Consider the following 56504-nt stretch of genomic DNA (forward strand, 5'->3'; position numbering starts at 1 on the left):
GTTCGAGGAGGAGCGCGGCGTCATGCACGTCAAGGCGGGCGAGGCGGTCGAGATCGAGCGTCAGGGCACCCGGTCGGGGCACCAGTACAACCTGCTGGGCCATATCGGTGCGAATGCCTCGGGCGTGGTGGTGGAGCCCTACCTGATCGTGCTTTCGGAAAGCTCGGACGTCTTCCCGACCTTCCAGCATGAGGGGATCGAGCTTATCTACATGCTGGAGGGCCGGATGGAGTATCGCCACGGCGACCGGCTGTTCACGATGGAGCCGGGGGACTCGCTGTTCTTCGACGCCGACGCGCCGCACGGGCCCGAGGTGCTGGGGGCGCTGCCGATCCGGTATCTGTCCGTGATCTCCTACCCGCAGAGCACCTGATCACGCATACCGCCGCCCCGGATCGAAGGGTGCGATGTCCATGTTCGGCTGCCGCCCCTCGGCCAGATCCGCGATGATACGTCCGGTGATCCCGCCCGTGGTCAGCCCGAGGTGCTGGTGGCCGAAGGCATGCAGGATGCGCGGGCTGCCGGGGGAGGCGCCGATGGCGGGGCGCGAGTCCGGCAGGGTCGGGCGGAAGCCCAGCCATTCCGATGTCGGTTCGGGCAGTGGCCCGAGGAACTCCGCCCCCCTGCGGGCGATGTAGGACAGGCGGCGGCGATTCACCGGGGCGTCGAGCGATGCGATCTCGACCGTTCCGGCCAGACGCAGGCCGCGCGCCATGGGGACGGAGTAGAAGCCGCCCTCGCTCCAGCCCACAGGCCGGGACACGCGGTCGGCCTCTCCGGCGAAGAGCAGGTGGTAGCCGCGCTCGGTGCCGAGGGGGATGCGGTCCGCCCCGCCGCCGGGGATCAGCGCCGACCGCGCGCCCGACGCGATGGCGACGCGGCCTGCGGTCACGGTATCGCCGCCCAGCATGACCTCGACCCGGTCGTTCAGGTCGCGCACCCGCTCCACCGCCGCCTGCCGCCAGACACCGCCGAGGACCACGAACCGGGCATGCAGCCGGCGCACCAGTTCCTCGGGATCGCGGACATGCCGCGCGCCGGGGTAGTGCACCGCGCGGGCGATCGGGGCGCGGATGTTTGGCTCCAGTTCCAGCGCCTCCGCCGCGCTCAGCTCGCGGAACGGCACGCCGAGTTCGCGCCGCAGCGCCAGTCCGGACGCCGCCCCCTTGGCCCCCTCGCGCGTCGACCAGATGTTGAGCTGCCCGCGCGACACGATCAGGTCCCCTGCCCCCGCTTCGGCGATCAGCGGGTCCAGCCCGGCATCCGCCGCCGACAGCAGCGCAGCGAGATCGCCCGCGATCCGGCGTGAGGGACCGGTGCGGCAGTTGGCGAGGAACGACAGCATCCAGCGCGGGTTGCGCAGGGCGTGGGCCCAAGACACCGACAGCGGACTGTCCGTTCCGAACAGCAGCCGCGGCAGGCCGGTCAGCACCGAAGGATCGTTCGTCGGCAGGCAGGCATAGGTGGCGATGGTGCAGGCGTTGCCGGAACTGGTCCCCGATCCCGGCGGGTTCGGATCGGCGAGCAGCACGTTCAGCCCGCGCATCCGCGACCACAGCGCGGCCGAGGTGCCGACGATCCCCGCGCCCACGACGATCAGGTCGAAATCGGCCATCTCAGACCGGCAGCGCGGTCGTGGACTTGATCTCTTCCATCGACAGCAGCGCGGTGACGTTGTGCACCTTCACCTCGGAAATCAGCGCCTGATAAAAGACGTCGTAGGCGCGGGCGTTCTTGACCCGGACCTTGAGGATATAGTCGATCTCGCCCGCCAGCCGGTGCGCCTCCTGCACTTCGGGGCGTTTCAGGAGCGCGGCGAGGAACTGCTTCTGCCAGCCCGCGTCGTGTTCGCTGGTGCGGATCAGGACGAAGAAACAGGCCTCGAACCCAAGCGTCTCGGCATCGAGGATGACGGTCTGGGCACGGATCACCCCGGCCTCGCGCAGCTTGCGGATACGGTTCCACACCGGCGTCTTGGACGACCCGACTTTCCGCGCGATCTCGTCCAGCGACTGGCTTGCGTCCTGCTGCAATTGCGAAAGGATTTTTCGGTCGGTGTCGTCGAGGCGGACAGACATTCCCTGCTACTCCGGTTTTCGCGAACAGACGTCCCGAGGGCCAGCCTCTCTGGAACCCTGTTCTTATTTCCCCGCCCCACTGGCGACGAAACGGGAATATTTCCTAAGTTGCAGGGTGAGTCAAACACAACCCGGAGCGGACAGATGCGCCACTTCCCGATCTTCGTGAACATGGACAACGCCCGCGTCGTGCTGTCGGGCGGCGGCGATGCCGCGCTGGCGAAACTGCGGCTGCTGATGAAGACCTCGGCCCGGATCGAGGTCTACACCGAAGCCCCCGCCCAGGAGATCATCGACTGGGTCCGCGAGGGCCGCATTCACCTCACACGCCGCGCTCTGGCACCCGAGGACGTGCCGGGTTCGGTGTTGGTCTATGCCGCGGACGAGGATGAAACCCTCGACGCCCGCACCGCCGCGCTGGCCCGCGCCTGCGGCGTGCTGGTGAACATCGTCGACAACCTCAACGACAGCGCCTTCATCACGCCCGCCATCGTGGACCGCGACCCGGTCTGCGTCGCCATCGGGACCGAGGGCGCGGCGCCGATGCTGGCCCGTTCGATCAAGGCCGACCTGGAATCGCGCCTGCCCGCCTCGCTGGGTCTGCTGACCCGCGCCGCGCAGGCGTTCCGCCGCGCCGCCGAGGCGCTGCCGCATGGCCGCCCGCGCCGGGCATTCTGGACCGAGTATTTCGACCGCGCGGGCCCCGATGCCTATGACGCGGGCGGCGAGGTCGCGCTGGACCCGGCGCTGACGCTGCTGCTGGACCGTCACCTGCAGACGGAAACGCAGGAAGGCCGGATCACGCTGACCTGGACCGGATCGGACGATCCGGACCTGCTGACGCTGAAGGCGCGCAAGGCGATCGACACCGCAGACGTGGTGATCCACGACGCGGGCGTCGCCCCCGCCGTTCTGGAACTGGCGCGGCGCGAGGCGCGGATCGTCAGGCTGGAGCGTCCGTCGGACGTGCCGCCGATGCCGCGCCTGCTGGCCGATCACGCGGCGAAGGGGGCGCAGGTCCTCTACATCTCCGCCGCGCCGTTGCCCCCGTCGCTTGCGCCCCGCTGCCGCGCACATGACGTCGCCGTCACCGAGATTCCGGGCGTCGCCGCCCATACCCAGACCGAAGCGCTGAAGGAAACTGCCTGATGCCCCGTGCCTTCACCCCGAAAGTTATCACCGCCAATGCCCTGCTGGAGGGCGACGTGGTCTATCTGACCAAGGACGACCTGTGGACCCGCGACCTGTCCGAGGCCGAACTGCTCACCGACGAGGCCCATGCCGACATCCGCCTGCTCGACGCCGAGAAGCGCGGGAACGAGGTCGTGGGCGTCTACCTCGCCGACATGACCGCAGGGCCGGACGGGCCCGAGCCGACCCACTTCCGCGAGGACTTCCGCCGCACAGGGCCGTCCAACTATTTCCACGGCAAACAGGAAGTCCGAGGCTGACATGTATCACTACAACGATTTCGACCGCGACTTCCTCGCCAACCGCAACGCGCAGTTCCGCGCGCAGGTGAACCGCCGCATCGACGGCTCGCTGACCGAGGACGAGTTCAAGCCGCTGCGCCTGATGAACGGCCTCTACCTGCAGCTGCACGCCTACATGCTGCGGGTCGCGATCCCCTACGGCACCCTGTCGTCCGCGCAGATGCGCCAGCTCGCCATGATCGGCGACCGCTGGGACCGGGGTTACGGCCATTTCACCACCCGGCAGAACATCCAGTACAACTGGCCCAAGCTGAAGGATGTCCCCGACATGCTGGACGCGCTGGCCGAGGTCGGGATGCACGCGATCCAGACGTCGGGCAACACGATCCGCAACGTCACCGCCGACCACTTCGCGGGCGCTGCGGCGGACGAGATCGCCGATCCCCGCCCGGTGGCCGAACTGATCCGCCAGTGGTCGACCGATCACCCGGAATTCCAGTTCCTGCCGCGCAAGTTCAAGATCGCCGTCACCGGGTCGCCCAACGACCGCGCCGTGACCAAGGCGCATGACATCGGCCTGCGCATGGTCCGCAACGACGCGGGCGAAGGCGGCTACGAGGTGATCGTGGGCGGCGGCCTTGGCCGGACCCCGATGATCGGCAAGGTGATCCGGGACTTCCTCCCGCGCGAGGACCTGCTGCCCTATCTCGAGGCGATCGTCAGCGTCTACAACCTGCTTGGCCGCCGCGACAACAAGTACAAGGCGCGGATCAAGATCACCGTCCACGAGAACGGCATCGACACGATCCGCGACAAGGTCGAGGCGAAATTCGCCGAACTGAAACCGCTGTTCTCCGGCGTCGATCAGCAGATGCTGCGCGAGATCGAGGGCCACTTCGCGGCCCCCGAGTTCCGGACGGCATCGACCGAAGCCTTTGACGACGCCTATGCCGCCGACCCGGTGTTCCGCGCATGGTGCGACACCAACCTGTCCGACCACCGCGCGGACGGCTATGCCATCGTCTCGGTCAGCCTGAAGAAGCACGGCGCGACGCCGGGCGACGCGACGGGCGACCAGATGCGCACGTTGGCCGATCTGGCCGAGGCGTTCGGCCATGACGAACTGCGCATCAGCCACGAGCAGAACGTTATCCTGCCGCATGTTCACAAGTCGGACCTGCCCGCACTGCACCGCGCGCTGAAGGCCGCCGAGCTCGCCACCGCGAACATCGGCCTGATCAGCGACATCATCGCCTGCCCCGGCATGGACTACTGCGCGCTGGCGACGGCACGCTCGATCCCCGTCGCGCAGGAAATCGCGGAACGGTTCGAAGAGCTGAAGCTGGAGCACGAGATCGGTCCGCTCAAGATCAAGATCTCGGGCTGCATCAACGCCTGCGGACACCACCATGTCGGCCATATCGGGATCCTCGGACTGGATCGCGCGGGGGTCGAGAACTATCAGATCACCCTCGGCGGCAACCACACCGAAGACGCTGTGATCGGCGAACGCGCCGGCCCCGGTTTCGCCTATGACGAAGTCACCGACGCGATCGAGCGGATCATCCGCGCCTATCTCGACGTGCGCGAAAGCCCGGAGGAGGAGTTCCTCGACACCTTCCGCCGGGTCGGGACCGAACCGTTCAAGGCCGCGCTCTATCCCAAGGAAACGGTCGATGCCTGAAGCCGCCCTCGACTTTGCCGACGAACCGCCCGAGGCGCAGGCCGCCCGGATCGCGGAACTGAACGACCGCTACCGCCATCACGGCGCGACCTCGGTCCTGCAGGGCGCGCTGCGCGACCCGCAGGCGGGCAAGCTGACCCTGGTGTCGTCGTTCGGCGCGGAAAGCGTCGTGCTGCTGCACCTCGTCTCGGTCATCGACCGCCGGACGCCGGTGCTGTTCATCGACACCCAGATGCTGTTCACCGAAACCCTGGTCTACCAGCAGGAGCTGGCCGAGCGTCTGGGGCTGGAAGACATCCGCATCATCCGCGCCGCCGACGCCGCCGTGGCGAAGGAAGATCCGGACGGCACCCTGCACCAGTTCGATACCGACGCCTGCTGCGACCTGCGCAAGACGCGGCCGCTGCAGACGGCGCTCAAGGGCTTCGACGGCTGGATCACCGGACGCAAGCGGTATCAGGGCACGTCCCGCGCCGCGCTCGACTTCTTCGAGGCGGACGGACCGGACCGGATCAAGGTCAACCCCTTGGCACACTGGGCGCCAGAGGATATTCGCGCCTATATGGACGAGAACCGCCTGCCCCGGCATCCGCTGGTGGCCAAGGGCTATCCCTCCATCGGATGCGCGCCCTGCACCTCGCCGGTCGCGCCGGGCGAAGACCCCCGCGCCGGACGCTGGCGGGGTCAGGACAAGAACGAATGCGGCATCCACATCGTGGACGGCCGCGTGGTGCGAAGGAGTGAACCGATGAACGTGATCGTGACCGACGCGGGCTTCCGGCAGGACGACTGGCAGGGCAACGCCGTGCTCGATCTGGCATCCGACACCGACCCGAACACGGTGGACCTGTCCGCCGCACCGGGGCTGATCCGGGTGGACTTCCCCAGCTTCGCCGATGGCCGTGGCTTCACCATCGCCCGCCAGCTGCGCCTGCGCGGCTACAAGGGCCGCCTGCGGGCGCATGGCCACGTGATCGCCGATCAGTATGCCATGGCCCGCCGGTCCGGCTTCGACGAGGTCGAGATCGCACCGGACCTCGCCGCGCGGCAGCCCGAGGCCCAGTGGCAGTTCCGGGCCGACTGGCAACGCGGCGATTACCAATCCCGCCTGCGCGGATAACCCGCATCAGAAACATTCCGAACCCGCGATATAAACCTGACCCATGTCAAAGCTGGATCTTCGGCTCCGCTTCAGAAAGGCTGGCGACGAACCAATGACCGAGATGAAACCCGTGACCGACGCGACCGCACAGAAGGCCGACATCCCCAAGGCCCCCGCCCTGCCCGACGCCCAGACGGTGACCGAGGTGAAGCACTGGACCGACCGGCTGTTCTCCTTCCGCTGCACGCGTCCGGCCTCTCTCCGGTTCCGGTCGGGCGAGTTCGTGATGATCGGCCTGATGGGCGATCCCGATCCCAAGACCGGCAAGCAGAAGCCGCTGCTGCGCGCCTATTCCATCGCCTCGCCCTCCTGGGACGAGGAGCTGGAGTTCTATTCGATCAAGGTGCAGGATGGCCCGCTGACGTCGAAGCTGCAGCACATCAAGCCCGGCGATCAGGTCATCCTGCGGCCCAAGCCCGTTGGCACGCTGGTGCATGACGCGCTGCTGCCCGGCAAGCGCTGCTGGTTCTTCGCCACCGGAACCGGCATCGCGCCCTTCGCCTCGCTGATCCGCGATCCGCAGACCTACGAGGATTACGACAAGGTCATCCTGACCCACACCTGCCGCGAGGTGAAAGACCTCGAATACGGGCGGCAACTGGTCGAGACGGTGCGCAACGACGAGATGCTGCGCGAGCTGATCGGCGACGGGCTGGACAAGCTGGTCTACTACCCGACCACCACGCGGGACGAGAGCCCGAAGATGGGGCGCATCACCGACCTGCTGCGCTCGGGCGAGGTGTTCCGCGACCTCGGGATCGACGATTTCGGGCCGGAGCACGACCGCGCGATGGTCTGCGGCTCGATGGGGCTGAACCTCGACATCAAGGAAATCCTCGAAAGCCACGGGCTGCGCGAGGGCGCGAATTCCGAGCCGAAGGAATATGTGGTCGAGAAGGCGTTTGTCGGCTGATCGGGTGAGGCGGGACGGGCTGAACCGTGCCGCCTGCGCAATGTCGGCGGAAGCCTGCCTGCGTTCGCAAGGCCGAACGTTTGCTGGACCTTTGGTTCATCTGGCTCACCGGACAGGTGCCAGGCGCGGGGGTTTCGCCTTGGTTCCGCGCCGGGCGGAAAAGTCACCCGGTCTGGCAACAATCACCTCAACGCATGCAATCGGCCGGGACGCCTGCCCGTGGGTAGGCGCCCGCAGCGACTGATCGGTGCGCTTTATCCGGGCCACGAACCTCTTCTGCCCAAGGTCATCGCACGGGTGACAAAGCGCCTACCCGCCGGGACGGGCAGGCGCTCGGCGCGGCGGGCTTCGCCCTTGATTCCGCGCCCGGTTGGGTAAGGCACCCGGCCATGCGCCTGCCGCGTCTTTGCCACCGTCATCCTCGGGGCAAGTCCGAGGATGACAGCTCCGGCACTGGCCCCTTCCCGTCGCCCCGCCTGTGCGGTATCTCACCGCAATGCCCGTTACCCTGACCTCTATCTCGGACCTCGCCACCCTCGGCTTCGATGACATCATCGACGTCCGCGCCCCTGCCGAATACGCCGAGGACCACATCCCCGGCGCGATCTCGCTGCCGGTTCTGGACGACGAGGAACGTGCGCGGGTCGGGACGATCTACAAGCAGGTCTCGCCCTTCGACGCCCGCAAGATCGGCGCCGCACTGGTGTCGCGCAACGCGGCCCGGCATATCGAGGGCCCGCTCTCGGACCGCGACGGCGCCTGGCGTCCGCTGGTCTATTGCTGGCGCGGCGGCCAGAGGTCGGGATCCTTCGCGACCATCCTCGGCCAGATCGGCTGGCGGGTGGAGACCATCAAGGGCGGTTACAAGGCGTGGCGCGCACTGGTGGTCAAGGCGCTCTACGACGACCCTTTCCCGGCACCGGTGATCGTGCTGGACGGCAACACCGGGTCGGCCAAGACCGAACTTCTGAACCTGCTGCCCGAACGCGGCGTGCAGGTGATCGACCTCGAAGGGCTCGCCAATCATCGCGGCTCGCTCTTCGGCAACATGGGGCCGCAACCCTCGCAGAAGGCGTTCGAATGCGCGCTGGCGATGGAGATCAGCCGCCTCGACCCGGCCCGGCCCGTGGTGGTGGAGGCCGAAAGCGCCAAGGTCGGGGAATGCCGAGTGCCACCGTCGCTCTGGCTCGCCATGCGGGAAGCACCCCGGATCGAGATCGCGGCCACCCCCGACGATCGCGCGGCCTACCTGACCCGCGCCTATGCCGACATGACCGCCGACCCCGCCCGCCTGTCGGAGACCATCGACGCCCTGCGCCCCTACCAGCCCGCCGAGCGGATCGAGGCCTGGCACCAGATGGCCGCCACCGGCGACTTTACCCCCCTCGCGGCGGGGCTGATGGCACACCACTACGACCCGCGCTACACTCGGCACCGCGACCGGATGGCGGCCGAGACAACGACGCCCCTGCCGGTCGACAGCCTGTCGCCCGAGGCGCTGCCGGGCATCGCCGACCGCATCGCCGCGCAAATATCGACTCTGTCCAAGGGAATTTCCGCATGACCGCCCCCCTGCCCCTGCAATCCGAAGAACCCCGCCTGACCTCGCTCAGCCACGGCGGCGGCTGCGGCTGCAAGATCGCGCCCGGCGTGCTGTCCGGCCTGTTGCGCGGCACCCGCGAACTGCCGGTGCCCGAGGCGCTGCTCGTGGGGATCGAGACCTCGGACGACGCGGCGGTCTACAAGCTGAACGACCGGCAGGCGCTGGTGGCCACGACCGACTTCTTCATGCCCATCGTCGACGATCCGATGGACTTCGGCCGGATCGCCGCGACCAACGCGATCTCGGACGTCTATGCCATGGGCGCCACGCCGATCCTGTCGCTGGCGGTCGTCGGCATGCCGATCAACGTGCTGTCGCCGGACACCATCGGCAAGATCCTCGAAGGCGGGGCGGCGGCCTGCCGTGACGCGGGGATCCCGATCGCGGGCGGCCACACGATCGACTCGGTCGAGCCGATCTACGGCCTCGTCGCCATCGGCATCGTCGACCCGGCGCTGATCAAGAAGAACAGTGGCGCGCGGCCCGGCGACCGGCTGATCCTCGGCAAGCCGCTCGGCGTCGGGATCATGTCGGCGGCGCTCAAGAAGGGAAAGCTGGACGCGGCGGGCTACGCGGCGATGATCGGCTCGATGACCCGGCTGAACACCGCCGGGCCGGACCTTGCCGCCATCGCGGGCGTGCATGCGATCACGGATGTCACCGGCTTCGGGCTGGCTGGCCACGGGCTGGAAATGGCGCGCGGCTCAGGCTGCGATCTGACGATCGACTGGACCGCCGTGCCGCTGCTGCCTGGCGTGCGCGAGATGGCGGGCGCGGGCCACATCACCGGCGCTTCGGGGCGGAACTGGGCCAGCTACGGCGACGGCGTCAGCTTGCCCACCGGGTTCGATCCGGTGGACCAGGCGATCCTGTCCGACCCGCAGACCTCCGGCGGGCTGCTGGTGGCCTGTGCGCCGGAGGCGGAGGCCGCGGTCCTTGCCAGCTTCGCGAAGCACGGGTTCGAGGCAGCGGTCGTGGGCGAAGCGCTGGACGCCTCGGACGCGCCGCGCCTGCACATCACCGCTTAACACTTTATCAACCACGATGCGCCTAGCCTCCCCCGTCAGGGGGAAGGCCATGATCTCACGCGCCTACACGGTCGCCTTCGAGGGGGTGGAGCCGCGCATCGTCGAGGTGCAATGCGCGGTCACGCCCGGCATGCCGGGATTTTCACTCGTCGGCCTACCCGACAAGGCGGTGTCCGAGGCGCGCGACCGCGTCCGCACCGCGCTGACGGCGCTGCGGATCGCCCTGCCCTCGCGCAAGATCACGGTGAACCTGTCGCCCGCCGACCTGCCCAAGGAGGGCAGCCATTTCGACCTGCCGATCGCCTTTGCCCTGCTGGCGGCGCTGGAGATCATCCCGCCCGATGCCGCCGAACGCTACCTCGCCTTCGGGGAACTGTCGCTCGACGGCACGCTCGTTCCCGTTGTCGGCGCCCTGCCAGCCGCGATGGCCGCGGCGGAGGAGGATCGGGGCCTGATCTGCCCGGCCGGCTCCGGCGCCGAGGCCGCATGGATCGGCGCGACCGAGGTGCTGGGGGCGGAAAGCCTCGGCGCCATCGTGCGCCATTTTACGGGACAAGCCCCCATAACACCTGCCGAACCCGGCGAGGTCACCGGCGACCCGCATCACCGCGACCTGTCCGACGTGCGGGGCCAGGAACGCGCCAAGCGTGCGCTGGAAATCGCGGCAGCGGGGCGGCATCACCTGTTCCTCGTCGGCACGCCGGGCAGCGGCAAGTCGATGCTGGCCGCCCGCCTGCCGTCGATCCTGCCGCCCCTTACGGCCCCCGAAGCGCTGGAAACCTCGATGATCCACTCGCTGTCGGGCCTGCTGTCCGAGGGCGGCATCTCGCGCGTGCGGCCCTTTCGCGAACCGCATCACACCGCCTCCATGGCCGCCATCGTCGGTGGCGGCCGGGGCTCGAAACCGGGAGAGATCTCGCTGGCGCACAACGGCGTGCTGTTCCTCGACGAACTGCCGGAGTTTCCCCGCACCGTGCTGGAGACCCTGCGCCAGCCCATCGAGACCGGTGAAGTCGTCGTCTCCCGCGCCAATGCCCATGTCCGCTATCCGGCGCGGTTCCTGCTGATCGCCGCAGCGAACCCCTGCCGCTGCGGCTACATGCCGGAACCCGCCCGCGCCTGCGCCCGCGCGCCCGCCTGCGGGGCGGAATACCTGTCGCGCATCTCGGGCCCGCTGATGGACCGTTTCGACCTGCGGGTCGAAGTGCCGCCGGTGGCCTTCTCGGACCTGGGCGCGGCACCTACGGGGGAGCGCTCCCCGGTCGTGGCCGACCGTGTCGCCATGGCGCGCGAGGTGCAGGCCGAGAGGTTCGCGGGCGATGGCGTGGCGCGGCTGAACGCCGATCTGCAGGGCGAGATGCTGGAACGGGTCGCGACACCCGACACCGCCGGACGCGAGCTGCTGACACAGGCCGCGGAGCGGGTCGGGCTGTCGGCGCGGGGCTATCACCGCATCCTGCGCGTGGCGCGGACCATTGCCGATCTCGACGGCGCTGAGGCCGTCGGGCGCGATCACGTGGCCGAGGCGATCGGGTTCCGCCTGTCGGCGCTCAGGGACAGCGTGCCCGGATGAACCCGGCGGCCTGCCGGAGGACGGTGTCGGCCTCGGGCAGCCAGCCCTGGAACAGGGCGGCGACGTGGGGCAGGTCCTCCCACAGCTCGAGCGTCACCTCGGTGCCGCCGGTCTCCAGATGCCGCGCCATCGCCAGCGTGTCGTCACAGAGGATTTCAGTCCGGGAAACGTGGAGCCAGACCGGCGGGCACTGAGGGAAAGCGGCGTAGAGCGGCGAGGCGCCGGGGTCCCTTGGGTCCGTGTCGCCGAGGTAGAGCCTTCGGGCCTCCTCGAACCGGTCTGCGGGCAGCAGCGGATCAAGCGCGGCGTTCGCGGCCAGCGTCGCACTGGTTCCCGTCAGGTCGGTCCAGGGCGACATCGCAAGGGCACCCGCCGGCCGCTCGCCCCGCGCCAAAAGCCGCGCGAGCAGGGCCAGCATCAGGCCTCCGCCCGAGGAATCGCCTCCAAGAACGATATCCTGCGGTCGGTAGCCGCGGTCGAGCAGTCCGCCCCAGACCGCCAGCGCATCGTCCAGCGCGGCGGGATAGGGATGTTCGGGCGCAAGTCGGAATTCCGGCAGAACCGCCCGCGCCCCGGACAGGGCCGCCAACCGCGCCAGCATGGCGCGATGCGTGCGGCAGGATCCCATCAGGTGCGCGCCTCCGTGCAGCCAGAGGATCACCGGCGGACCGAATGGCCCGGCCTCGGCCCATGTCACCGGCACGCCGCCAAGCTCAGCCTCGCGATAGCGGACGAAGGGCGGATCGCGGAACAGCGGCGCCTCGCGCTCGAAACGGCGGCGCGCGTCGAGCGGGGCGAGCCGCGCCAGCGCCGGTTTCTCGACCCGGCGGAGCCAGACCGAGAGGAGGCGCAGGCGCAGGCTCATGTCAGAGCTTCCTGCGCTCCACCGCTTCCCAGATGGCGGCGGCGGCGTTGATGCCGTCGAACCGCTCAAGCTCCTGGATACCGGTGGGCGAGGTCACGTTGATCTCGGTCAGGTTGTCGCCGATCACATCGATGCCGACAAACACCTGGCCCTTTTCTTTGAGCACCGGCCCGATGGTGGCGCAGATTTCCCGGTCGCGTTCGGTCAGGCCGACCTTTTCCGGGCGGCCGCCGACATGCATGTTCGACCGCGTCTCGCCCGCGGCGGGGACCCGGTTGATCGCGCCGATCGGTTCGCCATCCACGAGGATCACGCGCTTGTCGCCCTTGGTCACGGCGGGCAGGTATTGCTGGACGATCAGCGGCTCGCGCGAGAAACCGGTGAAGAGTTCGTAGAGCGAGGACAGGTTGCGGTCGTTCTGATCCAGCCGGAACACCCCCGCGCCGCCATTGCCGTAGAGCGGTTTCAGGATGACGTCGCCGTGCTTTTCCTTGAACGCGCGGATCGTGGCTATGTCGCGCGCCACGGTGGTGGCCGGCATCAGCTGCGGGAAATCGAGGACCAGCAGCTTTTCCGGACAGTTGCGCACCCAGAACGGATCGTTGACGACCAGCGTGTCGGGATGCACCCGCTCCAGCAGATGGGTGGTCGTGATGTAGTGCATGTCGAAGGGCGGGTCCTGCCGCAGCCAGACGACGTCCAGATCGGCCAGATCGACGTCCGCCCAGTCACCCAGCGTGAAGTGATCGCCCTGCTTGCGCCGCACCTCGAGCCGGGCGGCGCGCGCCATGACGCGGCCTTCGCGGTAGGACAGGTTGTCGGGCGTGTAGTAATACAGTTCGTGCCCGCGCGCCTGCGCTTCTTCCGCCAGCCGGAAGGTGCTGTCGGCCCGGATGTCTATCCGGTCGATCGGGTCCATCTGGAACGCTACTTTCATTGCACCCTCCGTCACATGGCCCGTCCGCGGGCGGGTCATAGATGACGCAGTTGCCGGGCGGGCGCAATGCCGGTCAGGCCGCCAGCGCGTTCTCGATGATACGGACGGCGCCGCGCCGGTCGACGAGGCCGACGTCGAAGCGCACCTCGGTCAGAGAACCCTGTGCGTGCCTGTCGGTGTATTCACATGAGGCGCGCCCGATCCGCGCGATCTGGCCCGGACCGAGCTGTGCGAGCGCGCGGTCGAAATCCGGCCCGCATTTCACCTCGACAAAGATCACCTGAGCGCCGCGGCGGAATATCAGGTCGATTTCGCCGGAGCGGCCACGCCACCGCCGTTCGGCAAGACGATACCCGCGGTCGCAATAGGTCCGTTCGACGGTCAATTCGGCCGCGGCACCGGCCTGATGGGCGCGGCGGCCGCGCCGCCGGCGCTGGTCCGACGACCTGTCACCGGCGGGCGCGGAGGGTCCTGACGGTGGTGTCCAATGTTTCATCCATCCGCATCCCTGCGTCCGAGGGCAAGTGCCCGTTGATACACCTCGCGGCGGGGCAGACCGGTCGCGCCCGCCACCTTGTCGGCGGCATCCCGGACCGTTCCATCCGAAAGCGCCGCCATCAGCAGGGTGTCTAAATCAGATTCGCTAATTTTCTCCGAAGCCCCCTGCCCGATCAGCACGACGACCTCGCCCTTGGGCGGCGCATCTTCGCAACCGGCGGCCAGGTCGGCCAGGCCGCCGCGCCGGACCTCCTCGAACCGCTTGGTCAGCTCGCGGCAGAGCGCGGCGGGCCGGTCGGGCCCAAGCACCGCCGCCGCATCGGCCAGAAGTGCCGCGGTGCGCTTCGGCGATTCGTAGAGGATCAGCGTCGCCGGCAAACCGGCCAGTTCCTCCAACGCGGAGCGGCGCTTGGCCGAGCTGTTGGGCAGGAATCCCGCGAACAGGAACCGGTCCGACGGCAGGCCCGACAGCGTCAGCGCCGTGATCGCGGCCGTCACGCCGGGCGCGGCGGTCACCACGTGCCCGGCCTCGCGCGCCGCCCGGGCCAGGTCGAAACCGGGATCGGCGACCAGCGGCGTGCCCGCTTCGGAGGCGTAGGCGACCGAGCGGCCGGCGGCCAGGTCGGCCAGCAGCCGCGGGCGCATCTTGGCCCCGTTGTGGTCGTGATAGGCCACCAGAGGCCGACCGTTCAGCGCGATCCCGTGGATGTCCATCAGCCGCCGCAACGAGCGCGTGTCCTCGGCCGCCAGCACCTCGGCGCTGGCCAGCGTATCCAGCGCGCGCAGGGTGATGTCGCGGGCCGTGCCGATCGGCACCGAGACAAGGTAAAGCCCCGGCGCAAGTTCGCCTTTTGACATATTCACCGCTGGATTCCCTTCACGAAAGCCTGATAGTCTCGGCCCGAGACCCACCCCGGCCAAGCCTCCTCTCCGGCGGTCCGGCCAGGATTTTCCCGTTAGGAGGCTCCCCTCATGTTCGCCCGATTGACCGCTGCCTGCAAGACGCGCGCAGGCCTGCTGTTCGCCATGACCTCGGCGGTGTTTCTCGCCGCCTGTCAGCCCGTTTCCATGGGCGGCGGATTCGGTGGTCCGGCCATTGACGGCGGCGCGCCGGTGCCTGTTGCGCTTCTCGTGCCCAAGGGCTCGGGGTCGTCCGGCGACGCGGTGCTGAGCCAGAGCCTCGAGAATGCGGCGCGGCTGGCCATCGCCGATCTGAACGGGGTTCGGATCGACCTGCGGGTCTACGACACCGCCGGCAGCGCGGCAGCCGCGCAGGCCGCGGCGACGCGCGCCATCGGCGACGGGGCCAAGATCATCCTCGGCCCGGTCTATGCCGGCAATGCCAATGCCGCCGGCCTGGCCGCCGCGCGGGCGGGCGTGAACGTCCTGTCCTTCTCCAACAACAGCTCGATCGCCGGGGGCAACGTCTTTGTCCTGGGCTACACGTTCGAGAACACGGCGGACCGCCTTGCCTCCTACGCCGTGCGCAACGGCAAGTCGCGCGTCGTGGTGGTGCATTCCGACGACGTCGCGGGCCAGAGCGGCGCAGCGGCGATCCGGTCGGCCGTGACGCGCAACGGCGGGGCCGTCGTCGGCTCGGTCAGCCACAGCTTCTCGCAGCAGGGCGTCGTCAATTCGGTGCCCCAGATCCGCTCTGCCGTGCAGTCGGCCAATGCGGATTCGATCTTCATGACCGCCAACACCGCCGGCGCGCTGCCGCTGTTCAGCCAGCTGCTGCCGGAACAGGGCATTTCCCCCGCGACCACCCAGTTCATCGGCCTGACCCGCTGGGACATCCCGCCGCAGACGCTGGACCTGCCCGGCGTGCAGGGCGGCTGGTTCGCGCTGCCCGATCCGAACCGCAGCGGCCAGTTCAACAGCCGTTACCAGGCGGCCTATGGCGCCGCGCCGCACCCGATCGGCTCGCTCGCCTATGACGGCATCGCCGCGATCGGCGCGCTGGTCGCGCAGGGCCGTGGCCTTGGCGCCGGGGACCTGACGCAGGGCGCGGGCTTCGAAGGCGCGGGCGGCGTGTTCCGGCTGCTGCCCGACGGCACCAGCCAGCGCGGCATGGCCGTTGCGACGATCCGCAACCGTCAGGTCGTCGTGATCGACCCGGCGCCCCGCGCCTTCGGAGGGATCGGATTCTGACCGGCACTGCAGTTTCCATCGGACAGACGCCCGAGATTCCAGACGACCTGATCTGCCCCGCCACCCAGATCGTGGACATCGGGGCGCTGATCAACCGGGCCACTGCAGCTGCCCGCTCGCACAAGGATCCGCAGGAGTTCAGGGCCGCGCTGGTTGCGACCCTGTCCGAAGCGAACGAGGCCGGCCGCGCCGCGATCGCCGCCGCCTTCGAGGCGCGGCCCTTCGACGCCGCCGCCACGACCCGCGCCTACACCTGGCTGACCGACTGCATCGTCATCGCGACGGTCGAGGCGGTGCATGCCCATTCCGGCGGCCCCGGCGCCTTTGCGGTGGTCGCGGTCGGCGGCTATGGCCGCGGCGCCATGGCACCGCATTCCGACGTCGACCTGCTGTTCCTCGCCAAGGGCAAGATCACCAAGGCGCTGGAGAAGTTCATCGAGTCGATGCTCTACATCTTCTGGGACCTGCACCTGAAGGTCGGCCACGCCAGCCGCACCATCAAGGACTGCCTGCGCCTGGGGGCCGAGGATTACACGATCCGCACCGCGCTGCTGGAAAACCGCTATCTCTGCGGCGACCGGGCGCTGGCCGACGACCTGAACCGCCGCCTGTTCGCCGACCTGTTCCGGGGCACCGAAAGCGACTTCATCGAGGCCAAGCTGGAAGAGCGCCGTGCCCGGCACGAAAAGCAGGGCGGCCAGCGCTACGTGGTCGAACCCAACGTCAAGGAGGGCAAGGGCGGCCTCCGCGACCTGCAGTCGCTCTACTGGATCGCGAAATACGTCCATGGCGTGAAATCCGTGGCCGAGCTGGTGGCGCTCGACCTGTTCACCAAGGAAGAGTTCCGCAAGTTCGAGCAGGCCGAGAATTTCCTCTGGGCCGTGCGCTGTCACCTGCACCTGCTCGCAGGTCGTCCCATGGACCAGCTGACCTTCGACCAGCAGGTCCAGGTCGCCGAACGGATGGGCTATCGCGACCGCGGCGGGCGCCGCGCGGTCGAGCATTTCATGCAGGACTATTTCCGCCACGCCACCACCACGGGCGAGGTCACGCGCATCTTCCTGACCAAGCTGGAAGCGGCGCATGTGAAGAACGAGCCGCTGCTGGAACGCATCTTCCGCCGCCGCCCCAAGGCGGTCGGACCCGGCTACCTCGCCATCGGCAACCGGCTGGGGATCGAGGACCGGTCGAAGTTCCTGGAGGACAAGCTGAACCTGCTGCGCATCTTCGACGAGGCGCTGAAGACCGGGATGCTGATCCACCCTGACGCGATGCGGCTGGTGACGGCCAACCTGCACCTGATCGACGAGAAGATGCGGCAGGACCCCAAGGCGGCCAAGCTGTTCCTTGGGCTGCTCCTGGACCACGGCAACCCGGAACGTGCCCTGCGCCGGATGAACGAACTGGGGGTGCTGTCCGCCTTCATCCCCGAGTTCGAGCCGATCGTCGCGATGATGCAATACAACATGTATCATCACTACACGGTGGACGAACACACCATCCAGTGCATCCGCCACCTCGCCCTGATCGAACAGGGCAAGCTGACCGAGGAACTGCCGATCGCCTCGACCATCCTCAAGGAGGGTGTGAACCGCAAGATACTCTACGTCGCGCTGCTGCTGCACGACATCGGCAAGGGCCGGGACGAGGATCATTCGATCCTCGGCGCCCAGATCGCCCGCCGCGTCGCGCCGCGCCTCGGACTTAACGAGGAAGAGAGCCAGACGGCGGAATGGCTGGTGCGCCATCACTTGCTGATGTCCGACATGGCCCAGAAACGCGACATCGCCGATCCCCGGACGGTGCGCGACTTTGCCAAGGCCGTGCAGACGCGGGCGCGGCTGGACCTGCTGACCGTGCTGACCGTCTGCGACATCCGCGGCGTCGGCCCCGGCACGTGGAACAACTGGAAGGCCGCCCTGCTGCGCGCGCTCTACCGCCAGACCCGGCGGGCGATGGAGACGGGGCTGGAAGAGGTCAACCGCACCAAGCGCGAACAGGAGGCGCACAAGGAACTGCGCGCCGCCCTGCCCGACTGGGACAAGGCCGCGCTGGAGGCCGAGCTCGAGCGGCATTACCCGACCTACTGGCAGGGGCTGCACGTCACCGCCCAGTCGATATTCGCCACCATGCTGCGCGATCTGGACCCGGCCGAGATCCGCATCGACCTGCACCCGGACGAGGACCGCGACGCAACCCGCGCGCTGTTCGCCATGGTCGACCACCCCGGCATCTTTGCCCGTCTTGCCGGTGCGCTGGCACTGGTCGGCGCGAACGTGGTCGACGCGCGCAGCTACACGACCAAGGACGGTTACGCGACCTCGGCCTTCTGGCTGCAGGATGCGGACGGCCACCCCTACGAGGCCGACCGCCTGCCGCGCCTGACGCGGATGATCCACAAGACGCTGAAGGGCGAGGTCGTCGCGCGGGACGAGATGAAGTCGCGCGACAAGATGAAAAAGCGCGAACGCGCCTTCCAGGTGCAGACGGCGATCAGCTTCGACAACGACGGGTCCGACATCTACACGATCATCGAGGTCGACACCCGCGACCGCCCGGGCCTGCTGTTCGATCTGGCCCGGACGCTGGCCGCGAGCCATGTCCAGATCGCCAGCGCCGTGATCGCCACCTACGGCGAACAGGCGGTGGACACGTTCTACGTTAAGGACATGTTCGGGCTGAAGCTCTACACCGTGTCCAAGCGCAAGCAGCTGGAAACCCGCCTGCGCGAGGCGATCGAGGCGGGACAGGAACGGGCGCGGGCCTGATCCCCGGTCGCGCCGCCGCCCGTTCCACGCCGGACCTTCCCCGGCTCCTGCGGATGCTGTAATCCTCCGCGCAGCGGCGGGAGAAACGAGCAGCATGAACCCCATTCGCCTTTTGTCGGGCTTCCTCACGGTTGGCGCCTGGACCCTGCTTTCCCGCGTCCTCGGCTTTGTCCGTGACGCGATGATCCTTGCCTTCCTCGGCACCGGACCGGCCTACGAGGCCTTCGTCGTCGCCTTCCGCCTGCCGAACATGTTCCGCCGGTTCTTTGCCGAAGGGGCGTTCAACACCGCCTTCGTGCCGATGTTCTCCAAGCGGCTGGAGGCAGAGGAGGACGCGAACGGTTTCGCCTCTGACGCCTTTGCCGGGCTGGCGTCGGTGCTGATCGTCATCACCCTGATCGCACTGGCCGCGATGCCCTGGCTGGTGCTGGCGCTGGCCTCGGGCTTTGCGGGGCAGCCGCAGTATCCGCTGGCGGTGGATTTCGGGCGGATCGCGTTTCCCTACATCCTGTTCATCTCGCTCGCGGCGCTCCTGTCCGGCGCGCTGAACGCCACCGGACGGTTCACCGCCGCCGCCGCCGCGCCGGTGCTGCTGAACGTGATCCTCGTGTCGATGATGGCGGGGGCTTCGGTGCTGGGTATCGACGTTTCCCGCGCGCTGATCTGGGCGATCCCCGTGGCGGGCCTGGCGCAGATGGCGCTGGTCTGGACCGCCGCACGCCGGGCCGGAATCGTGATCCGGCTGAAGCGTCCGCGCCTGACGCCCGACATGCGCCACCTCGTCGCCGTCGCGGTCCCCGCCGCGCTGTCGGGCGGTGTGGTCCAGGTGAACCTGCTGGTCGGGCAACAGGTCGCGTCCTATTACGACCGCGCCGTCGGCTGGCTGTTCGCGGCGGACCGGCTGTACCAGCTGCCGCTCGGCGTCGTCGGGATCGCCGTCGGCGTGGTGCTTCTGCCGGACCTGTCCCGCCGCCTGCGGGCGGGCGACACCGCCGGATCGCGCGCCGCGCTGTCGCGGGCGGCCGAGATCTCGCTGATGCTGACGATCCCCTCGGCCGTGGCGCTGGTGGTGATCCCGCTGCCGCTCGTGTCGGTGCTGTTCGAACGGGGCGCGACAACGGCGGCGGACAGCCGCGCCATCGCGCTGGCCGTTGCCGTCTACGGGCTGGGCCTGCCGGCCTTCGTCATGCAGAAGATCATCCAGCCGCTCTACTTCGCGCGCGAGGACACGCGGACCCCGTTCCGCTTCGCGCTGGTGTCGATGGTGGTGAACGCGGCGCTGGCCATTGGCCTTGCCCCGGTGATCGGCTGGATCGCCACGGCCATCGCAACCACAGCCGCCGCATGGGCCATGGCGCTGCTGCTGATCCTCGGCGCCCGTCCGATGGGCGACGTGGCGCGCTTCGACGACCGTCTGCGCCGCCGCCTGCCGCGGATCGTGCTGGCCGCACTGATCATGGGCGCGGCGTTGTGGCCGGCCTGGCAGCTTCTGATGCCGTGGCTCGCCATGTCCGGCATCCGCTTCGCGGCGCTGCTGGTGCTGGTCCTGTGGGGCATGCTGGTCTTCTTTGCCGTCGGCCAGCTGATCGGCGCGGTGAACCTGCCGGAACTGCGCGCGACCCTGCGGCGCAGAAAAAGCTGACCCCGGCATGAAACCGCGACCCGTTCCGCGCGTTATGGCAAGGCGTAACGAGGACGGGGGACGGTATGACCGGCTTGGCGACGATCGAAGACGCGAAGGACCGGCGCACCGCCACCACGGCGGCGACGCCCCAGACGCGTATCCGCAGCCTGATCACTGCACAGGAAATGTTTCCGGCCCTTGAACGGATGTTCCTCGAGGCCGAGCACGAGATCTGCCTGTCGTTCCGCATCTTCGATGCGCGCACGATGCTGCGCTCGGACGAGGCGAAGGCGCTGGAGCTCAAGACATGGGCCGATCTCATGGCGCATGTCTCCGGCAAAGGCGTGAAGGTCCGGATGCTGCTGGCCGACTTCGACCCCATTTTCGCCGGGGACCTGCATCGCGAGGCATGGGCCTCGGCCCGCATCTTTGCCTGCCGCCTGTCCGACGATGCAGAGCTGATCTGCGCGATGCACGAATGCAAATCGGCGCCGATGTGGAAGTGGATTTTCCGCAAGCCCGTCGCCGACCGGATCGAGGAACTCAAGCGCATCCCGGACGAGACCCGCACGCCGTTCCAGAACCGCGCCATCAAGGGCGACTGGGAGCTGCGCCCGGTGACGTTGCATCAGAAGCTGGCGGTGGCCGACGGCAAGACCGCCATCATCGGCGGTCTGGACGTCGATGAACGTCGCTGGGACACCCAAGACCACGACCAGCGGCAGGACGAGACATGGCACGACGTCAGCGTGCTGGTGCAGGGCCCCGTGACGCGCGCCATCCGCGCGCATTTCGCGGAATGCTGGAAACGCGGGATGGAGTGCGGCGGGACGGTCTTCACCGAAAAGGTGTCGCCGGTCGAGGATGCCGGCAGTGTGCCGACGCCGAACCTGCCCGCGCCGCGCGTGCTGCGGACGCTGTCCTGCCGCGGCAACGCGACGATCCAGCTCGGCGCGAAGCCCGAGCTGAAGGAACACGAGGAGGCGCATATCGCGGCCTTCGATCGCGCGAAGCGGTCGATCTACATCGAGACCCAGTTCTTCCGCCATGCCCCGATCGCCCGCGCCCTTGCCCGTGCGGCGAAGCGCGAAACGGAGCTGGAACTGGTCCTGCTGATGCCGACCGAGCCCGAGCGCATCATCATCGACGGCCAGGAAGGGTTCGACAGCCGTCACGCGCAGGCCCTGCAGATCCGCTGCCTCGACATCTGCCGCCGCGCCTTCGGTGACCGGATGACTGTCGTCTCGCCCGCGCAGCCCCGCCCCGCCAAGGAGGGCGAGCGCCTGCCGGTGAAGGGCGCGAGCATCGTCTATGTCCACTCCAAGGTCACGCTGGTTGATGACCACACCGGCATCGTCGGATCGGCCAACCTGAACGGCCGCTCGATGAGGTGGGACACCGAGGCCTCGATCATGTTCCACGGGGCCGAGGATGTCGCGGACCTGCGCAATCGGCTGGCGAAGATCTGGCTGAGCGATCACCTCGGCCAGTCGGATCCGCGCCGTGCCGCCGTCTGGGAAAAGGCCGCGCAGCGCAACGCCAAGCTGGAGCCCGAGGACCGGATCGGCTTCATCATGCCCTACCCGGAAAAGCGCAACCGCCGCTTTGCCCGGTTCATGCCGATCCTGCCGCCCGAAATGTTCTGAGCGTCAGTCGCGCCGCATCTTGCGCATCAGGGCACCGAACCCGCCCGGCACAAGGATCGGCGCGATCACGAAGCCGGTGACGGCCCCGGTGATGTCAGCGATCCACGTCCAGTCGGTGCCGAAGAACACGCCGAAGACCAGTTGCAGCAGCATCAGCACGCCGATCAGCGTGAAGGCCGTCGCCTGCGGCCCGCCGGTGGCCTTCAGCCGCACCCATAGCAGGTAGGTGAAGACGCCGATCAGCCCGTAGACGCCGGGAAAGGCACCGATCAGGGGATAATCCCCCGCGTCGATCAGGCCATAGGCCAGCGCGCCGGCCACCGCCGACAGCATGAAGGCCCCGATCACCGGCAGCGACCCGGTCACCTCGCCCACCCACTTGCCGAGCGCCAGCAGCATCACGCAGGCGAAGACAGCCGAGGTGAACGCGCCGTGCACGAAAGGATAGGTGACGAAGCGGATCATGTGTTCCGTGGGATAGCGGCCCTGTTCGATCATCCAGTCGAAGACCGGCGAAAAGAACCCGTAATCGCGGATCGCGTTCAGCCGCCAGCCGACCGCCTGCGGCCCGCCGAGGATACCGCGCTGGCCGAGGCTGAGGACCACCTCGACCGCGACGATCAGCATGAAAATCACCACCACGCCCCAGGGCAGCGGGTTCACCGGGCGTTCGCCGCGCGGAATGTCGTCGTCGTGATAGGCCATCTGCCACCCCTGCCCGTTGTCGCGGGGCCTGTCCTTGACGCCCCTTCCGGGCATGGGTAAGCGAGCAGAGCGCGAAAATCCAGACACCGGAGACGTCACATGTCAGAGGCCGCCGCACAGTTTAGCCCGCGGGTCTTCTCGGGCATCCAGCCCTCGGGCGGCCTGACGCTGGGCAATTACCTCGGCGCGATCCGCCGTTTCGTCGACATGCAGAACGACGGGATCGAGACGATCTACTGCATGGTCGACCTGCACGCGATCACCGTCTGGCAGGACCCGGAGGCGCTGCGCCGCAACACGCGCGAACTGGCGGCGGGCTACATCGCTTCGGGCCTCGATCCGGCGAAATCAATCCTGTTCAACCAGAGCCAGGTTGTCGAGCACACGCAGCTTGCGTGGATCTTCAACTGCGTCGCCCGCATGGGCTGGATGCAGCGGATGACCCAGTGGAAGGACAAGGCGGGCAAGAACCAGCAGAACGCCTCGCTTGGCCTCTTCGCCTATCCGGCGCTGATGGCCGCCGACATCCTAGTCTACCACGCGACCCATGTTCCCGTGGGCGAGGACCAGAAACAGCACGTCGAACTGACCCGCGACATCGCGATCAAGTTCAACCACGACTTCAAGACGGACTTCTTCCCGATCACCGAGCCGGTGATCGAAGGGACGGCCACCCGCGTCATGTCCCTGCGCGACGGGTCCAAAAAGATGTCCAAGTCCGACCCTTCGGACATGAGCCGCATCAACATGACCGACGACGCCGACGCGATCTCCAGCAAGATCCGCAAGGCGCGCACCGATCCCGACGCCCTGCCCTCCGAGGTCGCGGGGCTGGCCGAGCGGCCCGAGGCGCGGAACCTCGTCAACATCTACGCGGCGCTGTCGGACACCGACCTCGCCGGCGCGCTGAAGGACGTGGGCGGCAAGCAGTTCGCCGAGTTCAAGCCGATGCTGGCCGACCTGGCGGTGGCCAAGCTGTCGCCGATCTCGTCCGAGATGGCGCGGCTGATGCAGGCCCCGGAGGAAATCGACCGCATCCTCGCCGACGGCGCGGGCCGCGCACGCGCCATTGCCGCGCCGATCCTCAAACGGACCTACGAGATCGTGGGGATGGTGGGCGCCTGAGCGGCATCCGCCGCCTCCACGGGGCCGACGCCCCGGCCTTTCGCGCCCTGCGGCTGGAGGCGTTCGGCCTGCATCCGCGCGACTTTCGCTTTGCGCCCGAGGACGAGGCCTCCATCCCGCTGTCCGAAACCGCCGCGCGGCTGGACCGCGACTGCGTCATCGGGGCGGAGATGGACGGCGCACTGATCGGCATCGGCGGGCTCGGGCGTGTGGCAGGTGCCAAGCTCGACCATCGCGCCCTGCTCTGGGGCATGTATGTCCGCGCGGCGCATCGCGGCACCGGCGTGGCGGATGCGATCATGGCGGCGCTGCTCGATCACGCGCGGGGCCTCGTGGACAGCGTCGTGCTGACGGTCGTGGACGGCAACCCGCGGGCGCAGGCGTTCTATGCCCGCTGGGGTTTTGCCGTCTACGGCACCGATCCCGGCGTCATCCGCCTGCCCGATGGCGACAGCCTTGACGAAATCCTGATGATCCGGCACCTGCGCTGACCGCCCGGCACGGGCCGACATGCACAGATCCCGTGCGATAATCGACCTAACGCGGCATCCGTGCACGGACTATCTTGGGCGCAACGAAAGGATCGTCCAATGACCACCCCCGTCCATCCCGAAGCCCGCATCGGGCACGTCCACCTCAAGGTCGCCGACCTCGACCGCGCCATCGCCTTCTACTCCGGCGTGCTGGGGTTCGAGGTCACGCAGAAATACGGCAAGCAGGCCGCGTTCCTGTCGGCGGGCGGCTACCACCACCACATCGGCCTGAACACCTGGGAAAGCCGCGGCGGCACGCCCGCACCACGTGGGCACACAGGCCTCTACCACACCGCGTTCCTCTACCCCGACCGCGCGCAGCTGGCGGACGCCCTGCGCCGCGTGGTCGAGGCCGGGATCCACATCGACGGCGCGGCGGATCACGGCGTGAGCGAGGCGATCTACCTGACCGACCCCGACGGCAACGGCGTGGAGCTCTACCGCGACCGGCCCGAGGCGGAATGGCCCCGCGACGGCCGTGGCCAGCTCGAGATGTACAACGCCCCGCTCGACCTCGACCTGCTGCTGACCGAGGCCCCGGCACGCTGAGCGCCTGACACCGGGCGGCGCGTCGTCACCGAATCGTTTCATTCCCTGCCTAGGGTGCGCCACGCAAGCGACCACCCCGAGCAGGACCCACGATGACGCGCCAGCCCCTCTCCTTCGACGCCTACGACGAAGCGATCTCTCCCCGTCCCGAAACCACCGAGTTCGACCGCGTGGTCGACAGCGCCCTGTCGCGGCGCGGGTTCCTCGGCGTGATGACCTTCGGCCTCGGCGCCTTCCTCTCCGGGACCTCGGCGCTCGGCCGGGCCGCGCAGGCGGCCACCGACCGCTTCGGGTTCACCCAGATCGCCGCCTCGACCGCCGACACGATCACCCTGCCGGAAGGCTTCGAATGGAAACCCGTCGTGCTCTGGGGCGATCCGCTGTTCGCCGACGCCCCGGCCTTCGACCCGGAGACGCGCGGCACCGCCGCCACGCAGGCCCGTGCCTTCGGCGACAACAACGACGGCATGTCGATCTTCTACCGCGACGGCCGCCACGTCATGGCGGTCAACAACGAATACACCAACGTCGCCACCCTCTGGCGCGCGCCCGAGGCCGCCACCGACGACGATGTCGAAAAGGGCATGATGGCGCACGGCGTCTCGGTCTTCGAAGTGCGCGAGACCGGCACGGGCTGGGAAATCGTCAAGGACAGCCCGCTGAACCGCCGCATCACCCCCCGGACCGAGATGGAGCTGACCGGCCCCGCCGCCGGCCACGACCTGCTGAAGACCGAGGCCGATCCGACCGGCACCCGCACCCTCGGCACCTGGAACAATTGCGGCAACGGTGAAACGCCGTGGGGCACCTACCTGACCTGCGAGGAAAACTTCAACGGCTACTTCTCGGCCGCCGACGAAGCGCACGAGGTGCCCGCCGAACTGAAGCGCTACGGCGTCTCGGCCAAGGACTGGGGCTATGGCTGGGCCCGCGTCGATCCCCGCTTCGACGTCGCGCAGAATCCGAACGAGCCGAACCGCGCGGGCTACGTGGTGGAAATCGACCCCTTCGACCCCGAAGCCATGCCGAAGAAGCGCACCGCCCTCGGCCGCTTCAAGCACGAGAACGCCGCCTGCACCATCGCCGCCAATGGCCGTGTGGTGGTCTATCTGGGCGATGACGAGCGGGGCGAGTTCCTCTACCGCTTCGTCTCCGACGGCGTCTTCTCGGCCACCGGCGACAATGGCGACCTGCTGGACGCGGGCACCCTCTACGTCGCGAAGTTCTCGGACGAGATGACCGGCGAATGGGTCCCCCTGACGCCCGAAGCGACCGGCATGACCGCGCCCGAGATCGCGATCCACACCCGCCAGGCCGGATCCGCCGTCGGCGCGACCACGATGGACCGCCCCGAATGGGTGGCCGTGAACCCGGCGAGGGTCGAAGCCTTCGTCGCGCTCACCAACAACAAGAACCGGGGCGTGAAACCGAACGCGGGCGGCGACGAGACCCCCGTCAACGGCCCGAACCCGCGTGAGAAGAACGACTACGGCCAGATCCTGCGGATCGTGCCGGATGCCGAGGACCACAGCGCCGACAGCTTCACGTGGTCGCTCTTCGCGCTGGCCGGCAACCCGGAGGTCCATCAGGACGCCTATGCCGGGTCGGACAACGTCAACGCGGGCAACATGTTCAACTCGCCCGACGGGATGAGCTTCGACTCGACCGGCCTGCTGTGGATCCAGACCGACGGCAACTATTCGAACGAAGGCGACTTCGCCGGGCACGGCAACAACCAGATGCTGGCGGGCGATACCGCGACCGGAGAGATCCGCCGCTTCCTCGTCGGCCCGCGCGAATGCGAGGTGACCGGCATGTGCTTCTCGCCCGACAAGCGGACCATGTTCGTCGGCATCCAGCATCCGGGCGAGGACGGCGGCTCCACCTTCCCGAACGGCGGCGTCCCCCGCTCTGGCGTCTTCGCCGTCACCCGAACCGACGGCGGCCTGATCGGCTGACGCAAACCCCATTCATCCCCCCAAGACCTTTTCAGCACCTGACCCTTTTCCCAATACTCAGCCCCCGGCCTCCCCGCGGCCGGGGGCGTCCTTTTGCCGGTCCCCCGCGCTTCCCCTCCCCCGGCGGCTCTGCCATACAGTCCGCGGAACAAGAACGGAGGCACCGATGGCGACCGGCACCAACCTGCGCACCTATTTCGAAGGCGCATGGCACGAGGGCGACATCGCCGTGATGAAGGCGGGCGACCACGGGTCGTGGCTCGGCACCACGGTGTTCGACGGCGCGCGGATGGCACATGGCCTCGTCCCCGACCTCGCCGCGCACCTCGCCCGCGTGAACCGCTCGGCCGAGGCGCTGATGATCACGCCGACTGTGACGACCGAGGCGATGCTCGACATCGTCCGCGAGGGCCTCCGCGCCTATGCGCCCGACGCGCCGGTCTACATCCGGCCGATGTACTGGGCGCTCGAAGGCGGCGACCTCGGCGTCGCGCCCAAGATGGGCGAAACCGGCTTCTGCGTCGCGCTCGAGGAAATCCCGATGGCCCCGCCCGAGGCCGCGACGACGCTCGGCCGCACCCGCTTCCGCCGCCCCACGCTCGATTGCGCTGTGACGAACGCCAAGGCGGGCTGCCTCTATCCGAACAACGCCCGCATGCTGATCGAGGCCCGCGCACGGGGCTTCGGCAATGCGCTGGTTGCCGACGCCATGGGCAACGTGGCCGAAACGGCCACCGCGAACGTCTTCATGGTGAAGGACGGCGAGGTCTTCACCCCGATCGCCAACGGCACCTTCCTCGCCGGCATCACCCGCTCGCGCCATATCGCCAACCTCTGCGCCGACGGCGTGACGGTCCACGAAACCGTCCTGACCTTCGAGGATTTCGAAACGGCGGACGAGGTCTTCCTCTCGGGCAACCTGATGAAGGTCACCCCCGTCACCGCCTTCGAGGACACGCAGTACCAGATCGGCCCCGTCACCCGCCGCGTGCGCGAGCTCTACTGGGACTGGGCCGCCTCGGAACCTCTGTAAGGCCGCTCGCCACACCTTGCGGAGTGTCTCGCAGGTCCCCTGCTTCTTCTGGTTCCAAATACTTTCGGGGGTGAATTGCGGGCACAGCCCGCAAGAGGGGGCAGACAGCCCCCTCAGGACCTTCAGGTCCCGGCACGTCCGGCCTCGATGGCCGGACGGGACGCGCCCCTCCCCGGTCTACTCCGCCGCGACCGCCTTGGGATCGGCCAGCGCCACCACATCCATCATGATCGTGTTCAGCTCGAAATCCTTGGGCGTGTAAACCTTGGCCACTCCGGCGGCCAACAACGCCCTCGCATCCGCGTCCGGGATGATCCCGCCCACGATCACCGGGACATGCCCCAGCCCCGCAGCACGCATCCGCTCCAGCACGTCCTCGACCAGCGGCATGTGCGACCCTGACAGGATCGACAGCCCGACCACATGCGCCCCGTCGGCGCGGGCCTTCTCCACGATCTCCTCGGGCGTCAGCCGGATTCCTTCATAGCTGATGTCCATCCCGCAGTCGCGGGCACGGAAGGCGATCTGCTCCGCCCCGTTGGAATGTCCGTCCAGCCCCGGCTTTCCGATCACGAACTTCAGCCGCCGCCCCAGCTTGTCGCTGACCGCGTCGACGGCCTCGCGGATGTCGTCCAGCCCCTCGGTCTTGTTCGACACACCCGCCGCGACCCCCGTGGGCCCGCGGTATTCGCCATGCACCTTCCGCATCTGCGCGGCCCATTCGCCCGTCGTGACACCGGCCTTGGCCGCCGCGATCGAGGCGGGCATCACGTTCTCGCCCTTTGCCGCCGCCTCGCGCAGCGCCGCCAGCGCGGCCTTGACCGCCGCCTCGTCGCGCCCGGCCCGCCAGGCGTTCAGACGCTCGATCTGGTCGGCCTCGACCGCCGGATCGACGGTCATGATCCCGCCCTCCTCGTCCACCAGCGGCGAAGGCTCGCCCTGCTGCCACGCGTTCACGCCGACCACGACGGTCTCGTTCCGCTCGATCCTGTTCAGCCGCTCTGCGTTGGAATCCACCAGCCGCGACTTCATGTATTCGATCGCCTTCACGGCGCCGCCCATGGAATCGAGGTTCGCGAGCTCGGCCCGCGCGCCCTCTTTCAGCGCCGCGACCTTACGGTCCACCGCCGGGTTGCCGTCGAACAGGTCGTCGTATTCCAGAAGGTCCGTCTCGTAGGCCATGATCTGCTGCATCCTCAGAGACCACTGCTGGTCCCACGGACGCGGCAGGCCGAGCGCCTCGTTCCACGCGGGCAGCTGGACCGCACGGGCGCGGGCTTTCTTGGACAGCGTCACCGCCAGCATCTCAAGCAGGATGCGGTAGACGTTGTTCTCGGGCTGCTGCTCGGTCAGGCCGAGCGAGTTCACCTGAACCCCGTAGCGGAAGCGGCGGTATTTCTCCTCCTCCACCCCGTAACGCTCGGCGCAGATCTCGTCCCACAGGTCCACGAAGGCGCGCATCTTGCACATCTCGGTGACAAAGCGGATCCCCGCGTTCACGAAGAAGCTGATCCGCCCCACGACCGTCGGGAAATCCTCGGCCGGGACGCGCGGTTTCAGCTCGTCCAGCACGGCGATGCCGGTGGCCAGCGCATAGGCCAGTTCCTGCTCCGGCGTCGCGCCCGCTTCCTGCAGGTGGTAGGAGCAGACGTTCATCGGATTCCACTTGGGCACCTCGCGGTAGCAGTATTCCGCCACGTCCGCGATCATCTTGAGGCTCGGCTGCGGCGGGCAGATATAGGTGCCGCGGCTGAGGTATTCCTTGATCAGGTCGTTCTGCACCGTGCCCTGCAGGACCGACGGATCGGCCCCCTGCTCCTCGGCCACCGCGATATAGAGCGCCAGCAGCCACGGCGCCGTCGCGTTGATCGTCATCGAGGTGTTCATCTGCGCCAGCGGGATCTGGTCGAACAAGGTCCGCATGTCCCCGAGGTGGCTGACCGGCACGCCGACCTTGCCGACCTCGCCCTTGGCCAGCACGTGGTCGCTGTCATAACCCGTCTGGGTCGGCAGGTCGAAGGCCACCGACAGGCCGGTCTGCCCCTTGGAGAGGTTCATCCGGTAGAGCTCGTTCGACTTCGCGGCCGTGGAATGGCCGGAATAGGTGCGGAAGAGCCAGGGTTTGTCCTTTTTCGCGGCATCGGTCATGACGGGCACTCCGTGAATCCTGCGGGTAATATTCTTTCGTCTGGCGACAGGTATCGGAAAGAATATGGCAATGTCAACTTGCTGCGCCGCGGCAACTGCAGGGAATCGGCAGCGCCTGCGGCCCCCTGGACCATACCGTGGTTGCGCGCCGTTCACGCATCCGGACCGGCTCGGGCCGAGCAGAGACCGAAGTTGGCGCATGCATGCCTGTCCCCGCGCCTTTCCTGCGGCGATTTCGCCCAAGCCTGCGGCAGTTTCGGAACGGCTTTCCGCACTGCGCATATTTGCAGAGGTGGGCGAAGCGGACTCGGTGTAGGCTGGTCAAAGAGGAGCTGGACCGGGCGCGACCTTCGCATCCGCCGCGCAACATTCTGCGCCTGCTCGGTCATAAAATTACAAAAGTGACCCTCCACGGGATTGCAATGTTGCGCACCCGATTATATTCGGTGGAGCACAACTCGCGATTCTGCATCGCGGCATCGACTTTCAGGAGGCTCCCCATGGCTCTCGACAAGGACACCGGCATCGCGGCGTATGAAGCGCCCGAGAAGGACCTGTATGAAATTGGCGAACTGCCGCCGCTCGGCTACGTCCCCAAGAAGATGTATGCATGGGCAATCCGCCGTGAACGTCACGGCGAACCCGACAAGTCCTTCCAGGTGGAGGTCGTGGACGTCCCCACGCTCGACAGCCACGAGGTGCTCGTCCTCGTGATGGCCGCAGGCGTCAACTACAACGGTGTCTGGGCGGGCCTCGGGGTTCCGATCAGCCCCTTCGACGTCCACAAGGCGCCGTTCCACATCGCGGGCTCCGACGCCTCGGGCGTGGTCTGGGCGGTCGGCGACAAGGTCACCCGCTGGAAGGTGGGCGACGAGGTCGTGATCCACTGCAACCAGGACGACGGCGACGACGAGGAATGCAACGGCGGCGACCCGATGTTCTCGCCCTCCCAACGGATCTGGGGCTACGAGACGCCGGACGGCTCCTTCGCCCAGTTCACCAACGTGCAGGCGCAGCAGCTGATGCCGCGGCCCAAGCACCTGACCTGGGAGGAAAGCGCCTGCTACACACTGACGCTGGCCACCGCCTACCGGATGCTCTTCGGCCACCACCCGCACGAGCTGAAGCCGGGCCAGAACGTTCTGGTCTGGGGCGCGTCGGGCGGCCTCGGCTCCTTCGCGATCCAGCTGATCAACACCGCCGGTGCGAACGCGATCGGCGTGATCTCAGATGAGGACAAGCGCCAGTTCGTGATGGATCTGGGCGCCAAGGGCGTCATCAACCGCAAGGATTTCAATTGCTGGGGCCAGCTGCCCACGGTCAACTCGCCCGAGTACAAGGAGTGGTTCACCGAAGTCCGCAAGTTCGGCAAGGCGATCTGGGACATCACCGGCAAGGGCGTGAACGTCGACATGGTGTTCGAGCACCCCGGCGAGTCGACCTTCCCGGTCTCGACCTTCGTCTGCAAGATGGGCGGCATGGTCGTGATCTGCGCGGGCACCACCGGCTACAACCTGACGATGGACGCCCGCTATGTCTGGATGCACCAGAAGCGCATCCAGGGCTCGCACTTCGCCCACCTCAAGCAGGCGGCTGCCGCCAACAAGCTGATGGTGGAGCGCCGGATCGACCCCTGCATGTCCGAGGTTTTCCCCTGGGCCGAGATCCCCGATGCGCACATGAAGATGCTGCGCAATCAGCACAAGCCCGGCAACATGGCGGTGCTGGTCCAGTCCCCGCGCACCGGTCTGAGGACCGTCGAGGACGTGGTCGAGGCCGGCAAGGTCTGATCCAGCCAATTAAATGCTCCGACGGCTCCCGATTCGCCCCTGGCAATCGGGAGCCTTTTTTTATTTTTCACAGCCATAAAATTTCAATGGGTTGCGCAGCAGACTCATCCCCGCATCTGGCGGGTTGCCAAGGTTATTTCATTCATCAAACTGCAATTCTGAAATATCTCCGGACAAACGGTCGGAATTTTCTTTTGCATTCCAAATCCATTAAGATGAAGGGTGTGTGAATATGGGTTCCAGTCTTGCGAGGAGGGTTCGGACCCATCCTGCGGGCCTTGTGGAACGGCGCCGCGATGCACCCGGTCATGACCCATGTCAGTGAATGCATCTCGGCCCCGCCGTTACGACAATCAGGGAAGACCAGCATGATCGCCCCGTCCTGCACAGCGCGTTTTCCGGAGCTCCGGCGCGAAATTGCCGAGGCCGAGACTCTGGCCGAGCTGAAATCCGCGATACTGCACACGCGGGACGCACTGGGCATCGACCACTGCTTCTACCACTTGGTGTCCGCCGCGGTCCGGCCCAACGGATTCGGGACCTTTCCAGACAAATGGGAACGCCGGTATTACGAAACCGGATACAATACCGTGGACCCCGTCGCGACGGGCTGCCGGGCGCGATTCGATCCGGTGCCCTGGCAGGATCTGGACTGGACCGATCCCGTGGTCCGGCAGTTCATCTATGAGTCGCACAGCATGGGCCTGAGTCCGCAGGGCTTTTCGTTCCCCATTCACGGCCCGTTGGCCGAATTCGCGGTATTCTCGGTGAATCACGATTGCGAGGACGCGGAATGGGCGGAGTTCACCACCGCCCATGCCGATACCCTGTTGCTGCTCGCCCACGCGTTCCACGCGCGGGCACGGGGCATTCTGTCGCCCTCGCTGGCCAGGCGGCAGCTGACCCGCCGCGAAACCGAGGTCGTCCGCCTGATTGCGCGCGGCAACAGCCGGGCCGAGGCGTCGCGGTTGCTCGAAATCTCGGAACATACGCTGCGCGCGCATCTGGAATCCGCCCGTGAAAAGCTGAACGCGCAGAACACGATGCACACGATCGCGCAGGCAGTCGGGTCGGGTCAGATCGTGCTCTGACCCGCTGGCGCCGCCCGCCAGTGGCGGATAGTGTCGCGCCATGACCGCCCCCGCGCCGACATCCCGACTGACGCTCAGCCACGATCAGGCCGATGCCCATGACCGCATCGCCGAGGTGCTGCGCGAAGCAGGCGTCGATCTGGACGAGGGCACGACGCAACCGCCGGGCGGCGGCAAGTCGCGTGTGATGGCCGTCACCGGCAAGGCCGGGTCGGGCAAGACATTGCTGCTGGCGGAACTGGTCCGCGCTGCACGCGCTGCGGGAATGGGGATCGTCTCGGGCGATTACGAACCGAAGAAGGGCAAGGACAAGCGCACGCTCGCCATCCTCGCGCCCACGAACAAGGCCGCGTCGGTCCTGCGCCTGCGCGGCGTGCCCGCGACGACGATCCACCGCATCCTCTACACTCCGGTCTACGACCCGGAATACGAACGCATCGCCGAATGGCTGGCGGGCGAAGGCGACCGGCCGGTGATCGAGGGGCTGGCCGATGTCGCGCTCGACCGGGCCTATGCGTTCTACCAGACCAATAACTCGATCCCCGGCGCGCTGGCGGCCGCCGGTTTGCGCGGCTCGGACTTCATCACCGGCTGGAAACGGCGGGACGATCCGCTGGACATCGGTTTTGTCGACGAGGCGTCGATGCTGGACGACCGCCAGTTCGAGGATCTGAAGGAGATTTTTCCGACGCTCCTGATCTTCGGCGACCCGGCGCAGCTCGCCCCCGTCAACCAGTCGGGCAAGATGGTGTTCGAAAGCCTGCCCGCCCCCGCCGTGATGCACCTGGACCGCATCCACCGGCAGGACGCCGACAACCCGATCCTCGACCTCGCCCATGCCCTCGCCGACCCGGAGGTCGATTTCGAGCGGTTCGAACGCATGGTCGAGGACGCCGCCCGGAGCGACGACCGCGTGGTGATGGGCCAGCGGGTCGAGGTCGACCTGATGGCCCGTTCGCCTGCGCTGGTCTGGCGCAACGTGACGCGCATCCGGCTGATCAATGCCTTCCGCTCGGTCTACGGCGCGCCCGAGGACAGCCTGCTGCCGGGCGAGCCGCTGATCTGCGACGGGATCGAACTGCCGCTCAAGCACCGCAACCGGCGGCTGGATCTGGAGGCGCGGGGCCTGATCAAGGGCGCGCAGGTGATCTATCTCGGGCCGGGGCGCAAGCCGGGGTTCTCGCAACTGCACGTCGTGGGCGCCGAAAGCCCGCAGGTCAGCGCGTCCTCGATCATCAAGATCGAGAAGCCGGACGAGGAAGAGCCCTTCATCCCCTACGCCGCCAAGATGGGCGCGGCCTTTCTGCACGGCGCGGCGGTGACGATCCACAAGGCGCAGGGCTCGCAATGGGAAAACGTGCAGGTCTTTGCGCCCGACCTCTGGGCCGCCGCGCGCACCGGGCGAAACGAGGCCGGGCAGCCGCTGTGGAAACGACTGGCCTATGTCGCCATCACGCGGGCGGAACAGCGCCTGTTCTGGGTGGTCCGCAACCGCCTGTCGAAACCGGACGGCCCGCTGCGCGTCGATGACCTGAGGGTCGCGCCCGCGCCCCTGACACTCACCGCCGAGGAGGACGGCCAATGAAGAGCATCCTGATCACCGGGGCGTCGTCCGGCATCGGCGCGACCTGCGCGCGCCTGTTCCTGGACGAAGGCTGGCGGGTCGGCCTGCTGGCCCGCCGCGCGGCGGAACTGGAGGCGGTGGCGGACGGGCATGAGAATGCGCTCTGCCTGCCCGCCGACGTGACGGACGAGGCGGCGGTGGATGCAGCCTTCGACGCCTTCACCGGCTGGGCCGGGCGGATCGACGTGCTGTTCAACAACGCCGGCGCCTTCGGCACCGCGCGCTACATCGACGAGATGCCGGTCACTGATTTCCGCGCCATTGTCGACCTGAACGTGACCGGCATGTTCCTTGCCGCCCGCGCCGCCTTTGGCCGGATGCGCCGGCAGGACCCGCAGGGCGGGCGGATCATCAACAACGGCTCGATCTCGGCCCATGTGCCGCGCGCGAAGTCGGTGGCCTACACGACGACCAAGCATGCCGTCACCGGCCTGACCCGGACCCTGTCGCTTGACGGGCGCGACTTCGACATCGCCTGCGGCCAGATCGACATCGGCAACGCCCGCACCCCGCTGCTGGACGAGGCGATCCGGTCAGGACGCGCCGGCGATCAGCCGCAGACGATGCATGTCGATCACGCAGCCCGCGCGGTCCTCAACATGGCCACGCTCCCGCCCGAGGCGAACGTGCAGTTCATGACGATCATGGCGACGAAAATGCCGTATATCGGACGCGGCTGAACAGGGGTTAGACCATTGCGGCAACGCGGCAATCGGGCGTAGGAAAGGACATGCAAGTCTACCTCCCGATAGCCGAAGTGTCGGTCAACCTCTTCGCCCTTCTGGGGATTGGCGGGCTTGTCGGGGTGCTTTCGGGCATGTTCGGTGTCGGCGGCGGGTTCCTGATCACGCCGCTGCTGTTCTTTGCCGGGATCCCGCCCGCCGTGGCGGTGGCGACCAGCGCGAACCAGATCGTGGCCTCGTCCTTCTCGGGCCTTCTGGCCCATCTCAGGCGCAAGACGGTGGACATCCGGATGGGCCTGATCCTGTTGATCGGCGGTATGATCGGCTCGGGCGGGGGCATCTTCGTCTTCAACATGCTCAAGGCGCTCGGGCAGGTCGATCTGCTGGTGCGGCTTTGTTACGTGGTCTTCCTCGGGATCGTCGGCGCGCTGATGTTCGTGGAATCCGTCCGCGCCCTGCGCCGCAAACCCGGCACGCCGGGCAAATCCCGCAAGCGCAAGCATTCGACATGGGTGCACACGTGGCCGCTCAAAATGCGGTTCCGCACCTCGCAGCTCTATATCTCGGTGATCCCGCCGATCCTCGTCGGTCTTTCGGTCGGGGTGCTGGCCGCGATCATGGGGGTCGGCGGCGGGTTCATCATGGTGCCCGCGATGATCTACCTGCTGGGGATGCCGACCAAGGTCGTGGTCGGTACATCGCTGTTCCAGATCATCTTCGTCACCGCCTTCACCACTTTCCTGCACGCCACGACGAACCACACGGTGGACCTGATGCTGGCGCTGGTGCTGATCGTCGGCGGGGTCATCGGCGCGCAGATCGGGACCCAGATCGGGCTCAGGATGCGGGCCGAACAGCTGCGCGTCCTGCTGGCCAGCCTCGTGCTGCTGGTCTGCGGCAAGCTGGCGCTGGACCTGCTGCTGCGTCCGGACGAGCTGTATGTCATCGGAACCGCAGCTGGATGATGCGCCTTGTCGCCATATGCCTCGCCCTGCTGGCCGCCTGTTCTGCCGCCTGTTCTCCCGCCCGCGCGCAGGAAGAGGTTGTGCTGGGCCTGTCGCAGAACCGCGTGCAGATCACCGCGAATTTCGACGGGTCCGAGATCCTGATCTTCGGCGCGGTCAAGCGCGAGTCGAAGATCCCCGAGATTCCGCTGGACGTCATCGTCACCGTCGCGGGCCCGTCCCGGCCGGTGGTGGTGCACCGCAAGGACCGTGTGCTGGGCATCTGGGTCAATGCCGAAACCAGCGAGATCGACAGCGCGCCGACCTTCTATACCGTCGCGACCACCGGCCCGCTGAACGAGGTGCTGAGCCATACCGAGGATCTGCGCCATTCCATCACCATCCGGCGTGCCGTGCGGTCGGTCGGATCAGGCGTCGCGGATCCCGGTGCCTTCATGCGGTCGCTGGTGCGTATCCGCGAAGAGGCCGGGATTTATCGCCTGCAGGAAAACGAGGTGGAGATGGACCAGCAGACCCTGTTCCGCACCCGCGTCGCCCTGCCCGCGAACCTGACCGAGGGCGGTTACGAAACGCGCGTCTTCCTGACCCGGCAGGGCAAGGTCGTGGCGCATTTCGACACGGTGATCGAGGTGCGCAAGGCGGGGCTGGAACGCTGGCTCTACACCATGGCGAACGAGAAATCGGCGATCTACGCGGTGTTGTCGCTGATCCTCGCCGTTGCCGCGGGATGGGGCGCCTCGGCCGGATTCCGGCTGCTGCGGGGCTGATGGCCTAACCCTTGACCCGCCGCCCGGCGATCCAGACGCCGCTCACGGCCCGGTCGTCGCCCATCATGATGGTCGGAAAGACCTCTTCCCAGATGTCACCGGCCCGCACGGACCGCTGCGCGATGGCAGGCGTGGAGGCGAGGTCGAGCGCGATGATATCCGCCTCGGCCCCCTCTGCAAGCCGCCCGATCACGCCACTCTGCCGCATCGCCTGAGCCGATCCTTCGGTCGCCAGCCACAAGAGCTGCGCGGCGTGGAGCGGGGTGCCGCGTAGCTGCCCGACCTCATAGGCCGCGGCCATCGTGCGCAGCATCGAGAAGGACGATCCGCCGCCGGTGTCGGTGGCCAGCCCCACGATCTGCCCGGACCCCTTCAGCCCGGCCATGTCGAACAGGCCGGACCCGATGAAGGTGTTCGACGTCGGACAATGCACCACCGCCGCCCCCGCCTCGCGCAGGCGGTCGCGTTCGCGGTCGGTCAGGTAGATCGCATGGCCGAACAGCGCGCCGGGGCCCAGGAGGCCGCGCGCCTCATAGGTGTCGAGGTAGTCACGCGCCTCGGGGTAGAGGTCGGCGACCCATGCGACCTCGTCCGTCTGTTCCGACAGATGGGTCTGCATCAGGCAGTCCGGGTGCTCGCCCCACAGCGCGCCGACCGCTTCCAGCTGTTCGGGCGTCGAGGTGGGCGAAAAACGGGGCGTCACCGCATAGGTGATCCGGCCCTTGCCGTGCCATGCCTCCAGCAGTGCCTTGCTGTCGTCATAGGCGCGCTGCACGTCGTCGCGCAGTCCGTCGGGCGCGTTGCGGTCCATGCAGGTCTTGCCGCCCGCCACGCGCTGGCCGCGCTTGAGCGCCTCGGCAAAGAACGCCTCGACGCTTTCGGGATGGATCGTGCAGAACGAACAGACCGAGGTTGTGCCGGCATCGGTGATCAGGTCGAAATACCGCGCGGCGATCTCGGATGCATAGGCCGGATCGGCAAACCGCATCTCCTCGGGGAAGGTGTAGCTGTTCAGCCAGTCGATCAGGCGCTTGCCCCAAGACGCGATTATGGCGGTCTGCGGATAGTGGACATGCGCATCGACAAAGCCCGGCAGGATCAGCGCCTGCCCCATGTCCTCGACCTGCGCCTGCGGATAATCGGCCTTCAGCCGGGCCGCCGGACCGACCGCCGCGATCAGCCCGTCGCGCACCAGGACCGCGCCTTGGGTGTCCACATGCGCGGCCTCGGTAACGGGCACGGCGAAGGGATCGCCGGAAAAGGTCAGAACGCGTCCGCAAATCAGTGTCTCGGCCATCTGTCCCTCCAGTCCGGCGGAGCAACGCTATCCCGTCGCAGGCGCGGCGTAAATTGCCGCGCGGGCATTGTCCCCGCCCCTGCCCGGCCTCTATTGTCGGGCTGAGGCAACGGGGAACGCGCGCGATGAACGATGAGGCGAATGCCGAGGCGGTGGAAGAGATCGAGGAAGCGCTCGACGACGACGCCTATGCGATCGACCGCAAGACGGTCGCGGCGATTCTCTATGCCGTGGACGTGGGCGACCGCGACAAGCTGATCGAGCTGATGGAGCCGCTGCACGCAGCGGACATCGCCGACCTTCTGGAACAGTTCAACCCCTATGACCGTAGGCGGCTGGTCGAGCTCTACGACAAGGAGTTCGACGGCGAGATCCTGTCGGAACTCGACGAGTCGATCCGTGAGGAGGTCATCGGCCTGCTGTCGCCGCAGGTGCTGACCGACGCCGTCCGCGAACTGGACACCGACGACGTCGTCGATCTTGTCGAATACCTCGAGGAACCGCAGCAGGAGGCGATCCTCGACGCGCTCGAGGACGTCGACCGGGTCGCCGTCCAGCAGGCGCTGACCTATCCCGAGGAATCCGCGGGCCGCCTGATGCAGCGCGAGGTGGTCGCGGTGCCCGATCACTGGACGGTGGGCGAAGCCATCGACTTCATGCGCGCCAAGGACGACCTGCCGGACCAGTTCTATCACGTGATCCTCGTCGATCCCCGGATGAAGCCCTCGGGGCACGTCGCGCTTGGCCGGCTTATGGCCTCGCCCCGCGCGACCGCGCTGATGGACATTCTGGAGCCGTCTTTCCGCACCATTCCGGTCGAACAGGACGAAGGCGACGTGGCCTATGCGTTCAACCAGTATCACCTGATCTCGGCCCCCGTGGTGGACGACGACGACCGGCTGGTCGGGGTCATCACCATCGACGACGCGATGATCGTGCTGGACGAGGAACACGAGGAAGACATCATGCGCCTCGCCGGGGTCGGCGAAGGCTCTCTGTCCGACAGCGTGCAGGAGACGATGCGCCAGCGGTTCCCCTGGCTGGCGGTGAACCTCGTGACCGCGATCCTCGCCTCGCTGGTGATCGCGCAGTTCGAGGACACGATCGCGGGGTTCGTGGCGCTGGCCGTGCTGATGCCGATCGTGGCGTCGATGGGCGGCAACGCGGGCACCCAGTCGCTGACCGTGGCGGTCCGTGCCATCGCGACGCGCGACCTGACCGGGTCGAACGTCTGGCGGGTGATCCGGCGCGAGGCGCTGGTCGGATTCGTGAACGGCGTGGCCTTCGCGGTCATCATGGGGGTGATCGGAGTGATATGGTTCGGCACCCCGATGCTGGGGGTCGTGATCGGCGCGGCGATGGTCATCAACCTCGTCATCGCCGGACTGGCCGGGACGATGATCCCGGTGCTGCTTGAGAAGGTGGGCATCGACCCCGCGCTGGCCTCGGGCGCCTTCGTGACGACCGTGACTGACATCGTCGGGTTCTTCGCCTTCCTCGGGCTGGCCGGCGTGGTGCTGTTGTGACGGCGCGGCGCCTGTGGCCGGGGTCGAGGGGGGCTGTCTGCCCCCCGGTGCGGGCTGTGCCCGCCCCTCCCCCCGAAGGTATTTGGAACCAGAAGAAGCAGGGACCGTGGGCGATCTGGACGAGGTAAAGGCCGAAGCCCGGCGTGCCGCATTCGCGCGGCGCAAGGCGGCGCATGCGGCGGCGGGGCCCGGTCGCGCGGGAGTGTTGTCGTCGGTGCTGGCGGGGTATCGCGGGGTGCCGCTGGCGGGTTACATGCCGATCCGCACCGAGATCCCGCCGCTGGCGGCGATGGAGGAGGCGGCAGCGCACGGACCGGTCGGGGTGCCGGTGATCGAGGCGCCGGGCCTGCCGCTGAAATTCGCGGTGTGGGAGCCGGACTGTGCGATGACGGACGGGCCGTTCGGCGCGCGGGTCCCGGCCGTTCTGCGGTGGATGCGCCCCGAGATCCTGATCGTGCCGCTGGTGGCCTTCGACCGGCGCGGCAACCGGCTGGGCTATGGCGGCGGGTTCTACGACCGGACGCTGGCCGGGCTGAGGGCTAAGGGGCCGGTGCTGGCGATCGGTTTCGCCTATGCGGCGCAGGAGGCCGATGATCTGCCCGTCGAGGCGACGGATGCGCCGCTGGACATGATCGTGACCGAGGCCGGGGTGATCGACCTCCGGCGGGCGGCTGGACGGTGAGCGACAACAAGACAGGCCCGACCTGCGCGGATGTCCGCGACTTCCTGGAGGCTGTGGAGCCCGCGCGGCGGCGCGCGCAGGGGCTGGAACTGCTGAGCTTCTTCGAGCGGGTCACCGGGTTCGAAGCGCGCATGTGGGGGCCGACCATCGTCGGGTTCGGCCAGTATCGCTATCGCTATGCCAGCGGGCGCGAGGGCGACTGGCTGGCCACCGGGTATTCTCCGCGCAAGGCGGCCGTCAGCGTCTACATCATGCCCGGTTATGCGGACTACGCCGAGATCCTGTCGCGGCTGGGGCCCCATCGGATGGGCAAGTCCTGCCTCTACATCACCCGGCTGGATGCCATCAACATGACGGTTCTGGAGGAACTGGTCCGTCGCGGCCTGCACGATCTCGACGCGCGCTGGCCCGTCAGTGCCGGGTGACGCAGCGTGAAAGGAACCGGTGGCGGTCTCGTGCGTAATGCACAGGCCCCTTTACAACCTGCCAGGTCCCCCTGATGCGCATTTACTCCTGCACCTGCGGCGCGCCGCTGTTCATCGACAACACCCAGTGCACCAGCTGCGGCCGCGCCGCGGGCTGGTGCGAAAGCTGCGAGGGCATGGCGGGTTTCGACACCGGCGCGGCGGGCGACTGGACCTGCGCGACCTGCGGCACCGCCGCGCGGCCCTGCGCGAACTACAGCGGGCCGGGCGTCTGCAACCGCACGGTCCGGGCGGACGATCCGCAGACCCTGTGTCGGCTCTGCGGGCTGAACGACACCGTCCCGAACCTGGAGGTGGACGGAAACCGCGATCGCTGGGCCCGGCTGGAGGCGGCGAAACGGCGGCTGATCTACACGCTGGACCTGCTGGGGCTGCCCTATGGCACCGACACGACCCCGCCGCTGCGGTTCTCGTTCCTCGGTGACGGCGAACTGGCCGGACACTGGGTCGGGGCCGAGACCGACCAGGTGCTGACCGGCCATGCCGAGGGGCTGATCACCGTGAACATCCGCGAGGCGGACGATGCCGCGCGCGAACAGGTGCGTGTCGACATGGGCGAGGCGCATCGCACGCTGATCGGCCACCTGCGGCACGAGATCGGACACTACTACTGGGATCTGCTGATACGCGGGCGGACCGGGGCGGAGCAGGACTTTGCCACCGCCTTCGGCGACCCGAACGATCCGCCCTACGACGTGGCGCTGGACCGGCACTATGCCGATGGTCCGCCCCCGGACTGGGAAGGCTGGCACGTCAGCGCCTATGCCACCATGCACCCATGGGAGGACTGGGCCGAGACCTTTGCCCTGTGGCTCGCGATGGCCGGGGTGCTGGACACGGCGCAGTCGCTGGGGATCGTGCACGGGCCCGCCCTGCAGGACACCGCGACGATGGTCGAGCAATACCGGCGGCTCGGGCTCGCCATGAACGAGCTGACGCGCGAGATGGGGTTGCTGGACTTTGCGCCCGTGGTCATCACGCCGGCCATCGAGGCCAAGCTGAAGAGCGTCGATTGGCTGATGCGCGGGGCCGCCGTCCCGGCACGGGATCAGGACGCGCCGGGGCAAATGTTCCCGGTTGGTTCATAACCCAAACAGGTTAGGGATTCGCGCTGCAAATGCGCCTCGGGCATGCTGGGCCGGGGTGATTTTCGGACGGGCGGTCCTGCAGCTCCACGGATTTCGCGGGCCAGTGTCCGCTGTTCCGGGGCCTCGCGGACCCAGCCCGAAACGCAAGGACTAGGTGCCGCCAAGCTGTTGAAACGGTGGTATATTATGACTGGCGGATATCTCTTTTGATCCCGAATTGCGCCACGGAAATTCCACATTTTCGACGCATGTTTCCAATCTGGAAATGCTGTGTTTGTGAATCTTCCCTATAGATTTCAGCCGCTTGTCCTCCATCCTCTCCCTACAGGGGCGAGGGTTTGCCTCTTTTCAGCCCGGTTTGGGCGGGTGGCTGTTGCCACCCTGTTGAATGGTGAAACGGTAACGAGTGGAGGACATCCGAATGTTCGGATTCAAGCTATTTTCCGGCAGCCTTTTTGGCGGCCACACGACGACATCCAATGGCATCACCGAAGAACACGGCGTGCTGGACGGCCTTCTCGGCAACGGCGGGACGGTCGACGATCTGCTGACCGGCGACTCGCGTTCGGATCACACCGAGACCGAAGGGGTCATCGGTGATGTCGCAGACGAGGGCGGGCTGATCGACGAACTGCTGGGCGACGGCGGCACGGTGGATCAGGTCCTGACGGGCGACCATCACGCGGACGGATCGGAAACGCACGGTCTGGTGGACGGCCTGACCGGTGAAGGCGGCGTGGTCGACGAGCTTTTAGGCGACGGCGGCACGGTGGACGACGTCCTGACCGGCGACAATCACCCGGATGGCAGCGGGACCGACGGGCTGGTCGACAACCTGCTGGGCCACGGCGGCACGGTCGATGAACTGATCGGCTCCGGCGGTTACTCCGGCGGCGGTCATCACGGCGGCGGGCACCACGGGTATGACGGCCTGACCGACGAAGGCGGCCTCGTCGACGATCTGCTGGGCGACGGCGGCGCGGTCGATGCGCTCCTGACCGGAGACCATACCCCGGACGGCACCGAGACCGGGCATGGCCTGCTTGACGAACTGCTGGACGAAGGCGGCACGGTCGACGAACTGCTGGGCGACGGCGGCATCGTGGACGACCTGCTGACGGGCGACGACGTGGCGGACGGGTCCGAAACCGACGGGCTGCTGGACGATCTGCTGGCCGAAGGCGGAACCGTGGACGAGCTTGCCGGCATCGGCGGCACCGTGGACGACCTGCTGACCGGCGACAACGAGCCGGACGGCAGCCACACGGACGGGCTGGCGGACGACCTGCTTGGTCACGGCGGCACGGTTGACGAGCTTCTGGGCGAAGGCGGTCTGCTGAACACCGGCTTCATCGACGAAGACGCGCCCTGCGAGGACGAGGAGGACGAAGACGACGGTCTGCTGGCCGGGCTGTTCGACGGCCTGTTCTGAGGCCGTCGGGACGGACCGGCGGGTCCGGCGCCCGGCACGTGCCGCGGGTGCCGGAGCATGCGGGGCCTACCTCGCTGCGGACGAGCCATCCCGACGTCTCCCTTGCATCCGACTCCTCCGGGTGCACACCGATCCGTCCACCGGTCCCGGCATGTCTTCGCCGGGGCCGGTTCTTTGTGCGTGACCGGCGGCGATGATGGACAAATGCCCCGGTCTGTGGAATGGGAGCGCGTCAAGGAGACGCCCATGACCACCACCCGTTTCGCCCCTTCGCCGACCGGTCACATCCACGTCGGCAACCTGCGCACCGCGCTGTTCAACTGGCTGATCGCCCGCAAGGCCGGCGGCACCTTCATCCTGCGCATCGACGACACGGACCCCGACCGGTCCAAGGAAGAATACGTCGATGCGATCAAAGAGGATCTGGACTGGCTGGGCCTGCACTGGGACCGGGTGGAACGGCAATCGCTGCGACTGGACCGCTATGCCGAGGCGGCGGACAAACTGCGCGGGATGGGTCGGTTCTATGAGGCGTTCGAGACGCCGACCGAACTGGACCTCAAGCGCAAGAAGCAACTGAACATGGGCAAACCGCCGGTCTACGACCGCGCGGCGCTGGCGCTGTCGGATGCCGAGAAGGACAGGCTGAGGGCCGAACGCGGGGCGGGCGTCTGGCGATTCAAGCTGGACCAGCAGCGGATCGAATGGCCGGACGGTATCCTCGGGCCGATCTCGATCGACGCGGCCTCCGTGTCCGACCCGGTTCTGATCCGCGCGGATGGTCAGGTGCTCTATACGCTGGCCTCGGTCGTGGACGACACCGAGATGGGCGTGACCCACGTCGTGCGCGGGTCGGACCACGTCACCAACACCGCGACGCAGATCCAGATCATCGAGGCGCTTGGCGGCACCCCGCCCGCATTTGCGCACCATTCCCTGCTGACCGGCCCGCAGGGCGAGGCGCTGTCGAAACGGCTCGGCGTGCTGTCGATCCGGCAGCTGCGCGAACGCGGCGTGGCACCGATGGCGCTGCTGTCGCTGATGGCGCGGCTCGGGTCGTCGCAGCCGGTGGAACTGCACGAAAAGCCCGAGGACCTGCTCGACGGCTTCGACATCTCGACCTTCGGCGCGCCGCCGACCAAGTTCGACGAACACGACCTGTTCCCGCTGACGGCACGCGTCCTGCAGGGCACCCCCCTGTCCGCAGTGGCCGACCGCATCCGCGCCGCGGGTGTGCCCGACGATCAGGCCGAGCGGTTCTGGACCGTGGTCCGCGACAACATCACCACCCTCGACGAGGTCGACGGCTGGTGGACCATGTTCAGCGAGGGCGCAGACCCCGCGATCGAGGACGAAGACCGGGATTTCATCGCCGAGGCGATGGCGCTGCTGCCCGAGGGGCCGTGGACCGATGCGACATGGGGCGAATGGACCGCGGCGGTGAAGGACAAGACCGGCCGCAAGGGCAAGGGGCTGTTCATGCCGCTACGCAAGGCCGTGACCGGCCAGGCGCATGGTCCGGACATGAGCCAGGTGATGCCGCTCATGCGGGTCATCCGGGCGAAGGGCTGAACGCGGGGGCTACTGGATCGATACGTCGATCAGGTAGCCCACCGTCTTGCCCGTGTCGCGGTCGTTGCCCATCAGGTAGACCCGGATCGTATAGGTCCCCGTCTCGCGCAGCGTGATCAGGGCGCTCGGTCCGTCGATCGACCCGTTGTAGACCGCCACGTTGTCGCTGCCCGGCGGCAGAACATTGAAATAGATCGTCCCGTGGCCGTTGGTGCCGTCGACCTTCAGCTCGGCAAACAATTGTTGACCGGCCCGTGCGCCCAGACGGTAGTCGAAATATTCGTCCCCCCGGATCGTGCCGCTGATCATCGTGCCGAAGTTGCCCTTGGGGAACGTGACTTCGGCACTCATCTGGGCGCTTGCGGTGGTCGACAGGAAAACGAGCGCCAGACAGGCGCCGAACGACTTGAACATGGGAACTGCCTTTCCGGCGGAACTGGTGAACTCGGGTAACCCCGCGCACAGCATACCGTTAAACGTGGTTTCCCGGAATAGTCAGAACCAGCGGGGCTTCTGCGCACACCGCCTCTGGCCAAGTCGCCGCCGAGGCCCTATTGACGGTCCCCGAGACAGCGGAAGAGATGTGCCATGGAAGACCTGATCAACTCCTTCATGACCGGCCCCGACGACAAGGGGCGCTTCGGCCAGTTCGGCGGACGTTTCGTGTCGGAAACGCTGATGCCGCTGATCCTCGAGCTCGAGGAACAGTACGAATTCGCCAAGACCGACCCGACCTTCTGGGCCGAGATGGACGACCTGTGGAAGCACTACGTCGGCCGCCCCTCGCCGCTCTATTACGCGAACCGCCTGACCGAGCATCTGGACGGGGCCAAGATCTATCTCAAGCGGGACGAGCTGAACCACACCGGCGCGCACAAGATCAACAACGTGCTGGGCCAGATCATCCTCGCCCGCCGCATGGGCAAGACCCGGATCATCGCCGAAACCGGCGCGGGTCAGCACGGTGTGGCGACTGCGACCGTCTGCGCGAAGTTCGGGCTGAAATGCGTGGTCTACATGGGCGCGCACGACGTCGAACGTCAGGCGCCCAACGTCTTCCGCATGCGCCTGCTGGGGGCCGAGGTCGTGCCCGTGACGTCGGGTCGCGGCACGCTGAAGGACGCGATGAACGACGCGCTCAGGGACTGGGTGACGAACGTCCGCGACACGTTCTATTGCATCGGCACCGTGGCCGGCCCGCACCCCTACCCCGCCATGGTCCGCGATTTCCAAGCGATCATCGGCAAGGAGGTCCGCTGGCAGCTGGCCGAGCAGGAAGGCGAAGGCCGCCTGCCCGACACCGTCATCGCCGCGATCGGTGGCGGGTCGAACGCCATGGGGCTGTTCTATGAATTCCTCGACGAGCCGTCCGTGCAGATCATCGGCGTCGAGGCCGGTGGCAAGGGCGTGGACGAGAAGATGGAGCACTGCGCCTCGCTGACCGGCGGGCGTCCGGGCGTGCTGCATGGCAACCGGACCTACCTGCTGCAGGACGAAGACGGGCAGATCCTCGAAGGGCACTCGATCTCGGCCGGTCTGGATTATCCCGGCATCGGCCCCGAGCATTCGTGGCTGCACGACATCGGTCGCGCCGAATATGTCTCGATCACCGACAAGGAAGCGCTCGAGGCGTTCCAGCTGTCCTGCTCGACCGAGGGGATCATCCCCGCGCTGGAGCCCTGCCACGCGCTGGCCCACGTCATGAAGATCGCACCGACGCTGCCGCCGGAGCATATCATCGTGATGAACATGTGCGGGCGTGGCGACAAGGACATCTTCACGGTGGCCAAGCACCTCGGCGTCAACATCCGGACCTGATCCCTCCCATGGGCGGGGTGAACCCCGCCCTAAGTGGCGTGGTCTTTCAGGACGTTCAGCGGCACGATGTCGAGCGCGCGGGCATGGGTCGATTCCAGATCGACACTGGGCGCGCAGCCCTCGTCATGGGCCTGCAGGAAGCGTCCGGCGCAGAGGCACCAGCGGTCCCCCGGCTTGAGACCGGCGAACCCGTATTCCGGGCGCGGGGTCGAGAGGTCGTTGCCGACGTATTTCGAATAGGCGAGAAATTCGGCCGTCATGACGGCGCAGACGGTGTGGCTGCCCTGATCCTCGGCGCAGGTGTTGCAGTGGCCGTCGCGGAAGAAGCCCGTGACGGGATTGGTCGAGCAGGATTTCAGCGGGCCGCCGAGGACGTTGACCGAGGCTGCCTTGGTGTACATGCGATGTGACCTCCGGCGTTGCGCGGGTGGAGATGTCCGGGGGCTCTGCCCCCGGACCCCCGAGGTATTTTCGACCAGAAGAAGCAGGGGACGCGCGCCTGCGTGTCAGTAGGTCGTGGGCTGTCCGCGCAGTGCCTGGTCGAGGGCGGCGAAGGCCCAGGTGTCGCGGCCGCCACGGGATTCGATTTCGCGGAGCTGGCCGAGGGCGGCGACGAGGTCGCCCTGTTCGATCAGCCCCTGCCCCATGTAGGAGCGGGCAAGGACGTAGTCTGGATCGGCGGCAAGGGCGCGCTGGTAGTATGACATCGCGGTGTCGAGGTCGCCCTGCTTGCGGGCCACGTAGCCGCGGTAGTTCAGGAAGCGCGGGTCGGCCTGATCCTCGGCGCTGTCGATCACCATCAGCGCGCTGTCGTAGCGGCCCGCATAGGCCAGTTCGCGGACGGCGGCGTAGCGCAGGTCGTCGTTCAGGATCGAGGCGCTGGATTTCACGCAGCTTTTCGATTTCTCGTCATAGACCATCCCGTCCTCGCACTTGGTCGAGGTGTCGGTCGTGGTCGGTGGCGTGGAACTGTCGGAGCCGGCGGCGAAGGCCTGGACCCCCAGTGTCAGCACCGCGCAGGTCGCGGGAACTATGAAAGACAGTCGCATGGCGTGGTCCTCCCTCTGCCAATTGCCCCTCACACTAGCATGGGGCGCGGGGCTGTCGCATCACGGCGGCGTGAGGCCCGGAGGGGCCTGCGAAGATCGCCGGATTTTTTCGCGTTCCGCGCGAAAAAAGATCTTGAAACGACTCAGCTTTGGTCCGATATGCCCGCGCAAGACGCCAACGCACGCGCCTCTGGCGAGAGGGGTTCAACGATCCCCCTGCGGTTACGTAGCGACGGTAACGTCTCCCTTGGAACTGAGCGGTCATATATGGCCGGGTCTATTGGAGATGACCATGAACGCCTACGTCGCCGATTTCTCGGCCCGCGCTGCTGTTGCGCGCGGCTCCCGTATCGAAGCCTACATCCGTGCGAACACCTTCGACCGCCCCACGCTGGTGCTGGACGTCGACCGTGTCGAGCAGTCGTATCACGCGCTGAAGGCGGGCCTCGGCCATGCGCGCATCCACTATGCCGTCAAGGCGAACCCGGCGCGCGAGATCGTCGAGCGTCTGGTCGACCTCGGCTCGGGCTTCGACGCCGCATCGCGCGCCGAGATCGAGCTGTGCCTGTCGCTCGGCGCCCGGCCTGACCACATCTCCTTCGGCAACACCGTGAAAAAGCCGCGCGACATCGAGTTCGCCTACGGCGCGGGTGTGACCCTGTTCGCCGCCGATGCCGAGGAAGAGCTGGAGAAGATCGCGGCCCACGCACCGGGTGCCGAGGTCTACATCCGCCTGATCGTCGACGCGTCGGAGGCCGACTGGCCGCTGTCGCGCAAGTTCGGCGTGGCCCGTGAGGGCGCGATCGGCCTGCTGGACCACGCCCGCGAGCTGGGGCTGAAGCCGGTCGGCCTGTCGTTTCACGTCGGATCGCAGACCAAACGCGCCGAGATGTGGATCACCACGCTCGACCAGATCGCATCCGTCTGGCATGCCGCCCGCGACGCGGGTCACGACCTGACCCTGCTGAACATCGGCGGCGGCTTTCCGGCCTATTACGGCGAGGAAGTGCAGCACCCGACCGCCTACGCGGCCCGCGTGATGGAGCTGGTGACCGAGCGGTTCGGCGACGTGCCGCACGTGATGGCGGAGCCGGGCCGCGGGCTGGTGGCCGAGGCGGGCATGATCGCCGCCGAGGTGCTGCTGGTGTCGCGCAAGTCCGCGAACGACCTGCACCGCTGGGTCTACCTCGACATCGGTAAGTTCTCGGGTCTGGCCGAGACGATCGACGAGGCGATCCGCTACCAGTTCACGACCGACCGCGATCACGAGGCCATGGGCCCCTGCATCCTCGCCGGTCCGTCGTGCGACAGCGCCGACGTTCTCTACGAGAAGCGTCCGGTGGAACTGCCGCTGGGTCTGAAGGCGGGCGACCGCTTCCTGATCCGCAACTGCGGCGCCTACACGTCGAGCTATGCCTCGGTCGGGTTCAACGGCTTTCCGCCGTTGGATGTCGTCGTCATCTGACAAGGCGCATCACGCGCAAATCCATTCACGGAGTACAGGCAGCGGACGGGTGTGGGGCCCGTCCGGCGCTGGCGCCGGGATGGCGGGACGACCTAGCAGGCAGAACGGGCGCGGTATGGGTATGCCGCGCCCGTTCATTTTCGCGAATTTTCGTTTCATTGGCGGATATGTGTCAAACCGCGCGATTCCGGGTTGAGTCAGCTTCGTCATAAGGTCAATCTCCCCCTCATCTACGGGAGGAGATATCATGAACACATTGCTGCGTGCCGCCACGGCGGCCTGTCTGGTCGCGAGTCCGCTGATGGCCGAAAACCGTATCGACATGGTGCGCCCCGATGCGCCCGAACTGGCCGCACACGGGGATCACGTCATCGGCGTCCGCACGATGACCTTCACCGATCCCGGCCGCGTCGACGTCGTGAACGCCCCGGCCGAGGGCGAGTTGCCGACCTATGACCGCGCGATCACCGTCGAGGTCTGGTATCCGGCGGCCGAGGGCACCGAGCCGGGCGGCACCTACGACACCATCCTGCGGGACGGCGAGACGGCGACCCAGCTGACCGGCATCGCCGCGCGCGACGCGGCCCCGGCCGAGGGGTCCTTTCCGCTGATCCTGATCTCGCACGGCTATCCGGGCAACCGCTTCCTGATGAGCCATCTGGGCGAGAACCTGGCCACCAAGGGCTATGTCGTCATGTCCGCAGATCACCCGGACAGCACCTATGACGACATGAACAAGTTCTATTCCACGCTGGTGAACCGCCCGCTGGACCAGGCTTTCCTGATCGAGAGCATGGCAAACCTCGACGACGAGATCGGGGCGATCACGGATGCCGAGAACACCGGCGTGATCGGCTACTCGATGGGCGGCTACGGCGCGCTGATCTTCGGCGGCGGCGGGCTGTCGCAGACCGCCGTGACGCGGGCCGAACCCGGCGCCTTCGTCGCGCCGCAGGACCTGCTGGACCAGAACGCCACCGGCAGCGCGGAGCACGATGCGCTGGTCGATCCGCGGGTCAAGGCGATCATCGCCATCGGGCCGTGGGGCCGGAACCGCGATTTCTTTGACGCCGACAGTCTGGCCGGGCTGAAGAAGCCGCTGATGATCGTGGCGGGCAGTCAGGACGACGTGTCGCAATATCCTGCGATGCGCCAGATCTTCGAGGAGACGACCGGCACCGACCGTTACCTGCTGACCTACGTCTCGGCCAACCACAACGCCGCGGCCCCGATGCCGGCGCCGGCGGAATCCTATGCGTTTTCCGAGAAGCTGGGCTGGGCGCCGTTCGAACACTATGGCGATGCGGTCTGGGACAACGTGCGGATGAACAACATCCTCCAGCATTTCGCGACGGCCTTCATGGACCTGAACCTGAAGGGCGAGGCCGGGATGGCCGAGTATCTGGACCTGACCGAGAATGCCGAGGACGGCGTCTGGTCGCGCACCGATACGGGTGAGCCCAAGGATGACGACACCTACTGGAAGGGTTTCGGCAACCGCACGGCCAAGGGCCTGCGGATGGAGAAGCTGACCGCGCAGTGAGGCATTGGACCGGCGGCGGCGCGGATCAGCGTGGCCGCCGGTCGATCACCTCGCGGATCAGGTCGCGCTGCGCATCGGTCTCGGGCACCTCGACACCACGCGCGGCGCTGACGATCCGCATCGCCTCTGCCGCCGATCCGGCTCCGCAGAGGCAGGACACCAAAGTCCCGGACCGGCCGATACCACCCCGGCAATGCACGGCGATCCCGCCTCCGGCTGCCAGCCGGGCGCGGAGTTCGGACAGCAGGGCCCGGAAAGCGGCCGCATCCTCGGGTATGCCGTAGTCGGCCACGGGGAAGTGGAGGAACCGAAGCCCGGCGGCAGCCGCCGCATCCGCTTCTGCCGCTAAGCCGAGTCCGGCGGACTCTTCGACCTCCAGCAACGAGACCAGCGCATCGGCTCCTGCCCCGCGGATCGCCGCCATGTCGCGAGCCAGCGCCGCGGCGGCGGGGCGGGGCATGATGAAAAGCCGCCCGCCTGTGGCGGACGGCACTTCGAAGATTCGCAGGGCGTCGGCCCCGTCGCTCAGCTTTCGCCGCCTTCCAGCTTGTCCTGCGTGCGCAGGTCGAAATCGCTGGCGTCGTGGCGTTCGTGCAGCTGCTGGCTCAGGTCGCCCGAGGTGCGGTTGACGATCCGACCCCGCTTGACCGCCGGCCGCTGCGCCATGTTTTCGGCCCAGCGGATGACGTTGGTGTAGCTGTCGGCCTCGAGGAACTTGGCCGCGCCGTAGACCACGTTCTTGACCAGCCCGCCATACCACGGCCAGACGGCCATATCGGCGATGGAATATTCGGACCCGCCAAGGAACTCGGCTTCGCCCAGACGGCGGTCGAGAACGTCGAGCTGGCGTTTGACCTCCATCGTGAAGCGGTCGATCGGATACTGCCAGCGCTCTGGCGCGTAGCTGTAGAAATGGCCGAAGCCCCCGCCCAGGTACGGGGCCGAGCCCTGCAGCCAGAACAGCCAGTTCAGCGCCTCGGTCCGGGCCGCGCCCTTTGGCAGGAAGGCGTCGAACTTGTCGGCGAGGTGCAGCAGGATCGCGCCGGATTCGAAAACCCGCACGGGCTCGGGGCCGGAGCGGTCCAGCAGCGCGGGGATCTTGGAGTTGGGGTTGATGTCGACAAAGCCCGATCCGAACTGGTTGCCCTCGTGAATGCGGATCAGCCATGCGTCGTATTCGGCATCGGAATGGCCCGCCGCCAGCAGTTCTTCGAACATGATCGTCACCTTCACCCCGTTGGGCGTGGCGAGCGAATAGAGCTGGAACGGGTGCTTGCCGACCGGCAGTTCCTTGTCATGGGTCGGCCCGGCAATGGGTCGGTTGATGTTGGCGAACCGGCCGCCGCTTTCCTGTTTCCATTCCCAGACGTCTGGCGGCGTGTAGGTGTCGTTCGGCATGTTCGTCCTCCGGTGCAGGGTTTCCGGTGGGGACTAGACACCTAACGCCCGCGATGGACAACCGTCCCCCGCCAGATCACAGCGGGAGGGGTTTGATCATCAGCACCCATTCGCGGGTATCGGTCACCCAATCGCCCGGATCGCAAGGAAGTCGGGCGGTTTCGACATAGCCCTCGCGGGCGTAGAGCCGCATCGCCCCGTCGTTCTGGGCCGATACGACGAGGCTCATCCGGTTCTGCCCCTCGCTGCGGGCGATCCGTTCCGCGATCCCGAGCAGCCGCTTCCCCAACCCCTTGCCGCGATGCTCCGGATAGCTGGCCAGCACGTTGACGTACCACGAGTCGGGCGCGAGATTTTCGAGCTCGATGAGTGGACGGAACAGGGCGGGGATGTCGTCGGTCACTGGCTCCGGCTCCGGTCCGATGACGTAGCCGGTCAGCCCGGCGACGGCGCCTTCTCCGAAGTCCGCGACGACGATCTCGCCCGCCCCGGCCTTTTCGGCCTGACGGGCGCGGCCGATATCCCAGGGGTCCTGCCCCGGCAGGGCCAGACCGGTCCAGACATGCAGCGGCAGGCCTTCACCGGCGAAAAAGACGAGCTCCGCCAGTTCTGCCGCATCGCGGGTCGTCGCCAGCCGGAACGGCGGGTCGAGGTCGATCATGCCGGGTCCTCCCTTGCGCTCCGCGATTGCCAGTACCGGCGGCGCGGGGCATCCTCCTGTCCATGAGCGAACCATACGACGCAGCCGCCCGCCGCGCTATCCCGCCGGTGATCTGCTACCCGACCGACACCCTGCCCCGGCCCGACCTGCCGCTTTACCAGAGCGCGCTGCGGGACGCCTCGGTGGTTGAGACCGTCACCGTCCCGCCCCGCGACGCCCGCGCCTTTCGCGCTGCAGCCGGTCAGTTCTTTCGGATCCGCTGCGGCGAGGGGCCGCAGGTCGGGGACCTCAACCTCTGGGCGGCGGGGAACCTGTCGGAACGGTTCTACTCCGGCAAGACCCGCGCGCTGCACGGGACGCACCTGACCACCGGGGACCGGATGTGGTCCGCCTTTCCCTACCTGCGGCCGATGGCGACCATCGTGGGGGATTCACTGGGCTGGTATGGACAGGACGAATTCGGCGGGCGGGTGCATGACGTCATCGGCACGCGCTGCGATCCGCACACGCACCACCTGCTGAGCGGTCAGGATTATCACCACTGCTGCCATTCCAACCTGACCCGCGCCGTGGTGGCCGAGACCGGGATGCCGGTGGCCGAAGCGGCGGCGCAGGTGCATGACGTGCTCAACGTCTTCATGTGCACCGGCTTCACCCGCGACACGTCGCAATATTTCATGAAGGCCTCGCCCGTGCGACCCGGCGATCACCTCGACTTCTTCGCGGAAATCGACCTGATCGGCACGCTGTCGGCCTGTCCGGGCGGCGATTGTTCGTCCGAACATTCCAGCGACACCGCCGCCTGCCACCCGCTGGTGGTGGAGATCCTCGCCCCCCGCCCCGGCGCGCTGGAGGGATGGGACAGCCCGGCGCCGAACGGCTATTCCGGCACCCACGGGCTCTAGCAGTAGCGCTCGACCGCCATCATCTGGTTGTCCGCATAGCGGTCGCCATGGGCGAAGCCTGCGGGCAGAAGCCGGTCGATCTCGGCCCGGTCGGCGTCGGTCAGCGACAGGGTCGCCGCGTCCAGCCATTCGTTCAGGTGTTCGACGGTCCGCGTGCCGGGGATCGGGATCAGGTGATCGCCCCGGTCGAGGATCCACGCCAGCGCCAGCGCGGCGGTCGTGGTGCCCTTTGCCTTGGCAAAGGCGCGGAAACCGTCGATGGCCGCGACGTTGGCCGCGTAGTTCGGCGGCTGGAACCGGGGATTGGCCCGACGGAAGTCGCCCTCGGCCATGCCCGCCGGATCGACCGAGGTTTCGCCCAGCATCCCGCGCGCCAGCGGCGAGAACGGGACAAAGGCCACGCCCAGTTCCTTGCAGAGCCGGATAAGCCCCAGTTCCGGTTGCCGCGACCAGAGCGAATATTCGTTCTGCACCGCCCGGCAGGGATGCACCGCATGGGCCCGCCGCAGGGTGTGGGGCGCGATTTCGGACAGGCCGTAGCCGTCGATCAGCCCCTCCTCGATGAAGCTGACCAGCGTTTCGACGACGGCCTCGACCTCGATCGAATGGTCACGGCGGTGGATGTAGTAGAGCTCCACCTTGTCACGGTTCAGCTTCTTGAGGCTCTTCTCAAGTTCCTCGCGCAGATGGCCCGCCGTGTTGTCGATCCGGCGCGGCGGGCCGGGGATGATCCCGCCCTTGGTCGCGATGGTGACATTCTCGCCGCGCGTCTTCAGCCATTCGCCCAGCACCGCCTCGCTGCGGCCAAGGCCGTACATGTTCGACGTGTCCCAGAAGTCGATCCCGGCGGCAAAGGCCGCGTCCAGCGTATCGAGCGATGTCGCGTCGTCCGCCGCACCGAAGAAGCCCGCAAAACTCATCGCGCCGAACCCGACCGCGCCGACCATGGGCCCGCCGGCCCCGAGTTGCCGCTTGGGGAAACTCATATGAACGCCGATGCGAGGGCGATTTCGACCATGTCTGAAAAGCTCCGCTCGCGGTCCTCGGAGGGCAGCGCCTCGCCCGTCAGCAGGTGGTCGGACACCGTCAGGATCGCCAGCGCGCGGCAGCCGTGGCGGGCGGCCAGCAGGTAGAGCTCGGCCGCTTCCATCTCGACGGCGAGGATGCCGTGGCGGGTCATCAGCTCGTTCAGGTCGGGGCGTTCGTCATAGAACACGTCCGAGGAATAGATCGGCCCGGTGTGCACCGTGACACCCCGGTCGGTCGCCTTGTGCCATGCCAGATGCGTCAACCGGAAATGCGCGGTCGGGGCGAAGTTCAGATCGCGCATGATGCCGCGCGACGGGGTCGACATGGTCGTGGCGCTCAGCCCCAGCACGATATCGCGGACCTTCACATGCTCCTGCATGGCGCCGCAGGACCCGATGCGGATCAGGGTCTTGGCACCGTAGTCGCGGATCAGCTCGTTCACGTAGATCGACAGCGACGGCATCCCCATGCCGGTGCCCTGCACGGTGACGGGGTGGCCGTTCCACGTGCCGGTGTAGCCCAGCATCCCGCGCACCTCGTTGATGCAGCGGACATCGTCGAGGAAGGTCTCGGCCACCCATTTGGCCCGCATCGGGTCGCCGGGCAGCAGGACGGTTTCCGCGATATCTCCGGGCTTGGCCCCTATGTGAATTGACATCTGTAACGCCTCCTCAGCGTTCCTTGACATAGGGCTCGCCACCCGCGCGCGGCGGAATGGCCTTGCCGACGAAGCCCGCCAGAATGATGACCGTCAGGATGTAGGGCAGCGCGTCGAGCAGCTGGACCTGCACCCGGATGCTGGTGGCACGTTCGATCAGATCCGGCCTGAGCGCGAGCGCCTGAAGGAAGCCGAAGAGCATCGTGGCGAACAGTGCATACCATGGGCGCCACTTAGAGAAGATCAGCGCGGCCAGTGCAATATACCCCCGGCCAGCGGACATATCCTTGACAAATCCGGCCTGTAGCGCGGTCGCGAGGTAGGCGCCAGCGATGCCGCAGAGCAGCCCGCAGATCCCGACCGCCGCATATCGCATACCAACCACGGACACGCCGGCGGTGTCGACAGCCGCCGGGTTTTCCCCGACCGCGCGCAGCCGCAGCCCGAAGCGCGTGCGGTAGAGGACCCACCACGTCGCGGGGACGGCGAGGAAGGCGAGGTAGACGAGGATGGTGTGGCCCGAGATCACGTCGTGATAGATCGGCCCGAAGACGGGGACGTCGATCAGCTCGGTCGCGAAGGGCAGCGTGATCGGCTCGAACCGCGCGCCGCCGGACAGCGAGGGCGTGCGTCCGCCCTGCCGGAACCAGTCCTGCGCGATCAACACGGTCATCCCGGCGGCGAGGAAGTTGATCGCCACCCCCGAGATCAGCTGGTTGCCCCGGAAGGTGATCGAGGCGAGGCCGTGAAGTGCCGACAGCAGAACCGACGACAGGATCCCGGCCAGCAGTCCGACCCAGACCGAGCCGGTGACAAAGGCCACCGCCGCCGAGAAGAAGGCGGCGATCAGCATCTTGCCCTCGAGCCCGATGTCGAAGATCCCCGCCCGTTCGGAGAAAAGCCCGGCCAGACAGGCCAGCAGGAGCGGCGTGCCGAGGCGGATGGTCGAGTCCGCGATCTGC

The 56504-nt window shown here is 67.5% G+C and carries 52 protein-coding genes and 1 pseudogene (2 of these 53 cut by a window edge); 35 read left to right on the top strand and 18 right to left on the bottom strand.

Translation table 11 applies throughout. From position 1 onward, the window contains the following. On the top strand, window positions 1-373 hold the 3' portion of the coding sequence (locus ATO6_RS19320; RefSeq protein WP_088625787.1) for an XRE family transcriptional regulator. 269 nt of this gene lie to the left of the window's left edge; 373 of the gene's 642 nt are visible here — the last part of the coding sequence; its start codon lies off the left edge, out of view; it ends in the stop codon at window positions 371-373. Here the strand turns inward: ATO6_RS19320 and ATO6_RS19325 are convergent, their stop codons facing one another. Both ATO6_RS19325 and ATO6_RS19330 read right to left on the bottom strand, forming a co-directional pair. Further along, on the bottom strand, window positions 374-1615 hold the full coding sequence (locus ATO6_RS19325; protein WP_088625687.1) for an FAD-binding oxidoreductase: 1242 nt from the start codon (window positions 1613-1615) through the stop codon (window positions 374-376). Between the two features lies 1 nt (window position 1616). After that, the gene (locus ATO6_RS19330) at window positions 1617-2078 is read right to left on the bottom strand and encodes an Lrp/AsnC family transcriptional regulator (protein WP_088625688.1); all 462 of its coding nucleotides are present in this window, start codon (window positions 2076-2078) and stop codon (window positions 1617-1619) included. Between the two features lie 144 nt (window positions 2079-2222). Between ATO6_RS19330 and ATO6_RS19335 the strand changes: the two genes are divergently transcribed. The 9 genes and pseudogenes from ATO6_RS19335 to ATO6_RS19370 all read left to right on the top strand — a co-directional run bounded on the left by ATO6_RS19335 (window position 2223) and on the right by ATO6_RS19370 (window position 11474). Beyond that, the gene (locus ATO6_RS19335) at window positions 2223-3227 is read left to right on the top strand and encodes an NAD(P)-dependent oxidoreductase (protein ID WP_088625689.1); all 1005 of its coding nucleotides are present in this window, start codon (window positions 2223-2225) and stop codon (window positions 3225-3227) included. Then, a complete protein-coding gene (locus ATO6_RS19340; protein ID WP_088625690.1) occupies window positions 3227-3529 on the top strand; it encodes a DUF2849 domain-containing protein in 303 nt (100 codons plus the stop codon). Before ATO6_RS19335 ends, ATO6_RS19340 begins: the two co-directional genes overlap by 1 nt. A 1-nt stretch (window position 3530) precedes the next feature. Further along, a complete protein-coding gene (locus ATO6_RS19345; RefSeq protein ID WP_088625691.1) occupies window positions 3531-5195 on the top strand; it encodes a nitrite/sulfite reductase in 1665 nt (554 codons plus the stop codon). After that, window positions 5188-5931: pseudogene (locus tag ATO6_RS19350) on the top strand (phosphoadenylyl-sulfate reductase); the annotation flags it as partial. The gene ATO6_RS19345 and the pseudogene ATO6_RS19350, both read left to right, overlap by 8 nt. Before the next feature lie 12 nt (window positions 5932-5943). Continuing rightward, window positions 5944-6315 (top strand): DUF934 domain-containing protein, encoded by a 372-nt coding sequence (locus tag ATO6_RS25155; RefSeq protein ID WP_176441026.1) that lies wholly within the window; start codon window positions 5944-5946, stop codon window positions 6313-6315. Between the two features lie 94 nt (window positions 6316-6409). Next, the gene (locus ATO6_RS19355; protein ID WP_088625693.1) at window positions 6410-7270 is read left to right on the top strand and encodes a ferredoxin--NADP reductase; all 861 of its coding nucleotides are present in this window, start codon (window positions 6410-6412) and stop codon (window positions 7268-7270) included. A 496-nt stretch (window positions 7271-7766) separates the two neighbouring features. Then, window positions 7767-8834 carry a tRNA 2-selenouridine(34) synthase MnmH gene (mnmH, locus tag ATO6_RS19360; protein WP_088625694.1) on the top strand — a complete coding sequence of 356 codons (1068 nt, stop codon included), beginning with the start codon at window positions 7767-7769 and terminating at the stop codon, window positions 8832-8834. Continuing rightward, complete coding sequence (selD, locus tag ATO6_RS19365) at window positions 8831-9901, top strand: selenide, water dikinase SelD (protein WP_088625695.1); 1071 nt, start codon at window positions 8831-8833, stop codon at window positions 9899-9901. The genes mnmH and selD overlap by 4 nt, the downstream gene beginning before the upstream one ends. 49 nt (window positions 9902-9950) lie before the next feature. Next, on the top strand, window positions 9951-11474 hold the full coding sequence (locus ATO6_RS19370; protein WP_088625696.1) for a YifB family Mg chelatase-like AAA ATPase: 1524 nt from the start codon (window positions 9951-9953) through the stop codon (window positions 11472-11474). Here ATO6_RS19370 and ATO6_RS19375 read toward each other — a convergent pair. From ATO6_RS19375 to rsmI, 4 genes are all read right to left on the bottom strand, one after another. Continuing rightward, window positions 11452-12339 carry an alpha/beta hydrolase fold domain-containing protein gene (locus tag ATO6_RS19375; RefSeq protein ID WP_088625697.1) on the bottom strand — a complete coding sequence of 296 codons (888 nt, stop codon included), beginning with the start codon at window positions 12337-12339 and terminating at the stop codon, window positions 11452-11454. The genes ATO6_RS19370 and ATO6_RS19375 overlap by 23 nt on opposite strands. 1 nt (window position 12340) lies before the next feature. After that, window positions 12341-13276, bottom strand: a complete 936-nt coding sequence (gene gshB / locus ATO6_RS19380; protein ID WP_088625698.1) for a glutathione synthase — start codon at window positions 13274-13276, stop codon at window positions 12341-12343. 73 nt (window positions 13277-13349) lie between these two features. Beyond that, window positions 13350-13772, bottom strand: a complete 423-nt coding sequence (locus ATO6_RS19385) for a YraN family protein (protein WP_088625699.1) — start codon at window positions 13770-13772, stop codon at window positions 13350-13352. Further along, window positions 13769-14632 (bottom strand): 16S rRNA (cytidine(1402)-2'-O)-methyltransferase, encoded by an 864-nt coding sequence (rsmI, locus tag ATO6_RS19390; protein ID WP_088625700.1) that lies wholly within the window; start codon window positions 14630-14632, stop codon window positions 13769-13771. Before rsmI ends, ATO6_RS19385 begins: the two co-directional genes overlap by 4 nt. A 114-nt stretch (window positions 14633-14746) precedes the next feature. Between rsmI and ATO6_RS19395 the strand changes: the two genes are divergently transcribed. The 4 genes from ATO6_RS19395 to ATO6_RS19410 all read left to right on the top strand — a co-directional run bounded on the left by ATO6_RS19395 (window position 14747) and on the right by ATO6_RS19410 (window position 21963). Continuing rightward, window positions 14747-15925 carry a penicillin-binding protein activator gene (locus tag ATO6_RS19395; protein ID WP_088625701.1) on the top strand — a complete coding sequence of 393 codons (1179 nt, stop codon included), beginning with the start codon at window positions 14747-14749 and terminating at the stop codon, window positions 15923-15925. 71 nt (window positions 15926-15996) lie between these two features. Continuing rightward, on the top strand, window positions 15997-18693 hold the full coding sequence (locus ATO6_RS19400; protein WP_254919212.1) for a [protein-PII] uridylyltransferase: 2697 nt from the start codon (window positions 15997-15999) through the stop codon (window positions 18691-18693). Window positions 18694-18787: 94 nt separating this feature from the next. After that, entirely contained in the window at window positions 18788-20335 is a 1548-nt protein-coding gene (murJ, locus tag ATO6_RS19405; RefSeq protein WP_088625703.1) for a murein biosynthesis integral membrane protein MurJ, read from the top strand. A gap of 65 nt (window positions 20336-20400) precedes the next feature. Next, window positions 20401-21963 carry a phospholipase D family protein gene (locus ATO6_RS19410; RefSeq protein WP_254919213.1) on the top strand — a complete coding sequence of 521 codons (1563 nt, stop codon included), beginning with the start codon at window positions 20401-20403 and terminating at the stop codon, window positions 21961-21963. Between the two features lie 3 nt (window positions 21964-21966). On the opposite strand, the gene ATO6_RS19415 is transcribed toward ATO6_RS19410, so the two are convergent. Then, entirely contained in the window at window positions 21967-22668 is a 702-nt protein-coding gene (locus ATO6_RS19415; RefSeq protein ID WP_088625704.1) for a rhomboid family intramembrane serine protease, read from the bottom strand. Between the two features lie 99 nt (window positions 22669-22767). Between ATO6_RS19415 and trpS the strand changes: the two genes are divergently transcribed. The 5 genes from trpS to ATO6_RS19440 all read left to right on the top strand — a co-directional run bounded on the left by trpS (window position 22768) and on the right by ATO6_RS19440 (window position 27866). After that, window positions 22768-23793: a tryptophan--tRNA ligase gene (gene trpS, locus ATO6_RS19420; protein ID WP_088625705.1), complete on the top strand. Its 1026-nt coding sequence runs from the start codon at window positions 22768-22770 to the stop codon at window positions 23791-23793. A 68-nt stretch (window positions 23794-23861) separates the two neighbouring features. Continuing rightward, on the top strand, window positions 23862-24284 hold the full coding sequence (locus ATO6_RS19425) for an N-acetyltransferase (protein WP_254919216.1): 423 nt from the start codon (window positions 23862-23864) through the stop codon (window positions 24282-24284). Between the two features lie 99 nt (window positions 24285-24383). Beyond that, window positions 24384-24875: a VOC family protein gene (locus ATO6_RS19430; protein ID WP_088625706.1), complete on the top strand. Its 492-nt coding sequence runs from the start codon at window positions 24384-24386 to the stop codon at window positions 24873-24875. A 92-nt stretch (window positions 24876-24967) separates the two neighbouring features. Further along, the gene (locus ATO6_RS19435) at window positions 24968-26833 is read left to right on the top strand and encodes a PhoX family phosphatase (protein ID WP_088625707.1); all 1866 of its coding nucleotides are present in this window, start codon (window positions 24968-24970) and stop codon (window positions 26831-26833) included. 166 nt (window positions 26834-26999) lie between these two features. Then, window positions 27000-27866 carry a branched-chain amino acid aminotransferase gene (locus ATO6_RS19440; RefSeq protein ID WP_088625708.1) on the top strand — a complete coding sequence of 289 codons (867 nt, stop codon included), beginning with the start codon at window positions 27000-27002 and terminating at the stop codon, window positions 27864-27866. Window positions 27867-28043: 177 nt separating this feature from the next. Here ATO6_RS19440 and ATO6_RS19445 read toward each other — a convergent pair whose 3' ends face one another. After that, window positions 28044-30014, bottom strand: coding sequence for a methylmalonyl-CoA mutase family protein (locus tag ATO6_RS19445; RefSeq protein WP_088625709.1), 1971 nt, complete (start codon window positions 30012-30014; stop codon window positions 28044-28046). Between the two features lie 500 nt (window positions 30015-30514). On the opposite strand from ATO6_RS19445, the gene ccrA reads away from it, so the two are divergent. The 6 genes from ccrA (at window position 30515) to ATO6_RS19475 (ending at window position 36934) form a co-directional block, all read left to right on the top strand. Next, window positions 30515-31804, top strand: coding sequence for a crotonyl-CoA carboxylase/reductase (gene ccrA, locus ATO6_RS19450; RefSeq protein ID WP_088625710.1), 1290 nt, complete (start codon window positions 30515-30517; stop codon window positions 31802-31804). 368 nt (window positions 31805-32172) lie between these two features. Beyond that, the gene (locus ATO6_RS19455; protein WP_176441016.1) at window positions 32173-32895 is read left to right on the top strand and encodes an autoinducer binding domain-containing protein; all 723 of its coding nucleotides are present in this window, start codon (window positions 32173-32175) and stop codon (window positions 32893-32895) included. A gap of 40 nt (window positions 32896-32935) precedes the next feature. After that, window positions 32936-34480: an ATP-dependent RecD-like DNA helicase gene (locus ATO6_RS19460; protein ID WP_088625712.1), complete on the top strand. Its 1545-nt coding sequence runs from the start codon at window positions 32936-32938 to the stop codon at window positions 34478-34480. Next, window positions 34477-35199, top strand: coding sequence for an SDR family oxidoreductase (locus tag ATO6_RS19465; RefSeq protein WP_088625713.1), 723 nt, complete (start codon window positions 34477-34479; stop codon window positions 35197-35199). Before ATO6_RS19460 ends, ATO6_RS19465 begins: the two co-directional genes overlap by 4 nt. A 50-nt stretch (window positions 35200-35249) precedes the next feature. Next, window positions 35250-36167, top strand: coding sequence for a sulfite exporter TauE/SafE family protein (locus tag ATO6_RS19470; RefSeq protein ID WP_088625714.1), 918 nt, complete (start codon window positions 35250-35252; stop codon window positions 36165-36167). After that, a complete protein-coding gene (locus ATO6_RS19475; protein WP_088625715.1) occupies window positions 36164-36934 on the top strand; it encodes a TIGR02186 family protein in 771 nt (256 codons plus the stop codon). The genes ATO6_RS19470 and ATO6_RS19475 overlap by 4 nt, the downstream gene beginning before the upstream one ends. A 4-nt stretch (window positions 36935-36938) precedes the next feature. Here ATO6_RS19475 and guaD read toward each other — a convergent pair whose 3' ends face one another. Then, on the bottom strand, window positions 36939-38231 hold the full coding sequence (gene guaD / locus ATO6_RS19480; protein WP_088625716.1) for a guanine deaminase: 1293 nt from the start codon (window positions 38229-38231) through the stop codon (window positions 36939-36941). Window positions 38232-38356: 125 nt separating this feature from the next. Here guaD and mgtE point away from each other — a divergent pair, with 125 nt between their 5' ends. The 6 genes from mgtE (at window position 38357) to gltX (ending at window position 45016) form a co-directional block, all read left to right on the top strand. Continuing rightward, window positions 38357-39757, top strand: coding sequence for a magnesium transporter (mgtE, locus tag ATO6_RS19485; protein WP_088625717.1), 1401 nt, complete (start codon window positions 38357-38359; stop codon window positions 39755-39757). Window positions 39758-39863: 106 nt separating this feature from the next. After that, window positions 39864-40439, top strand: coding sequence for a 5-formyltetrahydrofolate cyclo-ligase (locus tag ATO6_RS19490; protein ID WP_088625718.1), 576 nt, complete (start codon window positions 39864-39866; stop codon window positions 40437-40439). After that, window positions 40436-40864 carry a DUF1801 domain-containing protein gene (locus tag ATO6_RS19495; protein ID WP_088625719.1) on the top strand — a complete coding sequence of 143 codons (429 nt, stop codon included), beginning with the start codon at window positions 40436-40438 and terminating at the stop codon, window positions 40862-40864. Before ATO6_RS19490 ends, ATO6_RS19495 begins: the two co-directional genes overlap by 4 nt. Window positions 40865-40938: 74 nt before the next feature. Further along, on the top strand, window positions 40939-42012 hold the full coding sequence (locus tag ATO6_RS19500) for a putative zinc-binding metallopeptidase (protein WP_088625720.1): 1074 nt from the start codon (window positions 40939-40941) through the stop codon (window positions 42010-42012). A 421-nt stretch (window positions 42013-42433) separates the two neighbouring features. Then, window positions 42434-43444 carry a hypothetical protein gene (locus tag ATO6_RS19505; RefSeq protein ID WP_088625721.1) on the top strand — a complete coding sequence of 337 codons (1011 nt, stop codon included), beginning with the start codon at window positions 42434-42436 and terminating at the stop codon, window positions 43442-43444. Window positions 43445-43690: 246 nt separating this feature from the next. Then, window positions 43691-45016, top strand: a complete 1326-nt coding sequence (gene gltX, locus ATO6_RS19510; RefSeq protein ID WP_088625790.1) for a glutamate--tRNA ligase — start codon at window positions 43691-43693, stop codon at window positions 45014-45016. 9 nt (window positions 45017-45025) lie between these two features. Here gltX and ATO6_RS19515 read toward each other — a convergent pair whose 3' ends face one another. Beyond that, window positions 45026-45430, bottom strand: a complete 405-nt coding sequence (locus ATO6_RS19515) for a hypothetical protein (RefSeq protein WP_088625722.1) — start codon at window positions 45428-45430, stop codon at window positions 45026-45028. A gap of 174 nt (window positions 45431-45604) precedes the next feature. Here ATO6_RS19515 and trpB point away from each other — a divergent pair, with 174 nt between their 5' ends. Beyond that, window positions 45605-46834, top strand: a complete 1230-nt coding sequence (gene trpB, locus ATO6_RS19520; RefSeq protein WP_088625723.1) for a tryptophan synthase subunit beta — start codon at window positions 45605-45607, stop codon at window positions 46832-46834. A gap of 29 nt (window positions 46835-46863) precedes the next feature. On the opposite strand, the gene ATO6_RS19525 is transcribed toward trpB, so the two are convergent. Together ATO6_RS19525 and ATO6_RS19530 are read right to left on the bottom strand one after the other, a co-directional pair. Beyond that, entirely contained in the window at window positions 46864-47235 is a 372-nt protein-coding gene (locus ATO6_RS19525) for a DUF2237 family protein (protein WP_088625724.1), read from the bottom strand. 105 nt (window positions 47236-47340) lie between these two features. Next, complete coding sequence (locus ATO6_RS19530) at window positions 47341-47883, bottom strand: M48 family metallopeptidase (protein WP_088625725.1); 543 nt, start codon at window positions 47881-47883, stop codon at window positions 47341-47343. A 292-nt stretch (window positions 47884-48175) separates the two neighbouring features. Between ATO6_RS19530 and ATO6_RS19535 the strand changes: the two genes are divergently transcribed. After that, on the top strand, window positions 48176-49348 hold the full coding sequence (locus ATO6_RS19535; protein WP_176441017.1) for a type III PLP-dependent enzyme: 1173 nt from the start codon (window positions 48176-48178) through the stop codon (window positions 49346-49348). Between the two features lie 247 nt (window positions 49349-49595). After that, window positions 49596-50891, top strand: coding sequence for a dienelactone hydrolase (locus tag ATO6_RS19540; RefSeq protein WP_088625727.1), 1296 nt, complete (start codon window positions 49596-49598; stop codon window positions 50889-50891). A gap of 25 nt (window positions 50892-50916) precedes the next feature. Here the strand turns inward: ATO6_RS19540 and ATO6_RS19545 are convergent, their stop codons facing one another. From ATO6_RS19545 to ATO6_RS19555, 3 genes are all read right to left on the bottom strand, one after another. After that, window positions 50917-51351 (bottom strand): sulfur transferase domain-containing protein, encoded by a 435-nt coding sequence (locus ATO6_RS19545; protein ID WP_088625728.1) that lies wholly within the window; start codon window positions 51349-51351, stop codon window positions 50917-50919. Between the two features lie 65 nt (window positions 51352-51416). Next, the gene (gene yghU, locus ATO6_RS19550) at window positions 51417-52289 is read right to left on the bottom strand and encodes a glutathione-dependent disulfide-bond oxidoreductase (protein WP_088625729.1); all 873 of its coding nucleotides are present in this window, start codon (window positions 52287-52289) and stop codon (window positions 51417-51419) included. Window positions 52290-52365: 76 nt separating this feature from the next. After that, window positions 52366-52950, bottom strand: coding sequence for a GNAT family N-acetyltransferase (locus ATO6_RS19555; RefSeq protein ID WP_088625730.1), 585 nt, complete (start codon window positions 52948-52950; stop codon window positions 52366-52368). 62 nt (window positions 52951-53012) lie between these two features. Between ATO6_RS19555 and ATO6_RS19560 the strand changes: the two genes are divergently transcribed. Further along, complete coding sequence (locus ATO6_RS19560; protein WP_088625731.1) at window positions 53013-53855, top strand: DUF1989 domain-containing protein; 843 nt, start codon at window positions 53013-53015, stop codon at window positions 53853-53855. Here ATO6_RS19560 and ATO6_RS19565 read toward each other — a convergent pair. The 3 genes in view from ATO6_RS19565 to ATO6_RS19575 are tightly spaced (at most 13 nt apart) and all read right to left on the bottom strand, a layout consistent with a single transcriptional unit that may run on beyond the window. Next, complete coding sequence (locus ATO6_RS19565; RefSeq protein WP_088625732.1) at window positions 53852-54841, bottom strand: aldo/keto reductase; 990 nt, start codon at window positions 54839-54841, stop codon at window positions 53852-53854. The two genes, ATO6_RS19560 and ATO6_RS19565, sit on opposite strands and share 4 nt — an antisense overlap. After that, window positions 54838-55542 (bottom strand): purine-nucleoside phosphorylase, encoded by a 705-nt coding sequence (gene deoD / locus ATO6_RS19570; RefSeq protein ID WP_088625733.1) that lies wholly within the window; start codon window positions 55540-55542, stop codon window positions 54838-54840. The genes ATO6_RS19565 and deoD overlap by 4 nt, the downstream gene beginning before the upstream one ends. 13 nt (window positions 55543-55555) lie before the next feature. Beyond that, on the bottom strand, window positions 55556-56504 hold the 3' portion of the coding sequence (locus tag ATO6_RS19575; RefSeq protein ID WP_088625734.1) for an ABC transporter permease. Its footprint extends 20 nt past the window's final position; the window shows 949 of its 969 coding nt (coding positions 21-969); its start codon lies beyond the right edge, outside the window; the stop codon is at window positions 55556-55558.

It is taken from the genome of Oceanicola sp. 22II-s10i, assembly GCF_002210105.1.
In the GTDB taxonomy this organism is placed as follows: Bacteria; Pseudomonadota; Alphaproteobacteria; order Rhodobacterales; family Rhodobacteraceae; genus Pseudooceanicola.

Coding starts and splice junctions, on each gene's coding strand:
- ATO6_RS19325 (WP_088625687.1), bottom strand. CDS start 1,615: ATGGCCGATTTCGACCTGATCGTCGTGGGCGCGGGGATCGTCGGCACC.
- ATO6_RS19330 (WP_088625688.1), bottom strand. CDS start 2,078: ATGTCTGTCCGCCTCGACGACACCGACCGAAAAATCCTTTCGCAATTG.
- ATO6_RS19335 (WP_088625689.1), top strand. CDS start 2,223: ATGCGCCACTTCCCGATCTTCGTGAACATGGACAACGCCCGCGTCGTG.
- ATO6_RS19340 (WP_088625690.1), top strand. CDS start 3,227: ATGCCCCGTGCCTTCACCCCGAAAGTTATCACCGCCAATGCCCTGCTG.
- ATO6_RS19345 (WP_088625691.1), top strand. CDS start 3,531: ATGTATCACTACAACGATTTCGACCGCGACTTCCTCGCCAACCGCAAC.
- ATO6_RS25155 (WP_176441026.1), top strand. CDS start 5,944: ATGAACGTGATCGTGACCGACGCGGGCTTCCGGCAGGACGACTGGCAG.
- ATO6_RS19355 (WP_088625693.1), top strand. CDS start 6,410: ATGACCGAGATGAAACCCGTGACCGACGCGACCGCACAGAAGGCCGAC.
- mnmH (WP_088625694.1), top strand. CDS start 7,767: ATGCCCGTTACCCTGACCTCTATCTCGGACCTCGCCACCCTCGGCTTC.
- selD (WP_088625695.1), top strand. CDS start 8,831: ATGACCGCCCCCCTGCCCCTGCAATCCGAAGAACCCCGCCTGACCTCG.
- ATO6_RS19370 (WP_088625696.1), top strand. CDS start 9,951: ATGATCTCACGCGCCTACACGGTCGCCTTCGAGGGGGTGGAGCCGCGC.
- ATO6_RS19375 (WP_088625697.1), bottom strand. CDS start 12,339: ATGAGCCTGCGCCTGCGCCTCCTCTCGGTCTGGCTCCGCCGGGTCGAG.
- gshB (WP_088625698.1), bottom strand. CDS start 13,276: ATGAAAGTAGCGTTCCAGATGGACCCGATCGACCGGATAGACATCCGG.
- ATO6_RS19385 (WP_088625699.1), bottom strand. CDS start 13,772: ATGAAACATTGGACACCACCGTCAGGACCCTCCGCGCCCGCCGGTGAC.
- rsmI (WP_088625700.1), bottom strand. CDS start 14,632: ATGTCAAAAGGCGAACTTGCGCCGGGGCTTTACCTTGTCTCGGTGCCG.
- ATO6_RS19395 (WP_088625701.1), top strand. CDS start 14,747: ATGTTCGCCCGATTGACCGCTGCCTGCAAGACGCGCGCAGGCCTGCTG.
- murJ (WP_088625703.1), top strand. CDS start 18,788: ATGAACCCCATTCGCCTTTTGTCGGGCTTCCTCACGGTTGGCGCCTGG.
- ATO6_RS19410 (WP_254919213.1), top strand. CDS start 20,401: ATGACCGGCTTGGCGACGATCGAAGACGCGAAGGACCGGCGCACCGCC.
- ATO6_RS19415 (WP_088625704.1), bottom strand. CDS start 22,668: ATGGCCTATCACGACGACGACATTCCGCGCGGCGAACGCCCGGTGAAC.
- trpS (WP_088625705.1), top strand. CDS start 22,768: ATGTCAGAGGCCGCCGCACAGTTTAGCCCGCGGGTCTTCTCGGGCATC.
- ATO6_RS19430 (WP_088625706.1), top strand. CDS start 24,384: ATGACCACCCCCGTCCATCCCGAAGCCCGCATCGGGCACGTCCACCTC.
- ATO6_RS19435 (WP_088625707.1), top strand. CDS start 24,968: ATGACGCGCCAGCCCCTCTCCTTCGACGCCTACGACGAAGCGATCTCT.
- ATO6_RS19440 (WP_088625708.1), top strand. CDS start 27,000: ATGGCGACCGGCACCAACCTGCGCACCTATTTCGAAGGCGCATGGCAC.
- ATO6_RS19445 (WP_088625709.1), bottom strand. CDS start 30,014: ATGACCGATGCCGCGAAAAAGGACAAACCCTGGCTCTTCCGCACCTAT.
- ccrA (WP_088625710.1), top strand. CDS start 30,515: ATGGCTCTCGACAAGGACACCGGCATCGCGGCGTATGAAGCGCCCGAG.
- ATO6_RS19455 (WP_176441016.1), top strand. CDS start 32,173: ATGATCGCCCCGTCCTGCACAGCGCGTTTTCCGGAGCTCCGGCGCGAA.
- ATO6_RS19460 (WP_088625712.1), top strand. CDS start 32,936: ATGACCGCCCCCGCGCCGACATCCCGACTGACGCTCAGCCACGATCAG.
- ATO6_RS19465 (WP_088625713.1), top strand. CDS start 34,477: ATGAAGAGCATCCTGATCACCGGGGCGTCGTCCGGCATCGGCGCGACC.
- ATO6_RS19470 (WP_088625714.1), top strand. CDS start 35,250: ATGCAAGTCTACCTCCCGATAGCCGAAGTGTCGGTCAACCTCTTCGCC.
- ATO6_RS19475 (WP_088625715.1), top strand. CDS start 36,164: ATGATGCGCCTTGTCGCCATATGCCTCGCCCTGCTGGCCGCCTGTTCT.
- guaD (WP_088625716.1), bottom strand. CDS start 38,231: ATGGCCGAGACACTGATTTGCGGACGCGTTCTGACCTTTTCCGGCGAT.
- mgtE (WP_088625717.1), top strand. CDS start 38,357: ATGAACGATGAGGCGAATGCCGAGGCGGTGGAAGAGATCGAGGAAGCG.
- ATO6_RS19500 (WP_088625720.1), top strand. CDS start 40,939: ATGCGCATTTACTCCTGCACCTGCGGCGCGCCGCTGTTCATCGACAAC.
- ATO6_RS19505 (WP_088625721.1), top strand. CDS start 42,434: ATGTTCGGATTCAAGCTATTTTCCGGCAGCCTTTTTGGCGGCCACACG.
- gltX (WP_088625790.1), top strand. CDS start 43,691: ATGACCACCACCCGTTTCGCCCCTTCGCCGACCGGTCACATCCACGTC.
- ATO6_RS19515 (WP_088625722.1), bottom strand. CDS start 45,430: ATGTTCAAGTCGTTCGGCGCCTGTCTGGCGCTCGTTTTCCTGTCGACC.
- trpB (WP_088625723.1), top strand. CDS start 45,605: ATGGAAGACCTGATCAACTCCTTCATGACCGGCCCCGACGACAAGGGG.
- ATO6_RS19525 (WP_088625724.1), bottom strand. CDS start 47,235: ATGTACACCAAGGCAGCCTCGGTCAACGTCCTCGGCGGCCCGCTGAAA.
- ATO6_RS19530 (WP_088625725.1), bottom strand. CDS start 47,883: ATGCGACTGTCTTTCATAGTTCCCGCGACCTGCGCGGTGCTGACACTG.
- ATO6_RS19535 (WP_176441017.1), top strand. CDS start 48,176: ATGAACGCCTACGTCGCCGATTTCTCGGCCCGCGCTGCTGTTGCGCGC.
- ATO6_RS19540 (WP_088625727.1), top strand. CDS start 49,596: ATGAACACATTGCTGCGTGCCGCCACGGCGGCCTGTCTGGTCGCGAGT.
- ATO6_RS19545 (WP_088625728.1), bottom strand. CDS start 51,351: ATGCCCCGCCCCGCCGCCGCGGCGCTGGCTCGCGACATGGCGGCGATC.
- yghU (WP_088625729.1), bottom strand. CDS start 52,289: ATGCCGAACGACACCTACACGCCGCCAGACGTCTGGGAATGGAAACAG.
- ATO6_RS19555 (WP_088625730.1), bottom strand. CDS start 52,950: ATGATCGACCTCGACCCGCCGTTCCGGCTGGCGACGACCCGCGATGCG.
- ATO6_RS19560 (WP_088625731.1), top strand. CDS start 53,013: ATGAGCGAACCATACGACGCAGCCGCCCGCCGCGCTATCCCGCCGGTG.
- ATO6_RS19565 (WP_088625732.1), bottom strand. CDS start 54,841: ATGAGTTTCCCCAAGCGGCAACTCGGGGCCGGCGGGCCCATGGTCGGC.
- deoD (WP_088625733.1), bottom strand. CDS start 55,542: ATGTCAATTCACATAGGGGCCAAGCCCGGAGATATCGCGGAAACCGTC.